Raw genomic sequence first — 56,042 nt, 5'->3', positions numbered from 1 at the left:
TCGCGGTGGCGAAGTTCGGGGGGCGGAACTGGACGATCATCAGCGCGCTGATGCTGCTGGTGCCGACCACCGCCGCGTGGATGGTGATGGAGCCGGGGACGTCGTACCTCACGTTCATCCTGGTGGCATCGCTCACGGGGGTCGGCGGGGGGAACTTCGCCTCGTCGATGACCAACATCAATTCCTTCTATCCGCTCAGGAAGAAGGGCTGGGCCCTCGGGCTGAACGCCGGCGGCGGGAACATCGGTGTGCCGGTGATTCAGCTCGTGGGGCTGCTGGTCATCGGGACGGCGGGCGCCGCCTCGCCGCACATCGTGCTGGGGATCTACATCCCGCTCGCGGTGGTCTCCGCGGTGCTGTGCGCGCTGTTCATGGACAATCTCGCGCCGGTGAAGAACGACACGGGTGCCGCCAAGGACGCGGCCCGCGACCCGCACACCTGGATCATGTCGGTGCTGTACATCGGGACGTTCGGGTCGTTCATCGGGTACAGCTTCGCCTTCGGGCTCGTCCTGCAGAACCAGTTCGCGCAGACGCCGCTGCAGGCGGCCTCGCTCACCTTCATCGGGCCGCTGCTCGGCTCGCTGATCCGGCCCGTGGGCGGCAAGCTCGCCGACCGCTTCGGCGGCGCGCGCATCAGCCTGTGGAACTACGCCGCGATGGGTGCCGCGACCCTCGTCGTGATCTACGCGTCGGCGCAGAAGTCGCTGCCGGTCTTTCTCGTCGGCTTCATCGCGCTGTTCGTGCTGAGCGGGCTGGGCAATGGGTCGACGTTCAAGATGATTCCGGGGATCTTCCAGGCGAAGGCGGTACGCAAGGGGCTGACCGGTGAGGCGGCCGCTTCGTACGGGCGGCGCCTCTCGGGGGCCTCGATGGGGCTGATCGGCGCAGTCGGCGCGCTCGGCGGCCTGGGCATCAACCTGGCGTTCCGGCAGGCGTTCATGACCGGGGGCTCCGGCACCCCCGCCTTCGTGTCCTTCCTCGTCTACTACGCCCTGTGCCTGGCCGTGACCTGGGCCGTATACCTCCGGCGCCCGGCACCGGAGCCGCACGCGCGCACCGAAGAAGCGCAGCGCCCGGCATACGCGGAGGTGTGATCCGCTGCACCCGAGGAGTGGCCCCGGCGGGAACGCCGGGGCCTCCCGGGCGTAACACTGGGGAAATAACGGTGAACCCGGGTCGTCACGGACCCTTGGCAGCATCACAAGCAAGTCCGGTCTGCCGGTCCGCCCCGGGACGGGCGGCCGGCCCGGTGAGGCCAGGCCGCCGTTGAGCCGGCGCACAACACTGCGAAGCGGGACGAGAGCCACTATGCACGACGGACAGCGAAACGAACTGCGGGACGACAGCGGGCCGCGTCAGCAGGGCGGCGAGCGGGGCGGCGGGCTGCCGCTGGCCGGGTTCACGGTCGGGGTGACCGCGGCCCGCCGCGCCGCCGAGCTCGGCACGCTGCTGGAGCGCCGCGGCGCCGAGGTCGTGCACGCGCCCGCGCTGCGCATCGTGCCGCTCACCGACGACGCCGAGCTGCTCGCCGCCACCAAGCAGCTCATCGACGACGCGCCGGACATCGTCGTGGCCACCACCGCCATCGGCTTCCGCGGCTGGGTGGAGGCCGCCGAGGGCTGGGGCCTGGGCACGCCGCTGCTGGAGCGGCTGGGCGGCGTCCAGCTCCTGGCCCGCGGCCCGAAGGTGCGCGGCGCGATCCGCGCCGCGGGTCTCACCGAGGAGTGGTCGCCCGCCTCGGAGTCCATGGCCGAGGTGCTGGACCGGCTGCTGGAGGAGGGCGTGGCCGGCAAGCGGATCGCGGTCCAGCTCCACGGCGAGCCGCTGCCCGGCTTCGTGGAGTCGCTGCGCGCCGCGGGCGCCGAGGTCGTCGGCGTCCCGGTCTACCGCTGGATGCCGCCGCAGGACATCGGCCCGGTCGACCGCCTCCTGGACGGCATCCTCGCGCGCACGGTGGACGCGGTGACCTTCACCAGCGCCCCGGCCGCCGCTTCGCTGCTGCGCCGCGCCGAGGAGCGGGGCGTCCGGGGCGAGGTGCTGGACGCGCTGCGGCACGACGTACTGCCCGCGTGCGTCGGCCCGGTGACCGCGCTGCCCCTGGAGAACGAGGAGGTCGCCACGGTCCAGCCGGAGCGCTTCCGGCTCGGCCCGCTCGTGCAGCTCCTCTGCCACGAACTGCCCGGCCGCGTCCGCCCGTTGCCGGTCGCCGGCCGCCGGGTGGAGATCCGCGGGCACGCGGTCCTCATCGACGGCGAGCTGCGGCCCGTGCCGCCCGCCGGCATGTCGCTGCTGCGCGCGCTGGCCAAGCGGCCCGGCTGGGTGGTCTCGCGCGGTGACCTGCTGCGGGCGCTGCCCGGCGCGGGCCGCGACGAGCACGCGGTGGAGACCGCGATGGCCCGGCTGCGGGTCGCGCTGGGCGCGCCGAAGCTGATCCAGACGGTGGTCAAGCGCGGCTACCGGCTGTCCCTGGACCCGCACGCGGAGACGAAGTACGCGGACGCGTAAGGGCGTTGACCGCACCGGCGGGCCGGGAACGGCGCGTACGAGAGCACGGTACCGAGGGTTCCGGCCGGGCCCCGGGCCGGGCACTCTGGAGGGAGACGTTGTCCCCGAAGGAGTGACAGGCACATGGCGGCCCCTTACGACCTGCGGTTCGACTGCGGGCGGATCTGCCTGGACCTGGTGGCCACGGCCGGCGAGCCGCCGGCCGAACGGCTCCTCGGCCCCGACCACTTGAGGGCCTGGCTCGTCGGCGCGGGTGTCGTCGCGCGCAGCACCGCGCTCGACGCCGTCGACGGAAGCTGGGTCGCGCGCTTCCGGGCGCTGCGCGAACTGCTGCGGCGCATCGTGCACGACGAGATCCGCGGCCGGGCGGCCGACCGCGACCTGGCGCTGCTCAACGCCACCGCCGAGGCCCCGCCCCCGCCCGAGCGTGCCGTACGCGGCGTGGACGGCGTACTGGAGCGCCGCCCGGCGCGCCCGCCGGACTGTGCCGGGCTGATGTCCGCGGTCGCCCGGGACGCCGTCGGGATGCTGACCGACGCGGTGGCCCGCGGCCAGTTGCGGCAGTGCGAGGGCGAGGCGTGCTCGCGGATCTATCTGGACACCTCGCGCGGGCGCCGGCGGCGCTGGTGCTCCAGCGAGGTGTGCGGCAACCGCGAGCGGGTGGCCCGCCACCGCCGCCGCGCCACCCTCGGCCCGGCCTCCCGCGTCACCGGCTGAACACCGGAGCGGTCACCGGCCGAACACCGATGGCGACACCGGCTGAACACCGGAGTCCCCGCGTCCGTACTCCCCTGGACCAGCCCGTCAGCGAAAGCTGTCCGTACTGTCGACCGGGGAGTGGCGTTGCGCAAGGATGCCGTCGTGGCCGACCGGACGACGCCCGACGAAGAGCTCATGCGGGCCCTGTACGAGGAGCACGCGGGACCGCTCCTCGCGTTCGTCCTGCGGCTGGTGGCCGGCGACCGGCACCGCGCCGAGGACGTGGTGCAGGAGACCCTGCTGCGCGCCTGGCGCAACGCCGACCAGCTCCAGCGCGCGACCGGCTCCGTACGTCCCTGGCTGGTCACCGTGGCCCGCCGGATCGTCATCGACGGGCACCGCAGCCGCCAGGCCCGCCCCCAGGAGGTGGACGCCGCGCCTCTGGAGACGCTGCCCGCCGCCGACGAGATCGACCGTGCGCTGCGCCTGATGACGATCTCCGAGGCGCTGGCCGACCTGAGCCCGGCGCACCGGGAGGCCCTGATCGAGACGTACTTCAAGGGACGTACGGTCAACGAGGCGGCGGAGGTGCTGCGGGTACCGCCCGGGACCGTACGGTCGCGGGTCTTCTACGCGCTGCGCTCCTTGAAGCTCTCGCTGGAAGAACGAGGAGTGACGGCGTGAACCGGCCCCACCCGCCCGCCGAGCCGGCGGACCACACCGACGTCGGCGCCTACGCGCTCGGCGTCCTGGACGCCGCGGACGCCGCCCGCTTCGAGGAGCACCTCGCGGGCTGCGACCGCTGCGCCGCCGAGCTGGACGGCCTGCTGGGCCTGCCCCCGATGCTGGCCGACCTCGCCGACGACGGTACGGGCGCCCCGCCGACCGTCGCCACGCTCGTTCCGACGCCCTCCCGGCGCGTCCTGGGCGGCCTGCTGAGCGAGGTCGCCGCGACCCGGCGGCGCAGGCGCGGACGGCGCCTCGCCCTCGTCGCGGCCGCCGCCGCACTGATCGTCGGCGGACCGCTCGCCACCCTGGCCGTCACCGGGGACGAGCCGCAGCCGCCGCGGCAGACCGCGAGCCCGGCCGAGCAGATGTACGACAGCGGCGGCCGCAAGCACACCGCGGTCGACCCGGTCACGAAGGTCACCGCGGGCGTCACGATGGCCGACCGGCCCTGGGGCACCTCCGTCGCCCTCCGCCTCGGCAACGTCAAGGGCCCGCTGAGCTGCTCCCTCATCGCGATCGGCAAGGACGGCGATCGGCAGACCGTCACGACGTGGGCGGTGCCGTACGGCGGGTACGGCATCAAGGGCGGCAGTACGAAGTGGAGCCGCCGGCCGCTCTACACCAATGGCGGCGCCGCCATGCACCGCGCCGACATCGACCGCTTCGAAATCCGCACCCTGGACGGCGAGCGGCTGGCCGCCGTCGACGTGTGACCGGCTCCTTCGCGCGCCTCACAGGTGCGCCCGCGACCTGCTTCGCGTACGGTTGACGGCTGCCCTACGCACAGCAGAAGGGGGCCTGGGTGGCCGCGCAGAACGCCACGCACGCGCCGGAGAACTCCACGCACGCGCCGGATTCCGTAGTACCCGAAAGCGACGGAGTACCCGAAAGCGACGGCGACTCCGTACGCGACCGCGAGATCGCGGGCGAGCAGTCGCACCTGGACCGGGTGTACCGGCGCCTCGAGGAGAAGATCGACGAGGCGCAGTTCCTGATGGCCGACGCCGCCAAGCGCGGCCAGGTCGGCACGCCCGGCGCGCTCGCCGAGCGGGACGCGCAGGTCTTCCAGGCCGGCGTCCATCTGCACCGCCTCAACTCCGAGTACGAGGACTTCCTCTTCGGCCGCATCGACCTGCTCCTGGGCAAGGACGGCAAGCGGGGCCCGGACGGCGCGTACACCTCCGTCGAGCCCGCCGACGGCGCGATCGGCGCCGACAACCGCGCGGAGATCGCCGAGACGCTGCACATCGGCCGCCTCGGCGTGCTGGACGCGGACTACACACCGCTGGTCATCGACTGGCGGGCACCGGCCGCCGCGCCGTTCTACCGGGCCACGCCCGTCTCCCCGGGCCGCGTCGTGCGCCGCCGCGTCATCCGCTCCAAGGGCCGCCGCGTCCTGGGCGTCGAGGACGACCTGATGCGCCCGGAGGTCACCGCGACCCTGGACGGCCAGGAGCTGCCGGCGATCGGCGACGGCGCGCTGATGGCGGCCCTCGGCCGGGCCCGCAGCCACTCCATGCGCGACATCGTCGCCTCCATCCAGGCCGAGCAGGACCTGGTGATCCGCGCGCCCGCCGCCTCCGTCACCGAGGTCGAGGGCGGCCCCGGTACGGGCAAGACCGCGGTCGCCCTGCACCGCGCCGCCTACCTGCTCTACCAGGACCGGCGCCGCTACGCGGGCGGCATCCTCATCGTCTCGCCCACCCCGCTGCTGGTCGCCTACACCGAGGGCGTGCTGCCCTCGCTCGGCGAGGAGGGCCAGGTCGCCATCCGCGCGCTGGGCGCCCTCGTGGAAGGCGCGGAGGCCACCGCGTACGACCCGCCCGAGGTGGCCCGCATCAAGGGCTCCTCACGAATGGTGAAGGTGCTGCGCAAGGCGGCCCGGGGCGCGCTGGAGCTGTCCGCCGACGCCGCTCCGGCCGGGCAGCCGGACGGCCAGCTCGCCTTTGGGGCCTTTGACGACGAGGCGGACACGGAGGACACCGCCCCCGCCGTACCCACCGACCGCCTCCGCGTGGTCGCCTTCGGGGCCCGCGTCGAGCTGGACGCCGCCGAGCTGCGCCGCATCCGGCAGGCCGTGCTCGGCGGCACCGCGCCGGTCAACCTGCTGCGCCCGCGCGCCCGCCGGCTGATCCTGGACGCGCTGTGGGCGAAGACCGGCGGGGACCGCCGCTACAGCGACCCGGAGCTGGCCGCCGAGGCGCGGTCCGGCTTCGACGAGGACATCACCACTGAGCAGGACTTCGCCGACTTCCTGGACGCGTGGTGGCCGGAGCTGACCCCGCGCCGGGTGCTGGCAGCGATGACCGACGAGAAGCTGCTGGGCCGCTGGTCGCGCCGGGTGCTGCAGAACCGCGAGGCGCGCCTGCTGGCCCGCTCGCTGGGCGGCCGCCTCGACGCACAGGGCCAGGGCCCGCTGTCCGTGCACGACGTCGCGCTCCTGGACGAGCTGCAGCTCATCCTCGGCGCCCCGGCACGCCCGGCCCGGCCGCGCGAGGCCGACCCGCTGGACCAGCTCACCGGCCTGGAGGAGCTGACCACCTTTGCGGACCGTAATTCCTCGGGGCGCAGCCGCCGCGAGCGGCTCGCGGAGGAGCGTACGGACTACGCGCACGTCATCGTCGACGAGGCGCAGGACCTCACGCCGATGCAGTGGCGGATGGTCGGCCGCCGCGGCCGGCACGCGACCTGGACCGTGGTGGGCGACCCGGCACAGTCCTCCTGGTCGGACCCGGACGAGGCCGGCGAGGCACGGGACGAGGCGCTGGGCACCCGCCCGCGCCGCCGCTTCACCCTCACCGTGAACTACCGCAACCCCGCCGAGGTCGCCGAGCTGGCGGCCCGGGTGCTGGCGCTGGCCATGCCGGGCATGGTCGCGCCGGAGGCGGTGCGCTCCACGGGCCTGCGGCCGCGGTTCGCCGTGGCGGGGGACCGGCTGGGGGATTCCGTACGGGAGGAGGCGCGCCGGCTGCTGGACGAGGTGGACGGCACGGTCGGCGTCGTCGTCGCGATGGACCGGCGCGAGGAGGCCCGCGGCTGGCTCGCGGACCTGGGCGACCGGGTGGTCGCGCTGGGCTCGCTGGAGGCCAAGGGGCTGGAGTACGACGCGACGCTGGTGGTCTCGCCCGCCGAGATCGCGGACGAGTCGCCGGCCGGGCTGCGTGTGCTGTACGTGGCGCTGACCCGGGCCACGCAGCGGCTGACGGTGGTCTCCGGCGCCCGCGACGAGCCGGACGCGGACGGGGTGCCGGACCTGCTGCGGGACTGAGCGTTCCGGGCGGCGGAAGACATCTCGCGCGACGGGAATCGCATATGGGGAAGGTTTGTTAGCCTGTATGTGGCACCGGCCCGATCCAAGCCCCCGGGCCCAACCATAGTCGCTTCGAGCGACCACTTGCCGCGAGGCGAGCATGGCGGGTCGGTGCCACCTCACTCTTCAGCGGAAGGCGCCACGGGATCTCCCGTGGCGCCTTCCGCTCGTTCAGGGGCCGTGTCTCAGCCGATGACGCGGACCTGTTCCGCCTGCGGTCCCTTGCGGCCCTGGGCGATCTCGAACTCCACCCGCTGGGTGTCCTCCAGATTGCGGAAGCCGTCGCCACTGATCGAGCTGTAGTGGACGAAGACGTCCGGTCCTCCGTCCTCCTGCGCGATGAATCCGTAACCCTTCTCGGAGTTGAACCACTTCACGGTGCCCTGAGCCATATCGCCCGTCCTTGCGTGTCTTGGGGTGCTGCGGGCCAGATACTAAGGGCGGTACGCCAGATTTCCTCCCTATTCAGGCCCTTTTTCAAGCGAAGGAGTGGGGGGTTCCGCCGAGCTGACTAACTCTCGTATTGTGGAAATGTCTTTCCGAAACTTGTGGCTGGTTACCGTGTACCGGCCGGTAGGTGGGACGATCGAACGATGCGCAGGACATCCGAGCTCCTGGGACAGCGCATAGGGACACAAGGGAAAGCAGAGGAAGTCGGCCATGGCAACGGCGCCTAGCGTCTCGTATTCGATGACGGTGCGACTGGAAGTTCCCGCGAGCGGCACCGCCGTCAGCCAGCTCACCACGGCCGTGGAGTCCTCCGGCGGGTCGGTCACCGGCCTCGACGTGACCGCTTCCGGCCACGAGAAACTCCGGATCGACGTCACCATCGCCGCGACGTCCACCGCGCACGCGGACGAAATCGTCCAGAAGCTGCGCGAGATCGAGGGCGTGTCGCTCGGCAAGGTCTCCGACCGTACGTTCCTGATGCACCTCGGCGGCAAGATCGAAATGTCGTCGAAGCATCCCATCCGCAACCGTGACGACCTCTCGATGGTCTACACGCCCGGCGTCGCCCGCGTCTGCCAGGCCATCGCCGACAACCCCGAGGACGCCCGCCGCCTGACCATCAAGCGCAACAGCGTCGCGGTGGTCACCGACGGCTCCGCCGTCCTCGGCCTCGGCAACATCGGCCCCAAGGCCGCGCTGCCCGTCATGGAGGGCAAGGCGGCCCTGTTCAAGCGCTTCGCCGGCATCGACGCCTGGCCGATCTGCCTGGACACCCAGGACTCCGACGCGATCGTGGAGATCGTCAAGGCCATCGCCCCCGGCTTCGCGGGCATCAACCTGGAGGACATCTCCGCGCCCCGCTGCTTCGAGATCGAGGCGCGGCTGCGCGAGGCCCTGGACATCCCGGTCTTCCACGACGACCAGCACGGCACCGCCATCGTGGTGCTCGCGGCCCTGACCAACGCGCTGCGCGTGGTCGGCAAGAACATCGGCGACGTGCGCGTCGTGATGTCCGGCGCGGGCGCCGCCGGTACGGCCATCCTCAAGCTGCTGCTCGCGGCCGGCGTCAAGCACGCCGTCGTCGCCGACATCCACGGTGTCGTGCACGCGGACCGCGAGGACCTGGTCGACGCCGACCCGGACTCGCCGCTGCGCTGGATCGCGGACAACACCAACCCCGAGGGCATCACCGGCACCCTCAAGCAGGCCGTGGTCGGCGCGGACGTCTTCGTCGGCGTCTCGGCGCCGAACGTCCTGGACGCCGACGACGTCTCCCGGATGGCCGACGGCGCGATCGTCTTCGCACTCGCCAACCCCGACCCGGAGGTCGACCCGGGTGAGGCCCGGCAGACCGCCGCCGTCGTGGCCACGGGCCGCTCGGACTTCCCGAACCAGATCAACAACGTGCTGGTCTTCCCGGGTGTCTTCCGCGGCCTGCTGGACGCGCAGTCGCGTACGGTCAACGAGGAGATGATGCTGGCCGCGGCCGGCGCGCTCGCGGACGTCGTCCTGGAGGACGAGCTGAACGCGAACTACATCATCCCCAGCGTTTTCAACGACAAGGTCGCCGGCGCCGTCGCCGGAGCCGTCCGGGACGCCGCGAACGCGGCCGGTACGGCTGTGACGGGCGGCACGACGGCCTGAGTACGGCGCGTCGCATGACACCGGGCCCTCAGGGCCCCCATAGGGTGGCGGTCAGCGCATTGCTGGCCGCCACTCGGTGAGTCGGGCCCGAGCATGGTGCGGAGCGTCACCGTAGCGTCACCTTTTCGGAGCGATGGCGCTCTTCGTGTGACCCTCCAGGGCGCCGGATTGGCTTTACCGCCGCAGGTGGGGGCAGGATGCGTTACCGGGCGCGAGGGTCTGAACCACAGACCCGGGTCCGGGGACTGTCCGAGGGCCCTGGCAGCATCGGCTTCGCTGTGCCTGATGCGGCTCCGCCGCGTGGCACGCCCATTGGCAAGAAGAACACGGGAGTAATACATGAACCGCAGTGAGCTGGTGGCCGCTCTGGCCGACCGTGCCGAGGTGACCCGCAAGGACGCCGACGCCGTTCTGGCCGCGCTCGCCGAGACCGTCGGTGAGATCGTTGCCAAGGGCGACGAGAAGGTCACCATCCCCGGCTTCCTCACCTTCGAGCGCACCCACCGTGCCGCTCGCACCGCGCGCAACCCGCAGACCGGCGACCCCATCCAGATCCCGGCCGGCTACAGCGTGAAGGTCTCCGCGGGCTCCAAGCTCAAGGAAGCCGCCAAGGGCAAGTGATCCGGCACCGTGCTCCCGGGACGACGGAGCACGGGCCGCATCCCAGGAGAGGCAGCCATCCCGGCCGGATGGCTGCCTTTCGCATGTGTACGGGCCGTCGCGAGGTGTGCCGAGCGCTGGTACGTACCGCGGCAGGGCCCGTGTACGGCCCTGAGAACGCCGAAGGGCGGGCACCCCGGCCAGGGTGCCCGCCCTTCGGCATCAGGCGCTTCAGCCGTTGCTGAGCCGCTCACCGGCCCCACACGGTCAGCCGTTCAGCGTCAGCTCTTGAGTGCGCCGTTCGGCAGTTCGACCTTTGCGCCGAGCTCCACGAGCTTGTCCATGAAGTTCTCGTAGCCGCGGTTGATCAGGTCGATGCCGTGGACGCGGGAGGTGCCCTGCGCCGCCAGCGCCGCGATCAGGTACGAGAAGCCGCCGCGCAGGTCGGGGATGACCAGGTCGGCGCCCTGCAGCCTGGTGGGGCCGCTGACGACCGCCGAGTGCAGGAAGTTGCGCTGGCCGAAACGGCAGGCCGAGCCGCCCAGGCACTCACGGTAGAGCTGGATGTGCGCGCCCATCTGGTTCAGCGCGGAGGTGAAGCCGAGGCGCGACTCGTAGACCGTCTCGTGGACGATCGACAGGCCGGACGCCTGGGTCAGCGCGACCACCAGGGGCTGCTGCCAGTCGGTCTGGAAACCGGGGTGCACGTCGGTCTCCAGGGCGATGGCGTTCAGCGGGCCGCCCGGGTGCCAGAAGCGGATGCCGTCGTCGTCGACCTCGAACGCGCCACCGACCCGGCGGTAGGTGTTCAGGAAGGTCATCATCTCGCGCTGCGAGGCGCCGCGTACGTACACGCTGCCCTCGGTGGCCAGCGCCGCGGACGCCCAGGAGGCCGCCTCCAGGCGGTCCGGGAGCGCGCGGTGGTTGTAGCCGCCGAGCTTGTCGACACCGGTGATCCGGATGGTCCGGTCGGTGTCCATGGAGATGATCGCGCCCATCTTCTGCAGCACGCAGATGAGGTCCTCGATCTCGGGCTCCACGGCGGCGTTCGACAGCTCGGTGACGCCCTCCGCCAGGACGGCGGTCAGCAGCACCTGCTCGGTCGAGCCGACGGACGGGTACGGCAGCCGGATCTTGGTGCCGCGCAGTCGCTGCGGGGCCTCCAGGTACTGGCCGTCGGCCCGCTTCTCGATGACCGCGCCGAACTGGCGCAGCACGTCGAAGTGGAAGTCGACCGGCCGGCCGCCGATGTCGCAGCCGCCCAGGCCCGGGATGAAGGCGTGACCGAGGCGGTGCAGCAGCGGGCCGCAGAAGAGGATCGGGATCCGCGAGGACCCCGCGTGCGCGTCGATGTCCGCGACGTTGGCGCTCTCCACGTGCGACGGGTCGAGGATCAGTTCCCCGGACTCATCGCCCGGGCGTACGGTCACGCCGTGCAGCTGCAGCAGCCCGCGCACGACGCGCACGTCGCGGATGTCGGGCACATTGCGCAGCCGGCTCGGCTCACTGCCGAGCAGCGCGGCGACCATGGCCTTGGGCACGAGGTTCTTCGCGCCGCGGACCTTGATCTCGCCCTCCAGCGGTGTGCCGCCGTGGACAAGCAAAACGTCGTCGGTCATGGATCTCGCGTTCCTGGAGACGGACAGGGACCAAGCTGAAATGGTAAGGGCGGTGCAGGGGTAGTCCGTAGGGTCGAGCGGCCCTGGTGCGTGTAATAGCTTTGTCACAACACGTACGGTTTATCGGGCGGAACGCACCGTGATGTGAGAGAGGGCCCGGATGCCGGGTGGGTCGTACTGCGTCCCGTCCGGCCGGAGTGCGTGCATACCGGTGCGGCCATTGGCGCCCCGCGCCGGCCCGAAGTGCGGGATCATGTCGCCATGACCGAGGTGTCCTCGCTCACCGGCCGGCTGCTCGTCGCCACGCCGGCGCTCGCCGACCCGAACTTCGACCGGGCCGTGGTGCTGCTCCTCGACCACGACGAGGAGGGCTCGCTCGGCGTCGTACTGAACCGTCCCACGCCCGTCGGCGTGGCGGACATCCTCCAGCCCTGGGCCGAGCTGGCCGGCGAGCCGGGCGTGGTCTTCCAGGGCGGCCCGGTCTCGCTGGACTCCGCGCTCGGCGTCGCGGTGGTCCCGGGCGAGGCGGGTGAGCACGCCGGAGCGCCGGTGGCGGACGGCGACGGGGCCGAGGGGGCCGACACGGACGGCGACGGCCCCCTGGGCTGGCGCCGCGTCCACGGCGCGATCGGCCTGGTCGACCTGGAGGCCCCGCCCGAGCTGCTCTCCGCCGAGCTCGGCTCGCTGCGCATCTTCGCCGGGTATGCGGGCTGGGGCCCGGGCCAGCTCGAGGAGGAGCTGGTCGAAGGCGCCTGGTACGTCGTCGAATCCGAGCCGGGCGACGTCTCCTCCCCGTCCCCCGAGCGTCTTTGGCGCGCGGTCCTGCGCCGCCAGCGCAACGAACTGGCGATGGTGGCGACGTATCCGGATGATCCCTCGCTGAACTGAGGCCGCGGGCTCCGGCGGGGGTCCGGGCGGGCCGCGGCGCCCGGTTCGGCGCGCGCGTGAGTACCCTTGGCAGTTATGAGCACTCTTGAGCCCGAGCGCGGGGCAGGTACAGGCACCCTCGTGGAGCCGACGCCGCAGGTGTCGAACGGCGACGGTGACCACGAGCGCTTCGCCCATTACGTCCAGAAGGACAAGATCATGGCGAGCGCGCTGGACGGCACGCCCGTCGTCGCGCTCTGCGGCAAGGTCTGGGTTCCCGGCCGAGACCCGAAGAAGTACCCGGTCTGCCCCATGTGCAAGGAGATCTACGAGTCCATGGGCGCCGGTGGCGACAAGGACAAGGGCGGCAAGGACGGCAAGGGCGGCGGCAAGAAGTAGGCCCCGGCTCCGGTCCTCCGCACGGCGACGCCCGGCTCGCTCCCCAGGGGGGAGGGCCGGGCGTCGTGCTTTTCGCATCAGCCGTACGTGCGCCGGGCCCCGCGCCAGTCGTACGCGCGTCGGGCTTCGCGTCAGCCGTTCGCGCGCCTGCTGAGGTCGAAGACGCCGCCGCTGTCGGCGCCGGCCTCGCACAGGTTCGAGTAGCCGCGCACGACGAACGAGGCGCTGCCCCGCCAGATGCTCTTCGCGACGACCGTCACCGGCCGGTAGATCATCGGGCAGGGACGGCGGACCGACTCGAGCGCCCGGAAGTCGCCGTTCGCCCGGGTCAGGGCCCGGCAGGCCGAGTAGGGCCGCGGGTGGCTGCCCCCGGTGGGGTAGCAGTGCAGATTCGCGGCGGCGATCACCTTGCCGCCGGTGCTCGTGCCCTGGTGGATGACGATGCTCGCCTCGCCGGCCGGTACTCGCTGGGGTGCGGCGGCGGCCGGCGCCGCGGCTGCCGAGAGGGGCAGCAGGCCGAGGGCGGCGACGGAGAGCAGGGCGGCGCGGACGCGTCTCTTGCGCATGGCGGATTCCTTACGATGGGCTGAAAGTCGGGTGAGACGGACATCTCGCCTTATGGATAGCCCTGCAGGGGTGCCGTGCGGCTGATTGTGGTCCGCCGGTGGCGTGTCGGGCGGCCGGTCCCGGCGGCCTGCCGCTGCTGCGGGTAACCGTGCCTGCGCAGCCAGGAGTTACCGGAGGTCGGCGCGCGGCGGCCCTTCGGAGGCCCGGCGGCGGCGCCTCGGACGCCCGATCGACGGATCGCCCCCAAACGTGTGAGCCCCCCGAAAGGCGGGCGCGGTGCGGCCAGGACCCTGGCACCGTGTACCCACGTCGTGGCGCGGGCATGCCGATCCGGTACGCCGGTCCGGAATGTCGAACACCCGCACAGGGCCTGCCTGCGGGCAGCCATAAGGCGTCAAGTGGCGTCAAGCGCACGGCGCGTGCGGTACGTGCGGTAACGCACAGTGCTTGAGAAAGGTGGCAATACGCTCTCTTCGGAGGTCCGGGACGTGCCAGGACCAACCAGCGCCAACCCGCAGGTCGGTGACGGAAGCTGCCTTCATGGACCCTCGCGTCGCGGGCCTGCGAAGATGTGCCAGAGTTGCCACGTCCGGGCTGTGAGCACGTACCGTACGGCGAGGCGGAACAGCACAGCCGGGACACCGGGGAAGGGGCAGCTGGGTTGACCACGCACGCACCGCAGGCGTCGCATTCCGTGACGTTGCCGGCCTCGCTCGACGAGGCCGTGGCGGCGCTGGCCGCCATGCCCGCCGCCGTGCCTGTGGCCGGTGGCACCGATCTGATGGCCGCCGTCAACGCCGGGCTACTGCGCCCGGCGGCGCTGGTCGGTCTGAACCGCATCAGCGAGATCCGCGGCTGGCAGTACCAGGACGGCCACGCGCTGCTCGGCGCCGGCCTCACCCTCGCCCGCATGGGCCGCCCCGACTTCGCGGCCCTGATCCCGGGCCTCGCCGCGGCCGCCCGCGCCGCCGGACCCCCGCAGATCCGCAACGCCGGGACGCTCGGCGGCAACATCGTCACGGCCGCGCCGACCGGCGACACCCTGCCGGTACTGGCGGCCCTCGAAGCCACCGTGATCATCGCGGGCCCGGGCGGCGCCCGCCGCGAGGTCCCGGTCAGCCACCTGCTCGCGGGCATGGAGATGCTGCGCCCCGGCGAGATCGTCGGATTCGTGCGGGTGCCGCTACTGCACGCGCCGCAGACGTTCCTCAAGGCCACCGGGCGGACGGGACCGGGGCGCGCGGCCGCATCCGTCGCGCTGGTGCTCGATCCCGCACGCCGGGGCGTGCGCTGCGCGGTCGGCGCGGTCGCGATGATGCCGCTGCGCCCGCTGGACGCCGAGCAGTGGGTGGCCTCGCTCATCGACTGGGACAACGACCGCGGCCTGGCCCCCGAAGCGCTGACCGCCTTCGGGGACTACGTGGCGGCCGCCTGCATCCCGGATCCCGCGCCTCCGGAGGACGGTACGGAGGCGGCCACCCTGCCCCCGGCCGCCCTGCACCTGCGCCGTACGGTGGCGGCACTGGCGCGCCGAGCACTTGGGAGGGCGCTCTCGTGAGTGAGCGCAGCGAGCGAATCGACAAGAGGCGCGCGCGTGCGGGATGCGCGCCCGCCGAGCGAGCCGAGCGAAGCGAGGCCGGCGCATGAGTGACGGGGACACCCCGCGTCAGCCCCAGCACGGACAGGGCTGGGAGCCGCTGCCGCAGGGCGAGTACGACCAGGAGGCCACGGCCTTCGTCCAACTGCCCGACGACCTGGAGTCGTACGGCCTGAACGGGGCGTACGGGTCGGGCGCTTACGGCGCGGGCGGCTATGCCTCCGGCGCGTACGGCGCGGCCATTTACGGGGCGCAGGGTGCGCACGGTGCGCCGGCTGCCGGTGGCGCCGGTGACGCGCACGGTGGTTACGACGGGTACGGCGCGGGCGCGGGCCCAGAGGGCGAGGCCGGTGCCGACCCGCTGGCGGCTCCTGGCCACGGGTACATCCCGCCGGACCACTTCCCGGGGGCGGGCCAGGGCGCGGTGCCGGGTGCCGGTGACGCGGCCGCGGGTGCCGACGCCGGTGCTGGTGCGGGGGCCTCGCCGTACGACGCCGCGCCGACGGCCGGCGCGGGCATGGACCCCGCGGCGACCGGCCAGTGGACCATGCCGTTCATGGACCCGGCGGCGGACGCGCCGGCGGCGATGCCGTACGGCGGCGCCGAGCACGGTGGCGCTGCGGGCCATGGCGGTGCCACGGGGCACGGCGGTGCCGCGGACAAGGACAGCGACGGGCCGGACACCGTGGAGTGGCCGGTCGCGGGTGCGGCCGGCGCGGGCCGGTGGACGATCCCCACCGCCGGTCACGAGGTGCTGGAGGAGTCCGGCGAGTACTTGGTCGGCGACGATCGCCAGGGTCCGCACGGCGGTTACCCGGTGTACGAAGCCGATCAGGCTCAGCAGCCTCATCAGCCCGACCAGGCCCAGCAGCCTTCGGCCGACGCGCCGGAGGCCACCGGCCACTGGAACTTCCACGCGGGGCTCGGCGCGATGGCCGGCGGCGCGGCGGAAACGGCGGACACGGCGGCCGGGCCGGACGGGACGTCCGGGAACGGTGACGAGGCAGGCGGCGCGGGAGAGACGCTGCCGCAGCACGTCGGTCCGTACCACGTGGGGCCGCATCCCGCCGCGCAGGGCATGGCGCCGTCGGGCGCGCCCGGAACGCTCGACGCGCCGGGTGCGCCCGGTGCCGCCGCGCAGTGGCCGCTGCCCGGCGACCTGCGCGCCTCGCACCCGGGTTTCACGGGCCACGCGCCCACGCCCCACGGCGTGCCCCCGGTTCAGGGCGAGCAGTGGCCGAGCCCCGGCCAGAACACCCAACCCCCGTCGTACCAGAGCCTGTTCAGTACGCCGGGTGGCGGCGGCATCGCCGATGGCATCGCACTGGCCGACGCCCTCGTCTCCGGCACGAGGCCCACCCCGAAGCCGCTCCCGGAGGCCGCCCAGGCGGAGGAGGAGCGCGCGGAGGCCACGCAGACCGCCGAGCCGGCGCCCGAGCCGATGGCCGAGTCCGTGCCCGAGGCTGCGACCGAGCCGGCGCCCGAGGCTGCGACCGAGCCGGCGCCCGAGGCTGTGACCGAGCCGGCGCCCGAGGCTGTGACCGAGCCGGCGCCGGAAGCGATGGCTGCCGAAGAGCCGCAGGTTGCCGAGGCGGGCGTCTCCGAGGCGGCCGACCGCGACGTACCGGAGGCCACCGAGGAGGCAACACCCGCCGCCGAGGCTGCGGTTGAGCCCGCGGTCGAGGCGCCGGCGGAGCCCGTCGAGGCCAACTCCCCGGCAGAGGAGGCCGATTCCGCCGCCGAGAGCGTGGACACCGACGCGGCCACCAGCGAAGACAGTGACGCCGAGGCCGACGCCGACGTGCCCGCGGCCCCCGAAGCGACGGTGCCGGAGGCGCCCGCCCCCGAGGCCCCCGCCCCCGAGGAGCCGGAAGAGGCGTCCGCCGAGCCCGCCACGCCCGCCGCCCCCGCCGTGCCCGAAGCTCCCGAGCAGCCCGGCGAGCCCAAGAAGTCCGAGGTGGCCGACGAGCCGGGGGAGGTGTCCGCAGAGGCGCCCGCCGCTGCCCCCGTGGACCCCGCCCCGCACGCCGACCTCGAACACCCCCGCGCTTCCTACGTCCTCACCGTGAACGGCGTCGACCGCCCCGTCACGGACGCCTGGATCGGCGAGTCCCTGCTCTACGTGCTGCGCGAGCGGCTCGGCCTCGCGGGGGCCAAGGACGGCTGCTCCCAGGGCGAGTGCGGGGCCTGCTCCGTACAGGTCGACGGCCGCCTCGTGGCGTCCTGCCTGGTGCCCGGCGCGACCACGGCCGGCAGTGAGGTCCGTACGGTCGAGGGCCTGGCCAAGGACGGCGCGCCCTCCGATGTGCAGCGCGCGCTCGCCGCCTCCGGCGCGGTGCAGTGCGGCTTCTGCGTACCGGGCATGGCCATGACCATGCACGACCTCCTGGAAGGCAACCACGCCCCCACCGAGCTGCAGGCCCGCCAGGCCCTGTGCGGCAACCTCTGCCGCTGCTCCGGGTACCGCGGCGTCCTGGACGCCGTGCAGGAGGTCGCCCGTTCCCGTGCCGAGGCCGCCCAGGCCGCCGCCGACGACCGCGATCAGGAACACGACCGGCATCACGGCCAGGCGCAGGGCCAGGACCGGGCCGAGGCTCCGGACCAGGTGCAGGACCAGCACGAGCCGGCCGCCCGCATCCCGCACCAGGCGGGCCCGGCCGACCCGGCCGCGTACGCCGGGGAGCCGCACGCCGCCGAGCCGTCCTACGGCCACACGGACCCGGCAAGCCCGTACGCCGACGGCGGCTACTCGGACGGCACGTACGCCGACGGCACGTACGCCGACGGTGGCGCCGCCCCCGACCAGTACGCCGGCCCCGACCAGTACGCCACTCCCGACCAGTACGCCGGTCCCGAAGCCGACCAGTACACCGCCGATCCGTACGGCACCGCGCCGGACCCCTACGGCACCGCAGCGGACCAGTACGGCACGGCCCCCGCCCCGTACGCCGATCCCGCCTACAACGGCGACCCGTACGCCGGCCACGACTCCTACGGGCGCGATGCCCTCGCCGAGCACGACTCCTACGGCCGTGACGCCCTCGCCGAGCACGGCTCCTACGGTCAGGACGCGCTCGCCGGGCACCACGACTCGTACGGCCGTGACGCCCTCGCCTCCGAGCACGACTCGTACGGCCAGAACGCGCTGATCGAAGACCTGGGGAACCCGGACCTCGGCGCGCAGCCCGAGCCGCAGCCCGACCCCCACTCGCCCCACCAGCCCGAACACCCCCACTACCCGAACAGCCAGGGTCCGGGGGCCGACCCGCAATCGGGAGGCCGCGCATGACCGGCACGCACGAGGGCGCTGGCTCCGTCACCGTCAGCCCCGCCCCCGGCAGCGCCCCGGCGGCCGAGGCCGAGCCGCTGCCGCACGGCCTGGGCGTCTCGCTGCCGTCCGCCGACGCCCCCGCCAAGACCCAGGGCACGTTCCCGTACGCGGCCGACCTGTGGGCCGAAGGCCTGCTGTGGGCCGCGATCCTGCGGTCCCCGCACCCCCGCGCCCGCATCCTGTCGATCGACACCAAGCAGGCCGCCGAGATGCCGGGCGTACGGGCCGTCGTCACGCACGAGGACGTCCCGGGGGACGCCGGGCACGGGCGCGGCACCCCCGACCGGCCGGTCTTCGCCAAGGACGAGGTGCGCCACCACGGCGAGCCGATCGCCGCGATCGCCGCCGACCACCCCGACACGGCCCGGCTCGCGGCCGCCGCCATCGCCGTCGAGTACGAGGTGCTGGAGCCGGTCACCGACCCCCAACTCGCCTTCGAGGCCGAGCCGTTGCACCCGGACGGCAATCTCGTACGGCACATCCCGCTGCGCTTCGGTGACCCGGAGGCGGCCGGCGACGTCGTCGTCGAGGGGCTGTACCGGATCGGCCGCCAGGACCCGGCGCCCATCGGCGCCGAGGCCGGACTGGCCGTGCCGCGCCCCGACGGCGGCGTGGAGATCTACACCGCTGCCACCGACCCGCACACCGACCGCGATCTCGCCGCCGCCTGCTTCGGGCTGCCGCAGGACAAGGTCAAGGTCGTGGTGACGGGCGTGCCCGGCGCGACCGCGGACCGCGAGGACCCGGGCATCCAACTCCCGCTGGGGCTACTGGCGTTGCGTACCGGCTGCCCGGTCAAGCTCGCCGCCACCCGCGAGGAGTCCTTCCTCTCGCACGCCCACCGGCACCCGACGATCCTCCGTTACCGGCACCACGCCGACTCCGAGGGCACGTTGGTGAAGGTCGAGGCGCAGATCCTGATGGACGCGGGCGCGTACGCCGACACCTCGGCCGACGCGCTGGCCGCCGCCGTCTCCTTCGCCTGCGGCCCGTACGTCGTGCCGCACGCCTTCGTGGAGGGCTGGGCGGTGCGGACGAACAACCCGCCGGCCGGGCATCTGCGCGGCGAGGGCGCGATGCAGGTGTGTGCCGCGTACGAGGGCCAGATGGACAAGCTGGCGGCGAAGCTGGGCATGGAGCCCGCCGAGATCCGGCTGCGCAACGCCATGGCCACCGGCGACATCCTCCCCACGTCCCAGACCGTCACCTGCCCGGCCCCGGTCGCCGAACTCCTGCGCGCCGTGCAGGAAGCGCCCCTGCCCGACCTGCCGAAGGACGCGCCGCAGGAGGAGTGGCTGCTGCCGGGTGGTCCGGAGGGCGCGGGCGATCCGTCCGCGGTGCGGCGTGGCGTCGGGTACGGCATCGGCATGGTCCACATGCTCGGCGCGGAGGGCGCGGACGAGGTCTCCACGGCCACGGTCAAGGTCAACGGCTCGGTCGCGACGGTCATCTGCGCGGCGGTGGAGACCAGTTCGGGCTTCTCCACGCTCGCCCGCCAGATCGTCCAGGAGACCCTGGGCGTCGAAGAGGTACACGTCGCGGCCGTCGACACCGACCAGCCGCCGGCCGGCGCCGCCTGCCACAGCCGCCACACGTGGGTGTCCGGAGGGGCCGTGGAGCGCGCGGCCAAGATGGTCCGCACCCAGCTCCTCCAGCCCCTCGCCCACAAGTTCGGCATGTCCACCGAGCTGCTCCAGATCACCGACGGCAAGATCACCTCGTACGACGGCGTACTGAGCACGACGGTCGCCGAGGCGCTGAACGGCAAGGAGCTGTGGGCCACGGCGCAGTGCCGGCCGCATCCGACCGAGCCGCTGGACGAGACCGGCCAGGGCGACGCGTTCGTCGGCCTCGCGTTCTGCGCGATCCGTTGCGTCGCCGACGTCGACATCGAACTCGGCACGATCCGCGTCGTCGAGATGTCCGTCGCCCAGGACGTCGGCCGGGTCCTCAATCCCGCCCAGCTCCGGGCGCGCATCGAGGCGGGCGTCACCCAGGGCCTGGGCGCGGCCCTCATGGAGAACCTCCGCACCACCCGCGGCCTGGTCCGCCACCCCGACCTGACGGGCTACCCGCTCCCGACCTCCCTTGACGCCCCCGACATCCGCATCGTCAAACTCGTCGAGGAACGCGACGTGGTCGCCCCCTTCGGTGCCAAGCCGGTCTCCGCGGCCCCCGTGGTCGCCGCCCCGGCCGCGGTGGCCTCCGCCGTCCGCGCCGCCACCGGCCGCCCCATAGGCCGCCTCCCCATCCGCCCCCAGGCAGCGGCGCTCACCCCCCTGACCTGAGCGGACCCGAGCGCGGACCAGACCGCGGGCCTGAGCGCGGACCTGAGCGTGGTCACCCCGAGGCGGAGCGCCTAACCGGCCTCCGCCTCGCCTTCGGCGGGCTTGGCGAGCTTGGTGGGCTCGTCGGGCTCGGCGGCCTCGTGGACCGCCGGATGACGGGGATCCTCCCCGATGGCCTCCTGGGCGACCTCCACCTCCCGCCGATCCTTCTCCGGCCTCTCCAGATCGTCCTCGTCAACACCCTCAACGGCATCACTGCTGGACCCACCGGGCCCATACGTCTCACCCATCGCGGACTCCTTCCCACCGGCAACAGAACATCCAACCGGTGGGTACCGCGTCCCGCCGCCGATCATGTCCGAACACCTCTGGTCATCCCAGATACGGTGCCGTCCGCTGCTCCAGATAGTGGCGCTCCCTGACCGGCCGCGCGGTGGCCCACGCGGCATCAAAGCTCTCGGCTACGTCCGGACGTCGATTCCTCACAGCTGTCCCGGGCTTCTCCTCAGCTCTCGCGCGTGGCTGGGGAGGAGAGGACGTTCGCCGCCTCTTCGGCGAACGCGGCGCGTAGCTGAAGCATCTGCAGTCGACGTTCCCGCGCCTCATCAAGGAGTGCCGAGTATTGCTCGGTGTCTCTTTCCCTTGCTTTGTGAGCGTTGGTGATGGTGGCGACTGCGTGTCGTCCTTGGTCAGGGACCTGATTGCGTGCTGCCTTGGCAGCTACTAGCGCGCCGATGGCGGTCCCAAAATTCAGGTAACTGAGACGGGCGTACGAAAGGGCGGCACCCGCAGTGGGTGCCGCCCTTTCGTTTTGCCTGTTCAGGCAGCAGAGGCCGTGGCGGGAATTGAACCCGCGTAACTCGCTTTGCAGGCGAGCCCCTGAGCCACTCGGGCACACGGCCAAGGTGGAGCGATGTCTTGACTCTAGGCCGGGGGGTGGGGGAGGGGGCAAGGAGTCCGGGCGGGGTGCCACGTGGTTGTCATGCGGGGCAACACGCAGCAATACGCAGCAACACGGCGTTCATGTGGTGGGGGGTTCGCCGGTGCGGAGGAAGCCGTCGATCAGGGTGCGGAAGCGGGGCGAGTCGTCGACCCAGGGGTAGTGGCCGACCAGGTGGAGGGGGCGAAGGTGGGCGTGGGGGAAGGAGGCGGCGACCAGTTCGCCGGCGCGCATGCCGGAGTGGGCGTCGCGGTCGCCGGTGATGACGAGGACGGGGCAGGTGACGTCGTGGAGGGCCGCCAGGAGGGTTTCGCGGGTGCTGTCGTCGACGGCCTGCCAGAAGCCGGCGCGGGGGACGGGGTTGAGCTGGGAGCCCTCGGTGGCGGCGTGGGCGCGCTGGGGCTCGTCCCAGTGGGCGTAGGCCAGCGGGGCGGCGCGGAGGAGGAGGCTGCGTACCTCGTCCATGTCGCCGGTCTCCGCGAGGCGCTGGACGGCGACGGAGGCGTCCGGCCACCAGTCCTCGTGCGCGCGGGACTCGAAGATCTGGCGGGCGTCGTCGGGGAGTTCGCCCTGGAGGCGGGAGCCGGGGCAGACGAGGACCAGACGGGTCAGGCGGTCGGGGTGGGCGGCCGCGTAAGCCTGCGCGGTGGCCGCCGCGGCGCTGTGGGCGAGCAGGGCGAAACGGTCCAGGCCGAGGTGGGCGCGGAGGGCCTCCAGGTCCTCGGCGAGGCGGGGGAAGGCGTACGCGGCGGGGTCCTCGGCGGGCGGGGAGTCGCCGGTGCCGCGGCTGTCCGGGACGATCAGCCGGCGGGCGGCGTCGAGGCCGCCCAGGTCGCCGAGGTATTCGGCGTCCCGCGCCGGGCCGCCGGCCAGGCAGACGAGCGGCGGAAGCGCGGACTCGGACTCCTCCGGGCCGAGCACGCGGTAGTGCAGTTCGGTGCCGTCGTACGAGCGGTAGTGAGGCATGGGGGAAGTGTGCCGGATCGGGTGGCCCGTACCGGCATGTCGTAGGTCCAGCGGCGGAGCCGGAATTCGGGCGAATGACAGGGGCGTAGAGAGTCGGAGAACCTTACGGTGGCGGGATGACCACCATCGAACCGTGTGACAGTGACGTCACCGCCGCCCCGGATGTGCCGTCGGACTCCTTGCCCGCCGGAGGCGGCGTGCTCGGGCGTCCCTACCGGGCCCTCACCCTCGGCATCATCTCCGTCGTCTCGCTGATCGCGTTCGAGGCGAGCGCGGTGAACACGGCGATGCCGGTGGCCGCGCGGGCGCTGGACGGGATCGAGCTGTACGCGTTCGCCTTCTCCGCGTACTTCACGGCGAGCCTGTTCTCGATGGCGCTGTCGGGTGCGTGGTGCGACCGGAACGGGCCGCTCGCGCCGCTGTTCAGCGGCATCTTCACCTTCGGTGGCGGGCTGGTGCTGGCGGGTGCCGCGCCGACGATGTGGACGTTCGTGGCGGGGCGCGCGGTGCAGGGGCTGGGCGGCGGGCTGGTGATCGTCGCGCTGTACGTGGTCGTGAGCCGGGCGTATCCGGAGCGGCTGCGGCCGGCCGTCCTCGCGTCGTTCTCGGCGGCCTGGGTACTGCCGGTGATCGTCGGGCCGGTGGTCTCGGGGACGGTCACCGAGCAGGTGGGATGGCGCTGGGTGTTCCTGTCCATACCGGTGCTGGTGCTGCTGCCGCTCGCCGTCATGCTTCCGGCGTTGCGCAAGCTGCCCCGCACGGCGGATGGCGCCGCGCCGCTGGACCGCCGCCGCATCCTCCTCGCCCTCGCCGTCGCCGCCGGTGCCGGGCTGCTCCAGTACGCCGGGCAGGACCTGCGCCCGCTCGCGCTGCTGCCCGCGGCCGCCGGGCTGGCCCTCCTCGTGCCGTCCGTCCTGCGGCTGCTCCCCAAGGGCACGTTCCGGGCCGCGCGCGGGCTGCCCTCCGTCGTCCTCATCCGCGGGCTCGCGGCCGGCGCGCTGCTCGCCGCGGAGAGCTTCGTGCCGCTGATGCTGGTGACCCAGCGGGGGCTGAGCCCGACGCTCGCGGGGCTCTCGCTCACCGGCGGCGGGCTGACCTGGGCGCTCGGCTCGTACGCGCAGAGCCGCCCGCGGCTGGAGCCGTACCGTGAGCGGCTGATGTGCCTCGGGATGCTGCTGATGGCCCTGGCCGTCGCCCTCGTACCGCTGGCGCTCATCGAGACCGTTCCGGCCGGCGTCGTGGCGCTCGCCTGGATCATCGCCGGGTTCGGGATGGGGCTGACGATCTCCAGCGGCAGCGTGCTGCTGCTCAAGCTGTCGCGCCCCGAGGACGCGGGGCGGAACTCCGCCTCGCTCCAGGTGTCCGACGCGCTGGGCAACATCACGTTCGTCGGCATCAGCGGCATCCTCTTCATCGCCTTCGGCGGCGGCGCGGTCGCCACCGCTCAACCCGGCGTGCACGCCGGTGCGTCCGCCGCCGCGCATCCGGTCGCCACGCATCCGGCCGCCTTCGCCGCCGTCTTCGCCGCGATGTCCCTGGTCGCGCTGGTCGGCGCATACGTGGCGACCCGGCTGCGGCCCGCGCCGGACACGCAGCCGGTACCGGAACCGGCACCGGAGCCGGCGGTGTGAGCTGAGTCGCACCCGCTCCGCCGCCCGGCCCGAATTCCCCGGCGGACGAGACGGCACGGGTACGCTGACGCGGTTGCCGATCGCCGAGCCAGCCGACGGAGACCGTGAGTACTACCACCAGCGCCATGAACAACCAGCACCTGTCCCCGGCCTTCCCGGGACGGGCCCCCTGGGGTACCGCGAACAAGCTGCGCGCCTGGCAGCAGGGTGCGATGGACAAGTACATCGAGACCCAGCCGCGGGACTTCCTCGCGGTCGCGACCCCCGGCGCGGGCAAGACCACCTTCGCGCTCACCCTCGCCTCCTGGCTGCTGCACCACCACGTCGTGCAGCAGGTCACCGTGGTCGCGCCCACCGAGCACCTGAAGAAGCAGTGGGCGGAGGCGGCCGCGCGGCTGGGCATCAAGCTGGACCCGGAGTACAGCGCCGGGCCGCTGAGCCGCGAGTACCACGGCGTGGCCGTGACGTACGCGGGCGTGGGCGTCCGGCCGATGCTGCACCGCAACCGCGTCGAGCAGCGCAAGACGCTCGTCATCCTCGACGAGATCCACCACGCCGGTGACTCCCGGTCCTGGGGCGAGGCGTGCCAGGAGGCGTTCGAGCCGGCGACCCGGCGGCTCGCGCTGACCGGTACGCCCTTCCGCTCGGACACCAACCCGATCCCCTTCGTGACGTACGAGGAGGGGAACGACGGCATCCGCCGCAGCTCGGCGGATTACACGTACGGCTACGGGAACGCGCTGGCCGACGGCGTCGTCCGCCCCGTCATCTTCATGTCCTACAGCGGCAACATGCGCTGGCGGACCAAGGCCGGCGACGAGATCGAGGCGCGGCTGGGCGAGCCGATGACCAAGGACGCCGTGTCGCAGGCGTGGCGCACCGCGCTGGACCCGCGCGGCGAGTGGATGCCGAACGTGCTCCGCGCCGCGGACCAGCGGCTGTCGGAGGTACGGAAGTCCATTCCGGACGCGGGCGCGCTCGTGATCGCTTCCGACCAGGAGCAGGCGCGCGCGTACGCGAAGCTGATCCGGGAGATAACGGGCCACAAGGCGACGCTCGTCCTCTCCGACGACACCGGCGCATCGAAGCGCATCGACGACTTCTCGCACTCCGACGACCGGTGGATGGTCGCGGTCCGGATGGTGTCGGAGGGCGTCGACGTGCCGCGGCTTGCGGTCGGCGTGTACGCCACGACGATCTCCACACCGCTGTTCTTCGCGCAGGCCGTGGGCCGTTTCGTGCGGTCGCGGCGGCGCGGCGAGACGGCCTCGGTCTTCCTGCCGACCGTGCCCATGCTGCTCGGCTTCGCCAACGAGATGGAGGTCGAGCGCGACCACGTGCTCGACAAGCCGAAGAAGGACGGCGAGGAAGACCCGTACGCCGAGTCCGAGCAGGAGATGGACGAGGCGAACAAGGAGCAGGACGAGGACACCGGCGAGCAGGAGCAGTTCTCCTTCGAGGCGCTGGAGTCCGACGCGGTCTTCGACCGGGTGCTCTACAACAGCGCCGAGTTCGGCATGCAGGCGCACGCGGGGAGCGAAGAGGAGCAGGACTACCTCGGCATCCCCGGGCTGCTGGAGCCGGACCAGGTGCAGATGCTGCTGCAGAAGCGGCAGGCCCGGCAGATCGCGCACAGCAAGAAGCGGCCCGCCGAGGAGGCGGACCTGCTGGAGCTGCCGGCCGAGCGGCGTCCCGTGGTCACCCACAAGGAGCTGCTGGAGCTGCGGAAGCAGCTCAACACGCTGGTCAGCGCGTATGTGCACCAGAGCGGTAAGCCGCACGGGGTGATCCACAACGAGCTGCGCCGGGTGTGCGGCGGACCGCCGAGCGCGGAGGCCACCGCCGGGCAGATCCGGGAGCGGATCAAGAAGGTCCAGGAGTGGGCCACGCGGATGCGGTGAGCGTCCGAGAAGTACAGGAGAGGGCGGCCCCGAGACGGGGATCGCCCTCTTCTCCGTGGCATTGGGTGTCGTCACGCCGGGACCAATGCGGATAGAGCGGTCAGCTAAGACCGGATTCTGGACGGACTCTTCCGCTGACCGGACTGGATCGCTACTGTCCCCGTCACGAACACGCCCCGTGGCAGCGCCGCCGCGGAGCGCAGCCGGTGCCGAACCGGCGGCCTCGTCAGCGCTGCCGTGGGACCGGCAGCGCGACCTCCCCCTAGAGCCGCCACTCACCCGAGGAGGGGGCGTCGTGACCGCGGAGACCTCCCAGACGCTCGACCGAGGACTGCGTGTCCTCAAGCTGCTCGCCGATACCGATCACGGCCTGACCGTTACCGAGCTCTCCAACAAGCTCGGCGTCAACAGGACCGTCGTCTACCGGCTGCTGGCCACCCTGGAACAGCACGCGCTGGTCCGCCGCGACATCGGCGGCCGGGCCAGGGTGGGGCTGGGCGTGCTGCGCCTGGGCCGCCAGGTGCACCCCCTGGTCCGCGAGGCCGCGCTGCCCGCGCTGCGCTCGCTGGCCGAGGACCTCGGTGCCACGGCCCACCTCACGCTCGTCGACGGTACGGAAGCGCTGGCCGTCGCCGTCGTCGAACCGACCTGGACGGACTACCACGTCGCCTACCGTGCCGGGTTCCGGCACCCGCTGGACCGCGGGGCCGCGGGCCGGGCCATCCTGGCCGCCCGGCAGGGCTGCACGGAAGGCGACGGGCTCGCGCTGACCCACGGCGAGCTGGAGGCCGGCGCGAGCGGCGCCGCGGCGCCGCTGCTCGGGGTCAGCGGCATCGAGGGCAGCGTCGGCGTGGTGCTCCTCGCCGACGTCGTACCGGAACGGGTCGGCGCCCGCGTCGTCGAGGCGGCCAAGGAGGTGGCGGAGGCACTGCGGTGACGGTGGTCATCTAGGGTGGCGGGGTGTCTTCTCGCGCCCGCGCCCTGGCGGTCTGCTCCGCCCTCGTCATCGCGCTCCTCGCCGTCGCCGCCTTCGTACCGCTGCCGTTCTCGGTCGCCTACCCGGGGCCGGCCGCGAACGTGCTCGGCAAGCACAAGGGCGAGCCGGTCATCACCGTGCACGGCGCCAAGGCCCGGAAGACCAGCGGCGAGCTGCGGATGACGGCCATCGTCGCCACCGGCCCCCAAGTCTCGGCGCACCTGCCGGACGTGCTCAAGGGCTGGTTCCGCCGCGACGAGGCCGTGATGCCGCGCGACGCGGTCTACCCGGTCGGCGACAGCACCGAAGAGGTCGCGAAGCACAACGCCGCGCAGATGAAGCAGTCGCAGGACGCGGCGGTCGAGGCAGCCCTGCGGTACCTGCACCGCTCTCCGAAGGACGTACGGGTCGACCTGAAGCTGGCGGACGTGGGCGGCCCGAGCGCCGGCCTGATGTTCACGCTGGGGATCATCGACACGATCGACGGGGACGGCGCGGGCCACGACCTGACCGGCGGCCGGTCCATCGCCGGTACCGGCACGATCACCGCCGACGGCAAGGTCGGCCCGGTCGGCGGCGTGGCGCTGAAGACGCAGGCCGCGCACCGCGAGGGCGCGAAGTACTTCCTCGTGCCGCGCGCCGAGTGCTCCGACGCCCGCGCCAACCTCGCGAAGGACATGCGGCTGATCCCCATCACCACGCTGACCAGCGCGGTTGACGCGCTCAAGGCCCTGAACTCCGGCGGCAAGGTGCCCGGCTGCTGAACAGCCGGGCACCTCGTACCGCCACAGCTCCTCAGCCCGTCCCCTCCGTGATGAAGCCCTCCTGCACCAGCCAGTCCTTGGCGACCTCGTGCGGGTCCTCGCCGTCCACGTCGACCTTGCCGTTGAGCCGCTGTGCCGTCTTGTTGTCCAGCGCCTTGGTGATCGGATCGAGCACGTCCGCGATGGCCGGGTACTTCTTCATCGTCGGCGCGTACATCTGCGGCGCCGCGTTGTAGTTCGGGAAGAAGTGCTTGTCGTCCGCGAGCGTCTTCAGGCCCATCGCCTGGATGCGCCCGTCGGTCGTGTAGACCTCGCCGAAGGTGCAGGTGCCGCCCTTCTTGACCTGGGTGTAGATGACGCCGGCCGACATCCGCTTGATGTTCCCGGACGGGATCTTCAGGCCGTACTTCTTGACCATGCCGGGCAGGCCGTCGTTACGGGTCGCGAACTCGTTCTCCACGCACAGCGTGACCGCGTCCGGGTTCCGTTTCAGCAGCCCGGCCAGGTCCGAGAGGGTCGAGACGCCGTACTTCTTCTGGTCGGAGGGGAGCAGTGCCAGCGCGTAGGTGTTGTTCAGCTCGGAGTACGGCAGCCAGACCAGGTCCTTCTTCCTGTCGGCGGCCTTCACCGCCTCCCACTGCTTGCGCTCGTCGGGGATGGGCTCGGTGTTGCCGAGGTAGGTGATCCAGCTAGTGCCCGTGTACTCGTAACTGCCGTCGGCCGTGCCGGAGGTGACCGCCTCACGGGCGCCGATCGAGCCCTGGATGTTGGTCTTGTCCACCACCGTGGCACCGGCCGCCTTCAGGGCCAGTCCCATGATCTGGCCGAGCACGATCTGCTCGGTGAACTCCTTGGACGTCACCGTCAGCTCCGCGCCCTTGAGCGGCTGACCCTGATAGCCCGCGTCCTTGCCGGGCTCGACCTCGTCCGTCATCGGGCTGCCGCTGACCAGGCCGCAGCCGCCGAGCGCGAGCGTCGCGAGGAGCGTCCCGGCCGCCGCGAGGGCGGTGCTCCGGTACGTACGCCGGTTCCCCATCAGGTCGTCCCCTCCAGGCCGCGCGGCCGCATCAGCATTTCGGCGAGCGATGCCAGCCAGTCGACCAGCAGGGCCAGCGCAATGGTCAGTACGGAACCGAGGACCAGCACCGGCATGCGCTGGGTGACGATGCCCGCCGAGATCAGGTCGCCCAGGCCCCCGCCGCCGCCGAACGTGGCGAGGGTGGCGGTGCCCACGTTCAGCACCAGCGCGTTGCGCACGCCGGCCAGGATCAGCGGTACCGCCAGCGGCAGTTCGACCTTGGTGAGCACGCCCAGCGGCGACATGCCGACGCCGCGCGCCGCTTCGGTGAGGGTGGGGTCGATGGCCTGCAGCCCGGCGATGGTGTTGGCCAGTACGGGCAGCACGGCGTAGATGATCATGCCGATGATCGCGGCCCGGGGGCCGACGCCCAGCCAGATGACCAGCAGCACCAGCAGACCCAGCGCCGGGATGGCCTGGCCGAGGTTGGCGACCGCCATCGCCGCCGGGGTCGCCTTGCGCAGCTTCGCCCGGGTCAGCGCGATGCCCAGCGGGATCGCGATGATCAGTACGAAGAAGGTGGAGACCGCGGTCAGCCAGATGTGCTGGCGCAGCGCCAGCCACACCTTGCCGTCGTCGACGGCCTGGTGGGCGATGGAGTCCAGGTGCGCGCCGCGGAACCACAGCCAGGTGGCGAGCAGCGCGGCGAGCAGGACGAACGGCAGGAAGGTGGCCTTCTGCCAGGTGATGCGGTTCGGCTGCCGCGGGGGCGGGGGAGGCGGCTCCTGCTCGCGCTCGCCGCCGCGCACCTCGTCCCGGAAGGCCAGCCCCATGACCTCGTGCTCGCCCGGCGGGCGGGTCTCCCGCGGGGTCCGCTCCTCGCGCGGGCTCATGCCGAGGCCCCGCGGGCGCTGTCGGTGCCCTCCTGCTCCCGGCGGGTCTGCTGGGCGCGCTGTTCCTCCAGCTCGTGCCGGTGCTCGATGGCGTCCAGCCGGTCCGCGTCCAGCAGCTCGTGGACGTTGTTCATCAGCGTCGCCATGTCGACGACGCCGGTGTACTCGCCGCGCCGCCCGGTGACCGCGACCCGGCCCGCGTTGTCGGTGAGTACCGCCTCCAGCGCGTCCCGCAGCGTGGCGTCCCGGGTGACCGTGTCGTGCACCAGCGTGCCGGCCCGGGCGAGCGAGCCCTTGGCCAGCGTGAGGTCGCCGCGGCGCAGCCACTTGTACGGCCGGTTGTGCCGGTCCAGCAGCAGCAGTTCGTTGCTGGCGCCGTCGCGCAGCTTGTCGAAGATGGACTGCAGCGGGTCCTCGATGGTGGCGGTGGGGAAGTCCACGATCTCCACGTCGCGGACGCGGGTGAGGTTCAGCCGCTTCAGGGCCGCGCCCGCGCCCACGAAGCCGGACACGAAGTCGTCGGTGGGGTTGGTGAGGATGGCCTCGGGGGTGTCGAACTGGGCGATGTGCGAGCGCTCGCGCAGGACGGCGATCCGGTCGCCGAGCTTGATGGCCTCGTCGAAGTCGTGGGTGACGAAGACGATCGTCTTGTGCAGCTCGTGCTGGAGCCGGATCAGCTCGTCCTGGAGGTGGTCGCGGGTGATCGGGTCGACCGCGCCGAACGGCTCGTCCATCAGGAGGACGGGCGGGTCGGCGGCGAGCGCGCGGGCCACGCCGACGCGCTGCTGCTGGCCGCCGGAGAGCTGGCGGGGGTAGCGGCCGTGGAACTCGCGGGGGTCCAGGCCGACCAGGTCCAGCATCTCCTCGACCCGGTTCTTGATCTTCGCCCGGGACCAGCCGACCATCTTCGGGACCAGCGCGATGTTCTGGGCGACCGTCATGTGCGGGAAGAGGCCGGAGGACTGGATCGCATAGCCGACCTTGCGGCGCAGCCGGACCGGGTCCATGTCGGTGACGTCCTCGTCGCCGATCCTGATGCGGCCCGAGGTGGGCTCGATCAGCCGGTTGATCATCTTCAGGGTGGTGGACTTGCCGCACCCGGACGGCCCGACGAGGATCACGATCTCGCCGGCCTTGATGTCCATGGTGACGTCGTCCACCGCCGGGACCGCGCTGCCCGGATAGCGCTTGGTGAGGTCTTCCAGCTGGATGGCGGCGCCCGTTGTGGTCTGCTCAGGCACGGATCCCCCTCGGGATGGTCAGGCGTCCGATGAGGACGTAGGCGGCGTCGAAGAGGAGCGCGAGGACCACGATGCCGAGGGTCCCCGCGAGGACCTGGTTCAGCGCGTTGGCGCTGCCCAGGGAGGCGATGCCGCGGAAGATCTCGTTGCCGAGGCCGGGGCCGGAGGCGAACGCGGCGATGGCGGCGATGCCCATCAGCATCTGGGTGGCGACCCGGATGCCGGTCAGGATGGGCGGCCAGGCGAGCGGCAGTTCGACCTTGAACAGCCGGGCGGCCCGGGACATGCCGATGCCCTTCGCCGCGTCGACCAGCGTGGGGTCCACCCCGCGCAGGCCGACGACGGCGTTACGGACGATCGGCAGCAGCCCGTACAGAGTGAGGGCGACGACCGTGGGCGCGACGCCCAGGCCGACGATGGGGATGAGCAGGCCGATCATGGCCAGCGAGGGGATGGTCAGGATCGTCGCGGTCGCCGTGGTGGCGAGGTTGCCCACCCACTCGCTGCGGTAGGTGAGGACGCCGATGAGCACCCCGATGAGGGTGGCGAGGACCATGCACTGGAACACCGCGCTGGCGTGCTGATACGTGTCGATCAGTAGCTGGGTGTGCCGGCCGGTGACGTACTCCCAGAAGCTCACTCGGCGTCTCCTCGGTCAGTCCCCCGACGCCTGTTGCACCAGGGGGATGATGCGCAGCCGAACCGGATTTTCCATGACAATCGCGGTCGAGGCCCGCATGATGCCATCAAAGCCGACAACCCGGTCGATGACACGTTGCAGATCGGCGTTGGAACGTGCAACCAATCTGCAGAGCATGTCCCCATGTCCAGTCGTTGTATGCAGCTCAAGGACCTCAGGGACGGTTGCCAAATGATTACGAACGTCCGCGCCTTGGCCCTGTTTGATCTCCAAGGTGGCGAAAGCGGTCACCGGATAGCCCAGCGCCGCCGGATCCACATCGGGGCCGAATCCCCGGATCACTCCATTGGACTGAAGGCGGTCCAGCCGCGCCTGCACCGTGCCGCGCGCGACACCGAGCCGGCGGGACGCCTCCAGTACGCCGATCCGCGGCTCCTCTGCGAGGAGCTGGATCAGCCGACCGTCCAAATGATCGATCGCCATAGGTCCCCTTCCGGTGGTCATGCTGTACAGATCGCCCGAGAGTACTGGCCAGTCGCTGATCAATATGCGCAGATGAAACGCAAACTGTTGCGCACCTTGTGGTTCGGAGGGAGCCTGCCGCCATGACTGAGACCATCGATCATTCACCCGGTACGGCAGCGCAGGCGGACCCCTTCCCGGTGAAGGGGATGGACGCCGTCGTCTTCGCCGTCGGCAACGCCAAGCAGGCCGCGCACTACTACTCCACGGCCTTCGGCATGAAGCGCGTCGCGTACTCAGGGCCGGAGAACGGCAGCCGCGAGACCGCCTCCTACGTCCTGGAGTCCGGCGGCGCCCGCTTCGTCTTCACCTCCGTCATCAAGCCCTCGACCGAGTGGGGCCGCTTCCTCGCCGACCACGTCGCCGCGCACGGTGACGGCGTGATCGACCTGGCCATCGAGGTCCCCGACGCCCGCGCCGCGTATGCCTACGCGGTCGAGCACGGCGCGCGCGGCATCGAGGAGCCGTACGAGGCCAAGGACGAGCACGGCACGGTCGTGCGCGCGGTCATCGCGACGTACGGCAAGACCCGGCACACCCTGGTCGAGCGGTCCGGTTACGACGGCCCGTACCTGCCGGGCTTCGTCGCGGCCGACCCGATCGTCGAGCCCCCGGCGAAACGGTTCTTCCAGGCCATCGACCACTGCGTCGGCAACGTCGAGCTCGGGAAGATGAACGAGTGGGTGGCCTTCTACAACAAGGTCATGGGCTTCACGAACATGAAGGAGTTCGTCGGCGACGACATCGCCACCGAGTACTCCGCGCTGATGTCCAAGGTCGTCGCGGACGGCACCCGCAAGGTCAAGTTCCCGATCAACGAGCCCGCGATCGCGAAGAAGAAGTCGCAGATCGACGAGTACCTGGAGTTCTACGGCGGCGCCGGCGTCCAGCACATCGCGCTCGCCACCAACGACATCGTCGCCACGGTGCGCTCGATGCGCGCGGCCGGCGTGGAGTTCCTGGACACCCCCGACTCGTACTACGACACCCTCGGCGACTGGGCAGGCGAGACCCGCGTCCCCGTGGAGACGCTGCGCGAGCTGAAGATCCTCGTCGACCGCGACGAGGACGGATACCTCCTGCAGATCTTCACCAAGCCGGTCCAGGACCGCCCGACCGTCTTCTTCGAAATGATCGAACGGCACGGCTCGATGGGCTTCGGCAAGGGCAACTTCAAGGCCCTCTTCGAGGCGATCGAGCGCGAGCAGGAGAAGCGCGGGAATTTGTGACCGATCGGAGGAGGCCCCGCCCGATCGCTGCCGGACGGGGCCTCCGTCGTACCCGACGAGTACCGCAACCATCAATTGAGGGCCCCACGGCGAGTGTGGGGTCCGCGAGAGCGGCGGCGGTTTAGCCGCAAGAGCGGAAGTTACTTCCGCGATCTTCCGTGTATGCAACATAGATGCAAGGCTGGCGCCATGGACCTCATCGCACAGCTGCGTGCCGGACTCCCCGAAGAGGCGGTCCTCACCGACCCGGACGTCACCGGTTCCTACGCCAACGACATGGCCAGCTTCTGCGAAGCCGGCATTCCCGCCGTCGTCGTCCTGCCGCGCACCGTCGAGCAGGTCCAGCACGTCATGCGCACCGCCACCGAGCTGCGCGTGCCCGTCGTCCCGCAGGGCTCCCGCACCGGCCTGTCCGGCGCCGCCAACGCCTCCGACGGCTGCATCGTGCTCTCGCTGACCAAGATGGACCGGATCCTGGAGATCAACCCCGTCGACCGGATCGCGGTCGTCGAGCCCGGCGTCATCAACGCCACCCTCTCCCGCGCCGTGAACGAACACGGCCTGTACTACCCGCCGGACCCCTCCAGTTGGGAAATGTGCTCCATCGGCGGCAACATCGGCACCGCGTCCGGCGGCCTGTGCTGCGTGAAGTACGGCGTCACCGCCGAGTACGTGCTCGGCCTGGACGTCGTGCTCGCCGACGGGCGCCTCCTGCAGACCGGCCGGCGCACCGCCAAGGGCGTCGCCGGCTACGACCTCACCCGGCTCATCGTCGGCTCCGAGGGCAGCCTCGGCATCGTCGTACGCGCCGTCCTCGGACTGCGGCCCGAGCCGCCGCAGCAGCTCGCGCTGGCGGCGGAGTTCCCCTCCACGGACGCCGCGTGCGCGGCCGTCTGCGAGATCATGGCCCGCGGCCACGCCCCCTCGCTGCTGGAGCTGATGGACCGTACGAGCATCCGCGCGGTCAACGCGATGGCCAACATGGGCCTGCCGGACTCCACCGAGGCGCTGCTGCTCGCGGCCTTCGACAGCCCGGACCCGTCCGCCGACCTGGCCGCCGTCGGCGCGCTGTGCGAGGCCGCCGGCGCCACCGAGGTCGTCCCCGCCGAGACCGCCGCCGAGTCCGACCTGCTGCTCCAGGCCCGCCGGCTCACCCTCACCGCCCTCGAGGCGGTGAAGACGGCCACCATGATCGACGACGTCTGCGTACCCCGCTCCCGCCTCGCCGACCTGCTCAACGGCTGCGCCGCCATCGCCGAGAAGTACGACCTGACCATCGGCGTCTGCGCGCACGCGGGCGACGGCAACACCCACCCCACCGTCTGCTTCGACGCGGCCGACCCCGACGAGTCCCGGCGGGCCCGCGAGTCCTTCGACGAGATCATGGGGCTCGGCCTGGAGCTGGGCGGCACGATCACCGGCGAACACGGCGTCGGCATACTGAAGAAGGACTGGCTGGCCCGCGAACTGGGCCCGGTCTCGCTGGAATTGCACCGCGGCATCAAGCAGGCCTTCGACCCGCACGGGCTGCTGAACCCCGGAAAGGTCTTCTGAACAGGGGACTTGGGGCCGTTGTCAGTGGCAGCCCGTACAGTCCTGCCATGGACAACGCATTGATGTCGGCGACGCTGGTCATCCTCGTGCTTCTGCTGCTCAACAGCTTCTCCGACAGCCGTGCCAAGCGTCTGGAGCGGCGCCTGCGCGAGACGGAGCGTCGCCTGGATCTCCTCCTTGCCCACCACGGCATCGCCGACGACCGCCCCGAGCTGGCCGAGGTCGACGACCTGCTCCGCCGGGACCGCAAGATCGAGGCGATCAAGCGGTACCGGCAGTTGACGGGCGCCGGGCTGGCCGAGGCCAAGGAAGCGGTCGAGGCGCGAATACGCTGACCGGCCGGTCGCCCTGTGGCCCTGGCGGGCCCGCGGGCGGAGGATGGGCCCGACGACCGTCCATCGCCGGAACAGCCCGACGCAGGGAGCGAGAGCGCCGATGGCACAGACCGCAGAACCCGCAGCGAAGAGCAGGGAGTACGACGTCGTGGTGCTGGGCGCGGGCCCGGTCGGTGAGAACGTCGCCGACCGCGCGCACGCCCTCGGCCTGAGCGCCGTCATCGTGGAGAACGAGCTGGTCGGCGGCGAATGCTCGTACTGGGCGTGCATGCCGTCCAAGGCGCTGCTGCGGCCGGTCACCGCGCGCGCCGACGCCCGCCGGGTGCCCGGCCTGCAGGACGCGGTGGCCGGGCCGCTCGACGCCCGCGCCGTGTTCGCCCACCGCGACGCCTTCACCTCGCACTGGAAGGACGACGGCCAGGTCGAGTGGCTGGACTCGGCCGGCATCGACCTGGTGCGCGGCCGGGGCCGGCTGGCCGGGCCCAAACGGGTGACCGTCGACGGCGGCCCGGAGCTCACCGCCCGGCACGCCGTCGTGGTCTGCACGGGCAGCCGCGCCGCGCTCCCCGGCCTGCCGGGCCTGGACACGGCCAAGCCCTGGACCAGCCGCGAGGCGACCAGCGCGCAGTCGGTGCCGGAGCGGCTCGCGGTGGTCGGCGGCGGCGTGGTCGCCGTGGAGATGGCGACCGCCTTCCAGGCGCTGGGCTCCCGGGTCACGATGCTCGTACGGGGCTTCGGCCTGCTGGAGCGGATGGAAGCGTTCGCCGGTGAGCTGGTGGCCGAGGCCCTGAAGGAAGGCGGCGCCGACATCCGTATGGGCACCTCCGTCGAGGAGGTGCACCGCCCCGACCCGGACGGCCCGGTCACCCTCACCGTCAGCGGCGGCGACCGGGTCGAGGCCGACGAGGTGCTCTTCGCCACCGGACGCGCGCCGCGCACCGACGATCTCGGCCTGGAGAGCGTGGGCCTGGAGCCGGGGAGCTGGCTGGAGGTGGACGAGAGCTGCCGGGTGACGGCGGTCGAAGGGGGCTGGCTGTACGCGGTCGGCGACGTCAATCACCGCGCCCTCCTCACGCATCAGGGCAAGTACCAGGCCCGCATCGCGGGCGCGGCCATCGCGGCGCGCGCCCAGGGTGTACCCCTCCTGGAGACCGACCCCTGGGGCGCGCACGCCGCGACCGCCGACAGCGCCGCCGTCCCGCAGGTGGTCTTCACCGACCCCGAGGCGGCCTCGGTCGGGCTGACCGCGGAGGAGGCCGAGCGCGCGGGCCACCGCGTCCGCAGCGTCGACGTCGACCTGGGCGGCGTGGCGGGCGCGAGCCTGTACGCGGACGGGTACCGCGGCCGCGCCCGCATGGTCGTCGACCTGGACCGCGAGGTGCTGCTCGGCGTCACGTTCGTCGGCCCGGGCATCGGCGAGCTGCTGCACTCCGCGACGGTCGCGGTGGCCGGCGAGGTCCCCATCTCCCGGCTCTGGCACGCCGTCCCGGCCTATCCGACGATCAGCGAGGTGTGGCTGCGGCTGCTGGAGACGTACCGGGGCTGAGCGCCCCGTAGGGGCGCGGGGAACTGCGCGAGCAACCACGATGGCGCCGCGCCCGGGGGACCATCGGCACTCCGACGGCGGGGCCGTCACCCGTCGGTCAGACGATGTCCGGGTCGCCCGTCATCGCCGCGGCGATCCGCAGGTAAGGAGCGGCCTCGGCGTCGCGGCCCTGCCGCTGGAGAGTACGCCCGAGCATGAGCTGGGCGTAGCTCTCGACGGGGTCCCGCTCCAGGACCGCGCGCAGTTCGGCCTCGGCGCGCAGGAGTCGCGCGGAGTGGTAGTAGGCACGGGCGAGGAGGAGCCGCGGCGCGACCAGCTCGGGCATCTCGTCGACGAGGCCCTCGAGGATGTGCGCCGCGGTCGTGTAGTCCTTGGCGTCGAAGAAGAGTCCCGCACGGTCCCAGCGCTCGGCGGGGGTGCCGTGCGTGTAGTACGTCTCGGTCATGGTGGCGGCAACGCGCCGGAGTGGTTGAACATTCCACTGCACCACCGGGGCGGAACCGCACGTACTACGCGCCGCTCTCCGGCGACTCGTCCGACGGCCACGGGTCGCTCAGCCACAGCTCGTCGCGCGCGGCCGGCGCCAGCAGCTCGCTCAGCCCTTTGTCGATCCCGAGGTGCTCCTCCTCGGTGCCCGGCGGCACCAGCCGCAGCGTGCGCTCCAGCCACGCCGAGACCGCGGTGGCCGGCGCCTCCAGCAGCGCGTCGCCGTCCGGCGAGCTCAGCGCCATGCAGACCAGGCTGCGCCCGTCGAGCTTGGTCGGCCACACCCGCACGTCCCCGTGGCCGCACGGCCGGAAGACGCCCTCCACGAGCAACTCGCGGGCGAACGTCCAGTTGACGGGGGAGTCGGAGCCGATGTGGAAGGCGACGTGGACGGCATAGGGGTCGTCGGTACGGTAGGTCAGCCGGGCCGGCACCGCGACGCTGCGCTCCGGCGACAGCACCAGACCCAGTTCCAGCTCTCGTTCCACCACGGTGTGCATGAGTCACGCCTCTCTACGTTCCGGTGCGGGCACCCCGTGAACACCGCCCGCACAGGGATAGAGGCAGTAGCTCCCGGACCATTACGCGACTTCGTACAACTTTTTTCACAACCCCCTTCCGAGGGGTCCGGCGCCCGGACATACCCGGCGATCACCCCCCGTCTGATAGATGTGGTCGCTGTGTTGCGGCAGACTGCAGTAGCTCCACCACGTCAGCCCCCTCCGGCCTGAACACAGATACGGGATTTTGGACATGAGCGCGCCTTCGTCAGGATCCGCCGGCGGCAGCCCCACGCCTGGGTACTACCCGGATCCGTCCATCCCCGGCTACATCCGGTACTGGAACGGCGCCTCCTGGGTGCCCGGCACCAGCCGCCCGGCGCCGGCCGACGGCGAGGAGATGCCGGCTCCGCCGGCGGGTGCCGCGGCCGAGCCGGGTCCGGCGGCGCCGTCCGCCGCCGGGCAGCCGCCCACCGCCGAGGAGACCGGCCCGGTCTTCTTCGACGAGGAGGAGGACTCCGGACAGGTCGACGGGGAGGACCCCGAGGGCGCGGCGCTCGCGATGCGCGACCGCGGCGAGGTGGACGTGCCGTCCGCCGCCACCGCGTGGGACGACCCGCAGCGGCTGCACGGCACGGGCCCCGATGCGGGCGCCTCCTGGCAGGCCGACGCCTCCCACCAGGCCGGCTTCGGCGGCGAGCAGGACCAGCTGGTGTCCTGGGGCTCGGTCCCGCCGCAGCGCGAGGGCGCGGCCCCGGGCGCGCCGGCCGAGGCCCAGGCGTGGGGCGACGCGCCGCGCGAGGACGCCGCCGCGGCCGCGCGGGAAGGTTCCGGTCAGGAGGCTTCCGGTCAGGCACGCCCGAGCCAGGAAGGCGCCGCCGGTGCCCGCAGCGACGGCACCATGGCCATCCGCGCGATGGGCCCCGGCACGCCCGTCGCCGACGGCACGATGGCGATCCGGATCGACCGCGGCGGCGCGCAGCCGGGCCCCGACCGGTCGGCGCCGGCGGCCGGCCCCGCGGCCGCGCAGCCGCCGGCCGCCCCGAAGCAGCCCGCCCCCGGCTACGGCTATCCGCAGCAGAACGGCCCCTCCGTCCCCGGCCAGGCCGGCTACGGCTACCCGCAGCCGGCCGACCGGCAGGGTGGTTACGGCTACCCGCAGTCCGGCCCCGCGGCTCCCCAGCAGAGCGGGTACGGCTACCCGCAGCAGGCCCCCGCGGCCCCGCAGCAAGGCGGCCCCGGAGGGTACGGCTACCCCCAGCAGTCCGGCCCGTCCGCTTCGTCCGGCCCCGCGGCCCCGCAGCAGGGCAGCGCGCCCGAGGGCGTCATCCCCTGGAAGCCGCCGGTCGACAACCCCTTCGCGGCCGCGCAGACCCAGGCGCGGCCCGCGCCGCTCGGCCGCCGGGTCGCTGCCCGGCTGATCGACACGCTCGTGCTGTGCGCGCTGCTCGCGGGGGTCGTCGTCCCGCTGTGGAGCGCGGCGGCCGACCACATCGACGCCAAGGTCGAGGCCGCCAAGCAGTCCGGTGTGCAGACCACGGTCTACCTCCTGGACGGCACGACCAGCGGGTACCTGGCCATCGTGATCGCGGTCCTGCTGGTCGTCGGGCTGCTCATCGAGGCGCTGCCCACCGCCAAGTGGGGACACACGCTGGGCAAGAAGGTCTGCGGCGTGCAGGTGCTGGACATCGAGGGGCACGACACCCCGGGGTTCGGCGCGGCGGCCAAGCGCTGGCTGGTGTACGGCGTGCTCGGCGCGCTGGCCATCGGCGTGGTGAACGCCCTGTGGTGCCTGATCGACCGGCCCTGGCGGCAGTGCTGGCACGACAAGGCGGCCCGCACGTTCGTGGCCGAGGGCTGAGCGCCGAGAGCTGAGCGCCGGGCCGCGCGCCGGGCCGAGCGCCGGGCCGAGCGCCGGGCCGCGTCGCCCGGGGCCTGACACCGGCTCCGGACCGGCGCGCGGGCGTGCGCCCCGGACTGCGCGAGCGCGCCCGCGCACGGCGCGCGCCACGCTCCGGGGCGCCGCACTTCCTCCGAACGGCGCACGCCGGATGCGGCGCCCGGTGGTACGCGGTCGACTCGGGCCATGAGTACCGACGAGCCGAGGCCCGGATCCGGTGAGCCGCCGGAGAACGACCCGTTCCTCAAGAAGCCGCAGCACCCGCAGGAGCCGCCGCCCAACAGCGGCGACCCGTACGGCGGCGCGCCCCAGGGCCCGTACGGCGGCGGACCGCAAGGTCCCCACGGCGGTGGGCCCCAAGGCCCCTATGGCGGCGGACCCCAGGGCCCGTACGGCGCCCCCGATCCGCTCGCCGGGATGCCGCCGCTCGCCGGCCGCGGCCGGCGGCTGCTCGCGCGGATCATCGACGGCATCCTCATCGGCGTGCCGGTCGGCCTGATCATGTGGTTCATCGTCGGCGGCGTGGACTACCCCGGTACCACCGACGACAGCGGCAAGCAGACCGTGGTCTCCGGCGTCACGATGCTGGCCTATCTGATCTACGAAGCCCTGATGCTCACCACCCGGGGCCAGACCGTCGGCAAGATGGCCATGAAGATCAGGGTGGCGATGCTGGAGAACGGGGCGATCCCCACGGTCCAGGCGGGCTGGGTGCGCGCCGCCGTCTACACCCTGCCGGAGGTCATCCCCTGCTGCGGCCCCATCTTCTGGCTGGTCAACGTCCTGTGGTGCACCTGGGACAAGCCGTACCAGCAGTGCCTGCACGACAAGGCGGCCCGCACGGTGGTGGTCTCCACCGACTGACCGCCTCGCGTCTTACCGGACGCGTCTTACCGGGAGTGTTCGCCGACCCGGGCCTCGGCAGGCCGGGTCGGCGACGTACGCCGTCCCACGAAGCCCTCGGGCCGTACCTGTGGGGCGGCGACGCGCGTGCGGCGGGCGCGCGCGAAGCGCGGCAGCGGCGCCGTGACCGCGACGAGGAGGCCGAGCCCGAGTCCGGCGATGGCGATGACCGCGACCCCGATGCCCGCCCTGGTCTGCGAGAGCAGCAGCATGGCGAGGGTGGAGAGCACAACGGTGGCCGAACCGTAGGCGAGCTGTGCGGCAGTCGGTCGAGGCATGGCGGGTCCGTCCTCGGAAGCATCAGGGGTGTCAGTCGACTTGGCGCGCCGCCAAAAGACTCTACGGTCCTTACTGCCCGAGCGGAACGTCCGGTAAGCGTGAGTTGACCCACTGGCCCGGTGCACGGGGGGGCGCACCGATTCATGCGTCCGGCGAACCGCCGCCCACGGAGCGCCCGTTGGGTCCACCGTGCGGTCCGGACATCATCCGATACGCGTCCGATACGCGTACATGGCGAGCCGAGTAACGTACTTCGCTGATGTGTTCAAAACAAGGTCTGTCTTTTCCCCCGGCGTTCCGGTGCAATGCCACCAACGACCGTTTGTTTAGGGGAGGACAGCGCACGTGAGATCCCAGAGATTGCTGTTCAGATCGGCCGCCCTGGCCACGGCAACCGCCGCGATCGGGGCGGCCGTTTTCGCGTCGGGGGCCGCACAGGCCGACGGCCGTAACCCGGCCGCGAGCCCGTCCAACGACCCGGCGCCCGCCGAGCGGCCGGTGGACCACGACCTCAAGGGCCCCTTCAGCGACCGCCAGGAAGCGCAGCGCGAGGAAGCGCTCCGGCAGGTCATCTCCGGCGACGCCGAGACGACGAAGCGCGGCGGTTCGCAGGTCGTGAAGCTGGACAAGGGCAAGTACGTCGAGCTGGGCCGGGAGAAGACCGACAAGATCTTCACGATCCTGGTCGACTTCGGCACCAAGGTCGACGACACCACGATGTACGACCCGGACGGCGACGGCCCCAAACCGCCGGTGAAGAAGTACGGCGGCGACCCGGGCCCCGCGCACAACGAGATAGCCGAGCCGGACCGTGCGACGGACAACAGCACGGACTGGCAGCCCGACTTCAACCAGCAGCACTACCAGGACCTCTACTTCTCGCACGACAAGAAGAAGGAGTCCCTGGCGAAGTACTACGAGAAGCAGTCCTCGGGCCGCTACTCGGTCGAGGGCGAGGTCTCCGACTGGGTCAAGGTCGACTGGAACGAGGCCCGTTACGGCTCCAACTACTGCGGCCAGACCAACTGCTCCAACGCCTGGGACCTGATCCGCGACGGCGTGAACCAGTGGGCGAAGGGCCAGAAGGCCCAGGGCCGCACGGACGCGCAGATCAAGACGGACCTGGCCAAGTACGACCAGTGGGACCGTTACGACTACGACGCCGACGGCAACTTCAACGAGCCGGACGGCTACATCGACCACTTCCAGATCGTGCACGCCGGCGAGGACGAGTCCGCGGGCGGCGGTGTCCAGGGCACCAACGCCATCTGGGCGCACCGCTGGTACGCGTACGGCACGGACGCCGGCCGGACCGGCCCGGGGGAGAACAAGGCCGGCGGCGCGCAGATCGGCGACACCGGCATCTGGGTCGGCGACTACACGATGCAGCCGGAGAACGGCGGCCTCGGCGTCTTCGCCCATGAGTACGGCCACGACCTGGGCCTGCCGGACGAGTACGACACCAGCGGCACCGGTGAGTCCTCCGTCGACTTCTGGTCGCTGATGTCCTCCGGCTCCTGGCTCGGCGAGGGCAAGGACTCCATCGGCGACCTGCCCGGCGACATGAACGCCTGGGACAAGCTGCAGCTCGGCTGGCTCAACTACGGCACCGCGAAGGCGGCGACGGCGTCCACGCACAAGCTGGGCGTCGCGGAGTACAACACCAAGCACAGGCAGGCGCTCGTCGTCGAGCTGCCGAAGAAGGCCGTCACCACCTCGGTCGTGAAGCCTGCCGAGGGCGCCAAGCAGTGGTGGAGCGGCATGGGTGACGACCTGAAGAACACCCTCACCCGGTCCGTCGACCTCACCGGAGCGGCCAAGGCGTCCCTGAACCTCAAGGGCTGGTGGGACATCGAGGCGGAGTACGACTACCTGTACGCCGAGGTCTCCACGGACGGCGGCGCCAACTGGACCCCGGTGGACGGCACCGCGAATGGCCGGGCCATCCCGCGCGACGCCGGCGACAAGCCCGCGCTGACCGGCACGGTCGACGCGTACCAGGACCTCGTCTACCCGCTGGACGCCTACGCGGGCAAGAAGATCGACCTGCGGTTCCGCTACCAGACCGACGGCGGCGTGGCCCAGAAGGGCTTCGCGGCCGACGCGCTGAGCATCGTGGCCGACGGCAAGCCGCTCTTCACCGACGGTGCCGAGGGCGACGACGCGGGATGGACCGCCAAGGGCTTCTCGCGCATCGGCGAGTCCTTCACCAAGGACTACCCGCAGTACTACCTCGCCGAGAACCGCCAGTACGTCTCGTACGACAGGACCCTGAAGACCGGCCCGTACAACTTCGGCTTCGCCTCCACCCGGCCGAACTGGGTCGAGCACTTCCCCTTCCAGAACGGCGTGCTGATCTGGCTGTGGGACACCTCGCAGGCGGACAACAACGTCGGTGAGCACCCGGGCGCCGGCCAGATCCTCCCGGTCGACGCGCACCCGAAGGCCACGAAGTGGGCGGACGGCAAGCTCATGCGCAACCGCTTCCAGACCTACGACTCGACCTTCACCCGTGCCCGTACCGACGCGCTCACCCTGCACAAGGACGGCAAGGCCGCGAAGATCGCCTCGCAGAAGGGCGTGACCGTCTTCGACGACCGCAACGGGGTCTACTACGACAAGGCCAACCCGACCGGTGGCGTGATCGTTCCTGACACCAACACCCGGATCAAGATCGCCAAGGAGGCCCACGACGGCTCCACGGTGGTCCTCCAGGTCGGACCCGCGACTAAGAAGTAAATAAAGCCGCAGGTCACAGGCGTATCGGTCGTCGCCCTCTAGCGGGCGGCGGCCGATCGCGTTTAGATGCCTCCTGCGGCCTTCTTGCTGACACGTAGTCTCACGAGGGGTTCCCGACGCATGCCCCGACCCGGCGTGCGCCGGCCGCACGACCATGCACCGACCGCTGCACCGACCATGCACGGGGGAAACATGACCCTGACCGGCTCCGGCTTCATCAGGCTTCCGGGCGGAAGCGTGGTGGTGGCCCTCTCGCTGCCCAGACCGGGCGGCAGCGGCCATCGCGTACGCGTCCTCGTCCACGCCGCGAACCGCCCGCGCGCCCTGACCAGGCTGCGCAACCTCGGCCTGCGCGCCGTCTACCTGCGCGGCAACACCGAACCGCCCACGCCGGACGAGGTCACGGCCGTGCTCCACCACCCCGACGGGCTCGTCTGGCGCGGCGCCCCGGAGGACGACACGGAGTCCTGGCACCCGATACGGGCCCTGCTGCGCCCGTCCGTACCGGAGCAGCTCAGCCCGCGCTGACGTACCCGGCCGCCGGTGGCTCAGCCCGCGCTGACCACCGGCTTGCCCGTCAGCTCGGCCCCCGCCTCGCGCAGCTCCGCCACCGCCGCCTCGGTCGTGTGCGCCGCCACGCCGGCCGTCAGGTCCAGCAGGACGCGGGTGCGGAACCCCTCGCGCACCGCGTCCAGCGCCGTGGCCCGCACGCAGTGGTCCGTGGCGATGCCGACGATGTCGACCTCGGTCACGTCGTGCGCGCGCAGCCACTCCGCCGTCGAGGCGCCGTGCTCGTCCACGCCCTCGAAGCCGCTGTACGCCGCGGCGTGCTCGCCCTTGGAGAAGACCGCGTCGATCGCGCCGGAGACGATCGCGGGGGCGAAATTGGGGTGGAAGCCGCTGCCCTCGGTGCCGGCGACGCAGTGCGCGGGCCAGCTGTGCTCGTAGTCCGGCCGGACGGAGAAGTGGTCGCCGGGGTCGATGTGGTGATCGCGCGTGGCGACCACGTACTGGTATCCGCTGCCCGCCGCCTCACCCACCAGATCGGTGATGGCGGCGGCGATGTCCGAGCCGCCCGCCACGGCGAGGCTGCCGCCCTCACAGAAGTCGTTCTGGACGTCCACGACGATCAATGCCCGGTGCATGGTGCGTGCCTTCCGGCTGGGAAATGGGGGGAGGATGTGGCGGCTGTGGGGGGTACGGCAAACGCCGATGTGACCGAGGGTAGCCACTCGTCCGACGCTGCGGGAGTGGGCGCTGTACGGCGGTTCGGGACACACCGCGGCAGGCCAGGGGGCACGGGACGGCGCACGGACAAGTCCCGCGCGTACCGCGTCACCCGTCCGGCCGCACGAGGACACCCACGTACCGAGGTACCGGGGTGCCGTCCCCCGCTGCGGCCCCTCAGACGTACTCCGTCGGCAGCACGGCCTCGCCGCGCGAGAGCTGCATCGCGGACATCGGGAGCCCGGCGCGGGCCGCGATGTGCCGCTCGCGTGCCGCATCCAGCGGCTCGCGGGCGACCACCTCGCCGCCGCGCACCAGCGGCACCATGAGCTGCCGGTCCGCGAGCTCGGCCGGCACCGGCCCCGTGCCGATGACCTCGGCCTCCGCCACGCCGTCCGCGTCCGGGCGCCGCGCGGCCCACTTGCGGCCCCCGTGGGACGCCTTGCCGCCCATGGACTTCTTCGCGACCGGCCGCAGCGGCGCGCCGTCGCCGTTGCTGTCGGCGCGCGCGACCAGCTTGTAGACCATCGAGCAGGTGGGGTGGCCGCTGCCGGTGACGAGCTGGGTACCGACGCCGTACGCGTCCACGGGCGCGGCGGCCAGCGAGGCGATGGCGTACTCGTCCAGGTCGCTGGTGACCACGATCCTGGTGTCCGTCGCGCCCAGCTCGTCGAGCTGCTGGCGCACCCGGTGGGCGAGCAGCAGCAGGTCGCCGGAGTCGATGCGGACGGCGCCGAGGCCGGGCCCGGCCACCTCCACGGCGGTACGGACCGCCTCCGTGACGTCGTAGGTGTCCACCAGCAGAGTCGTTCCTGCACCGAGGCTGTCGACCTGCGCGGTGAACGCGTCCCGCTCGTTGTCGTGCAGCAGGGTGAAGGAGTGCGCGCTCGTGCCGGCCGTCGGGATGTTGTACCGGAAGCCGGCCGCGAGGTCGGAGGTGGTGTGGAAGCCGCCCACGTACGCGGCGCGGGAGGCGGCCACCGCGGCCAGCTCGTGGGTGCGCCGGGCGCCCATCTCGATCAGCGGGCGCTCGCCGGCCGCGACCGACATCCGGGAGGCCGCGGCGGCCACCGCCGAGTCATGGTTGAGGATCGAGAGGATCACCGTCTCCAGCAGCACGGCCTCGGCGAAGGTGCCCTCGACGCGCAGGATGGGGGAGCCGGGGAAGTAGACCTCGCCCTCCGGGTAGCCCCAGATGTCGCCGCGGAAGCGGTAGTCGGCGAGCCACGCGCGGGTGGTCTCGTCGAGGATGCCGCGCTCGGTGAGGAAGTCCAGGATGGTGGCGTCGAAGCGGAAGTTCTCCACCGCGTCCAGCAGCCGTCCGGTGCCCGCGACCACGCCGTAGCGGCGGCCCTCGGGCAGCCGCCGGGTGAAGACCTCGAAGACCGAGCGCCGGTCGGCGGTGCCGGACCGCAGCGCGGCCTGCACCATGGTGAGTTCGTACTGGTCGGTGAAGAGCGCAGTCGACGGCACGGCCACCGGCAGCCCGAGATCGGCAACGTTCACTTCCGCTTACCTCGCAATTCGACGTCCCGAGACCGCACCGGACCGGCTGGGGGTCCGGGGGTCATCCCCCGGAGGATGCAGTCATACGAGGATGCTACCTCGCGTACTCGTCACATTGACGATTTCCCCGGGTCATTTGTGCGCGCGCCCCTCCTGGGTGGCAGCATGGGACCCGTGAGTGTCGCACCGACGGAGATCGAACGTCCTGAAACGACCGAGGCGCCCTTCGAGGTGCCCGAACCCGACGTCCCCTGGGTCACCGTCGTTCACAATGACCCCGTCAATCTCATGAGTTACGTGACCTACGTGTTCCAGGCGTACTTCGGGTACTCCAAGGAGAAGGCACGCAAGCTCATGCTCGATGTCCATCGGAAGGGCCGCGCGATCGTGTCCAGCGGCACCCGCGAAGAAATGGAGCGCGACGTGCAGGCGATGCACGGCTACGGCCTGTGGGCGACCCTCACGCAGGACCGCTGATGGCCGGCCACTTCGAAGCCCTGCCCGGCGGCGGCGCGGCAGCCGCCTTCGACGAGGTCGAGATCTCCATCCTGCGCAGCCTGGCCGTCCAGCTCATGGAGCTGGTGGGCCCCGTCGACGAGCCCGCCGAGGGCGAGGACCCGCTGGACGCGCTCTTCGCCGAGGGGCCCAGCGAGCCGCCGTCCGACCCTGCGCTGGCCCGGCTCTTCCCCGACGCCTACGGCGGCCCGGACCATGTGCCGGACGACGACGCGCGCGCCGCCTCGGCGGAGTTCCGCCGCTTCACGGAGAACGATCTGCGGACCCGCAAGCGCGAGGACGCCCTCGCGGTGGTCCGCTCCCTGGACGCACTGTCCGCCGAGGGCGGCAAGGGCTCCGAGGGCGCGGTGCTGCGGCTCAAGCCGGACGAGTCCCAGCAGTGGCTGGGCGCGCTGAACGACCTGCGGCTGGCGATCGGCACCCGGCTGGAGGTCAGCGACGAGGACGACGGCAGCGAGCTGCTCGGCCTGCCGGACGAGGACCCGCGCAAGCCGATGGCGATGGCGTACCTCTGGCTCGGCGGGCTCCAGGAAACCCTGATCGAGACGCTGATGCCCGAGTGAGAGCGGCGTCGGCTTCCGGGCCGCTTTCCGGTCCGGCGGCCGCCCCGCGATCATGGCCCGGACCGGCGCCTTCGTGACCCGGACGGTACGCCCGACTACGTACGGAGATGCGTTCGCTCAACGGACGATCAAATCCGGATAACGATCGCATTACTGCTGCGCCCGCCCTTCCTGCGCCTTTTGAATTTTGTCGGTTTTTCCCTGTCGTGCCCTACGGTGTCCCGGTAGTACATCCCAAGTGGTCGTGGTAAAAACTCTCGACCTGCCGTCGGCGACGCCACCCCTGTCGCCGCGGGAGCGCTGCGCCGGCCGACCGTTGGCGATGCAGGACTCCATCCGGGGGGATCGGGACCCGATCCGGAACAGACCGGGTCGGAATGGAGAAAGGCGCACCACACATGACCTCAGCGCAGGTCGACAGTCAGCACGGCGTCACCGACGCCGCGGGATCTGCCCCCGAAGAGGGCTATCAGCGCGGTCTGGGAAACCGGCAGATCCAGATGATCGCCATTGGTGGCGCCATCGGAACGGGCCTGTTCCTCGGGGCGGGCAAGGCGATCTCCAAGGCCGGGCCGAGCATCATCCTGGCCTACGCCATCGTCGGGCTCGTCATCTTCTTCATCATGCGTGCCCTGGGCGAGCTGCTCATGTACCGCCCGGTGTCCGGCTCCTTCTCGGAGTACGCCCGCGAGTTCCTCGGCCCCTTCATGGGCTTCGTGACCGGCTGGACGTACTGGCTCTTCTGGGTCGTCACCGGCATCACGGAAGTCACGGCGGCCGCGACATACGTCCAGTACTGGAATCACGACATCCCGCAATGGGTGTCCGCACTGGTCTTCACCGTCGCCCTCTTCGGGATCAACCTGATCTCCGTGAAGATCTTCGGTGAGCTGGAATTCTGGTTCTCCATGGTCAAGGTCACCGCCATCATCGGCATGATCCTGATCGGCCTCGGCGTGATCATGCTGGGCTTCTCCGACGCCGGTGACACCGCGTCCTTCAGCCTCCTGTGGTCGCACGGCGGCTTCTTCCCCAAGGGCATCGGCGGCACGCTGATGACCCTGCAGATCGTAATGTTCGCCTTCCTCGCCGTCGAGCTGGTCGGCGTCACCGCGGGTGAGGCCACCGACCCGAAGAAGGTCCTGCCCAAGGCGATCAACACCGTGCCGTGGCGGATCGGCCTCTTCTACATCGGCTCGCTGATCATCATCCTGTCCGTCGTGAGCTGGACCGTCTTCGAGCCGGGCGTCAGCCCCTTCGTCGCGGCCTTCGCCAAGATCGGCCTGCCGGCCGGCGCCGGCATCGTGAACTTCGTCGTGCTCACCGCGGCGCTGTCCTCGGCCAACTCGGGCATGTACTCCACCGGCCGCATGCTGCGTGACCTGTCCCGCAACGGCCAGGGCCCGAAGATCTTCGACAGGCTCAGCAAGAACGGCCTGCCGACCACCGGCACCGGCGTCTCGGTCGCGATGATGCTGGTCGGCGTCTGGATCAACTACCAGTGGCCGGGCGAAGCCTTCAACTACGTCGTCTCCTTCGCCACGATCTCCGGCATGTGGGCCTGGATCGTCATCCTCCTCTCGCAGCTCCGCTACCGGGCCAAGGCCAACCGCGGCGAGCTGCCGCAGTCGGAGTTCAAGGCGATCGGCGCGCCGTACACCTCGATCTTCGCGCTGGCCTTCATCGCCATGGTCATCGTGATGATGGGCATCGACCCCGACACCCGGATCTCGCTGTACGCGGCGCCCATCTGGGCCGCGATCATGGGCATCGGTTACCTCATCATCAAGCGTCGGGACCCCAACGTCTTCGCGCGGGGCTCCGTCGACGCCGCGAAGAAGGACTGACCCGCGGCGACGGCTTCCGCTCGCTGTCCAGCATCCGGGCCCGTACGTATCACTTGGTGGTACGTACGGGCCCGATGCTTATTCTGGTCGGCATGCTGACCATCACCCGGGCCCTCTACGACCAGATCGTCGAGCACGCCCGCAAGGACCACCCCGACGAGGCGTGCGGGGTCCTGGCGGGCCCGACGCCGGCGCCCGCCGAGGGCCGCCCCGAGCGGTTCATCCCGATGCTGAACGCGGCACGCTCGCCCACGTTCTACGAATTCGACTCCACCGACCTGCTCAAGCTCTACCGCGAGCTGGACGACCGGGACGAGGAGCCCGTCGTCATCTACCACTCGCACACCGCGACCGAGGCGTACCCGTCCCGTACGGACGTCTCGTACGCGAACGAGCCGAACGCGCACTATGTCCTGGTCTCCACCGCGGACACCGATGACGCGGGCCCGTTCCAGTTCCGCTCCTACCGGATCGTGGACGGTGTGATCACCGAAGAAGAGGTCGAGGTCGTCGACGCGTACGCGTGACGCCCGTCACCCCTTGCCCGTGCTCGGCCCCGGCGGCGCACGGCCCGCCGGGGCGTCCCGATTGGCCGCATCCCACATGGTGTGCACCGTCCGTCCGCATCCCGAGACCGGGTTCCAGTACCCGGACCGGGAATCGATACGATGACCGCATGGTTGACCACGACGTGAGCGAGAAGACGCCGGGCATGCTGCTCGTTGCGCGGCTGCACGTCGACCTGTGCCGCCTCGCCAGCGCGATGTGTCCGCGCCGCGCAGCCGGCTGACCGGTTCCGCCTGCCCGCACGACAGGCGCCCGGCCGAGACGGCCGGCGGGCTGAACGCCTACCCCGCCCGCGTCCCAGGACGCCTCGCCCGACGCGCCCCGCAGCGGCGCACTCCAGACTCGCTCTCCGGCCCCTTTCCGGGAAGCGTCCCAGCCAGCCGAAACAGGAGCATCCTCATGGCCATCGAGGTCCGAATCCCGACCATCCTGCGCACCCACACCGACGGCCAGAAGGCCGTGGAAGGCAGCGGCGACACCCTCGGCGAGCTCTTCGACGACCTGGAGACCCGGCACGCCGGCATCAAGGAGCGCCTGGTCGAGGGCGAGCAGCTCCGCCGCTTCGTCAACGTCTACCTGAACGACGAGGACGTCCGCTTCCTCGACGGCATCACCACGAAGGTCGCCGACGGCGACAGCGTGACGATCCTTCCGGCGGTCGCCGGCGGCTCCCGCTGATGCGGTACGACAGCCCGCTCGCCGCGGTAGGCAACACCCCCCTGGTGCGCCTGCCGCGGCTGTCGCCCGCCGACGACGTGCGGATCTGGGCCAAGCTGGAGGACCGCAACCCCACCGGCTCCGTCAAGGACCGCCCCGCGCTGCACATGATCGAGCAGGCGGAGAAGGACGGCCGGCTCACCCCCGGCTGCACCATCCTGGAGCCCACCAGCGGCAACACCGGCATCTCGCTCGCCATGGCGGCCAAGCTCAAGGGCTACCGCATCGTGTGCGTCATGCCGGAGAACACCTCCCAGGAGCGCCGCGAGCTGCTCGCCATGTGGGGCGCGGAGATCATCTCCAGCCCGGCGGCAGGCGGCTCCAACACCGCCGTACGCGTCGCCAAGGAGCTCTCCGCCGAGCACCCCGACTGGGTGATGCTCTACCAGTACGGCAACCCGGACAACGCGGGCGCGCACTACGCCACCACCGGCCCGGAGATCCTCGCCGACCTGCCCTCCGTCACCCACTTCGTGGCGGGCCTGGGCACCACCGGCACCCTCATGGGCGTCGGCCGCTACCTGCGCGAGCAGGTCCCGGGCGTGCAGATCGTGGCCGCCGAGCCGCGCTACGACGACGTCGTCTACGGCCTGCGCAACCTCGACGAGGGCTTCATCCCGGAGCTCTACGACGAGTCCGTGCTGACCACCCGTTACTCGGTCGGCTCGGCGGACGCGGTGCGCCGCACCCGCGAACTCCTCGCCGAGGAAGGCATCTTCGCGGGCGTCTCCACCGGCGCCGCGCTGCACGCCGCGATCGGCGTCGCGAAGAAGGCCCTCAAGGCCGGCGAGAGCGCCGACGTGGTGTTCGTCGTCGCCGACGGCGGCTGGAAGTACCTCTCCACCGGCGTCTACACCGCGGAGAGCACCGAAGCGGCCATCGAGACGCTGCACGGCCAGCTCTGGGCGTGAGCCCGTCCGCACGCTGACTCGCTTCCTGAAGGCGCCCGGCCCGTACGGCCGGGCGCCTTTCCGCTGTCCGGAGCTCTGCCGGGGCGCCTAGCGGGCCAGATGCCGGACCTGGTCCCACAGCAGCGGATCCACCGTGCCCGCGCGGCGCCGGAAGTCGGCCACCGCGACCTCCCGCAGCTCGTCCGTCTCCAGGAAGCTCGGCCGGCCCTGCGCGTCGCCCACCGTTCCGGGCCGCAGCGGGATCACCCCGGGCCGCTCGTCGTGGTACCGGCTGGTGATCTTCGCGACCAGCGCGGACCCGCCCCGTACGGCCAGGACCAGGCACGGCCGGTCCTTCGCGGCCGCCATGTCCTCGAACGGCACCATCGCCCACCAGATCTCGCCCGGCTCCGGAGCGCCGCCCTTGCCGGGCCGCGTACGTACCGGCAGATCACCGGGGCGCCGCGAGGCAGGCCCGGTACCGCGTCCGGCGGGCCGGCGCGGCCCGCGACCGGGCCGCCGGCCGCCGCGCCGCGGACCACGGTCCGAACGGGCCCGTCCGTCGACGACCGCCGCCACCAGCGCCAGTACGACCACGGCCAGCACCGCCGGCCACCATGAGGTGTCCACGCCTGCCTCCTCGCTCGCCGCCCGGAAGATCTTCCCGCCAGGTGACCGTATATACCGGCCCCCGCCCCTCCCGGCACAAAGGCCCACCCGGACTGGTGATTCCGCCCACAGCTCGCCCCGCTGGAGGAGCCACCGGCCCTTTCGCGCCTTACCCTCGTGGGCACTGCAACGACTGGTACGGACCGGCCGAGCACGGCCCAAGCCCCGCATGGACCCGCCGCACCGCCCCCGCCCACGGAGGTTCACGCCCCTATGAAGCTCACTGTCGTCGGATGCTCGGGGTCGTTCCCTTCGACGGAATCGGCCTGTTCGAGCTACCTCTTGGAGGCCGACGGCTTCAGGCTGCTCATCGACATGGGCAACGGTGCCCTCGGCGAGCTGCAGCGCCACTGCGGTCTCTACGACCTCGACGCGGTACTCCTCTCCCACCTGCACGCCGACCACTGCATCGACCTCTGCGGATACTTCGTCGTGCGCTACTACCGCCCCGACGGCGGCCGCTGCGCACCGATGCCGGTCTACGGCCCGGCCGGTACGGAGCGCCGCCTCACGGCCGCCCACGCCGACCTGCCGACCGACGACGCCATGAGCGAGGTCTTCGACTTCCGCACGCTGGCCCCCGGCACCTTCACCGTGGGCCCCTTCACGATCCGTACGGAACAGGTCAGCCACCCCGTGGAGGCGTACGGCTTCCGCATCGAGCACGGCGGCCGGTCGCTGACGTACTCGGGCGACACCGGCGTCTGCGAGGCGCTGGACACCCTCGCCGAGGGCACCGACTTCTTCCTCTGCGAGGCGTCCTTCACGCACGGCAAGGAAGACATCCCCGACCTGCACCTCAACGGCCGCGAGGCGGGCGAGCACGCGGCCCGCGCCCGCGCCGGCCGCCTGGTCCTCACCCACATCCCCCCGTGGACCGACCCCGGCATCAACCTCCGCGACGCGCAGGAGGTCTTCAACGGCCCGGTGGAGGTCGCCAAGGCGGGCGCGGTGTACGAGATCTGACGCCACGTACGGACGAGGCCCCCGGAACCACGCGGTTCCGGGGGCCTCGTCGCTCACGGGCGGGATCTCACGCCTTCGTGAGGTCCTCGACCTCCTCCTCGGGCTCGCGGCCCGGGGTGGTGAGGTTGAACTTCGTGATCGCGAAGCGGAAGAGCACGTAGTAGATCACCGCGAAGACCAGACCGATCGGGATGATCAGCCACGGCTTGGTGGCGAGGTTCCAGTTCAGTACGTAGTCGATGAAGCCCGCGGAGAACGTGAAGCCGTCGTGCACGCCGAGCGCCCAGGTGAGCGCCATCGACACGGCGGTCAGCACGGCGTGGATCCCGTACAGCACCGGCGCGATGAACATGAACGTGAACTCGATCGGCTCGGTGATACCGCAGACGAACGAGGTCAGGCCGAGCGAGATCATCATGCCCAGGACGGCCTTGCGGCGCTCCGGGCGCGCGGTGTGCGCGATCGCCAGCGCGGCGGCCGGCAGGCCGAACATCATGATCGGGAAGAAGCCGGACATGAACTGGCCGGCGCTCGGGTCGCCCGCGAAGAAGCGGCCGATGTCGCCGTGCACGACCTTGCCGGCCGCGTCGGTGAAGTCACCGAGCTGGAACCACGAGACGGTGTTCACGAACTGGTGCATGCCGATCGGGATCAGCGCACGGTTGATCAGGCCGAAGAGGCCCGCGCCGACTGCGCCGAGACCGGTCATCCACTCGCCGAAGCCGGAGATCGCCTCGCCGATCGGCTCCCAGACCAGGGTGAAGAGCACGCCGACCGCGGTGCCGACGAAGGCCATGATGATCGGGACCAGCCGGCGGCCGTTGAAGAAGCCGAGCCAGTCCACCAGCTTGGTGCGGTGGAAGCGCTGCCACAGGACCGCGGCCAGCAGGCCCATGATGATGCCGCCGAGCACGCCGGGGTTGTTGACGACCGGCTCGACCCACTTGCCCTTGTCGATGTGGCCTTCCTCGACGGGGAATGCCTTGAGGACGTTGCTGTAGACCAGGAAGCCGACCAGGGCGGCCAGCGCGGTGGAGCCGTCGGCCTTCTTCGCGAAGCCGATGGCCACGCCTATGCAGAACAGCAGCGGCAGGTTGTCGAAGACCGCACCGCCCGCAGCGGCGAAGACCTTCGACACATCGATCCAGCCCAGGCCGTCCTTGCCGAAGACATCGGGCTGGCCGAGACGGTTGAGGATGCCCGCGGCGGGCAGGACGGCGATCGGCAGCTGGAGGCTGCGACCGATCTTCTGCAGGCCCTGGAACAGGCCGGATCCCCGCTTCTTAGCGGGTGCCGCCTTGCCGGCGGTGGCCGTACTCATCGGATTCCTCCTGGTGAGGCGGGCTCGGGGAAGGGGCAGCCCGCTAGTCTGGTCTACACCACTGAGTGGTTTAGACCATACTTAGCATGTCGTCACCGCATAAAGGAATCCGTTCCTCCTGATCGTTATGGCGGCACACGGAACGGCTCCGGAACCAAGTATTCCGGAGCCGTTTTCCGACCACGCAGGGGAGTGCCTACTTCACGTTCCGCTGCCCTCTCGCTCTGCCTCACTTCACGTTCTGCTGCTCCATCTCGTCGCCCACGTCCTCCGGCTCGCGCCCCGGAGTCGCCAGATCGAACTTGGTGATCACGAAGCGGAAGACCGCGTAATACACCACCGCGAAACACAGCCCGATCGGAATGATCAGCCACGGCTTGCTCGCCAGGCCCCAGTTGATGACGTAGTCGATCAGGCCCGCCGAGAAACTGAACCCGTCGTGCACCCCCAGCGCCCAGGTCACCGCCATCGACACACCCGTCAGCACCGCGTGCAGCACATACAGCAACGGCGCCACGAAGAGGAACGAGTACTCGATCGGCTCGGTGATCCCCGTGACGAACGACGTCAGGCCGACCGACAGCATCATGCCCGCGATCTCCTTGCGGCGGTGCCGCTTCGCGCAGTGCGTGATCGCCAGCGCCGCCGCCGGCAGCGCGAACATCATGATCGGGAAGAACCCGGACGTGAACTGACCCGCACTCGGATCGCCCGCCAGGAACCGGTTGATGTCACCGTGCACCTGCGTCCCGTCCGGCTTCGTGAAGTCGCCGAACTGGAACCACATGAACGTATTCAGGAACTGGTGCATACCGATCACCAGCAGCGCACGGTTCGCCACACCGAAGATCCCGGAACCCGTCGCCCCCAGATCCACCATCCACTTGCTGAAACTCGTCAGCGCGTCACCGATCGGCGGCCACACGAACAGACAGATCACCGCGAAGAGCAGCGCCACGAACGACATGATGATCGGCACCAGTCGGCGGCCGTTGAAGAAGCCCAGCCAGTCCACCAGCTTCGTACGGTGATACCGCTGCCAGAACCACGCCGACAGCAGCCCGATCACGATGCCGCCGAACACCCCCGGATTCTGATACCCGGCCGGCGTCCCCGTCCCGTCCTTCGCCACGCACGCGCCCCCGAGCGGCCCGCCGCTCACGAACGTCGCGCCGCTCGCGCAGTCCACCGGGAACTGGTGCAGCACGTAGTAGTACATGAGGAAACCCGTGACGGCCGCCAGCGCCGTCGACCCGTCCGCCTTCTTCGCCATCCCGATCGCGACGCCCACGCAGAACAGCAGCGGCAGCCCCAGCGAGGAGTCCAGCAGCGCCTGGCCGGCACCCGCGAACACCTTCGCCACGTCGTCCCAGCCCAGCCCGTCCGCGCCGAACACGTCGGGCTGCCCGAGACGGTTCAGGATCCCCGCCGCCGGCAGCACCGCGATCGGGAGCTGCAGGCTGCGCCCCATCTTCTGCAGGCCCTGGAACAGCCCGCCGCCCCACTTCTTCCTCGGCGCCGCCGCCGCGTCCGAACTCATCCGCATCCTCCCGGCCGCCGGCCCCACGACGGCCGACTCGTGCTTGCCGCATACTGGTGGTGTAGACCATTCGTAGTGGCGCTACGGGGCCTCCCGGAGGCAACTCCAGGTGGTCGCCATCATTCGCCAGACAACGGACATA

At 71.6% G+C, this 56,042-nt stretch carries 51 protein-coding genes and 1 tRNA gene (1 of these 52 cut by a window edge); 33 read left to right on the top strand and 19 right to left on the bottom strand.

Annotated features, from left to right (window positions below; translation table 11 throughout):
• The 6 genes from IG84_RS0129080 to IG84_RS0129055 all read left to right on the top strand — a co-directional run.
• A protein-coding gene (locus tag IG84_RS0129080; protein ID WP_031063349.1) for a nitrate/nitrite transporter crosses the window boundary here: on the top strand, positions 1-1,097 show its 3' portion. 280 nt of this gene lie to the left of the window's left edge; only the last 1,097 of its 1,377 coding nucleotides appear in the window; the start codon falls outside the window, past its left edge; it ends in the stop codon at positions 1,095-1,097.
• A 214-nt stretch (positions 1,098-1,311) separates the two neighbouring features.
• On the top strand, positions 1,312-2,508 hold the full coding sequence (locus IG84_RS0129075; protein WP_031063346.1) for a uroporphyrinogen-III synthase: 1,197 nt from the start codon (positions 1,312-1,314) through the stop codon (positions 2,506-2,508).
• A 123-nt stretch (positions 2,509-2,631) separates the two neighbouring features.
• Positions 2,632-3,225 (top strand): CGNR zinc finger domain-containing protein, encoded by a 594-nt coding sequence (locus IG84_RS0129070; RefSeq protein WP_031063343.1) that lies wholly within the window; start codon positions 2,632-2,634, stop codon positions 3,223-3,225.
• Between the two features lie 177 nt (positions 3,226-3,402).
• A complete protein-coding gene (locus tag IG84_RS0129065) occupies positions 3,403-3,891 on the top strand; it encodes a sigma-70 family RNA polymerase sigma factor (protein WP_051862555.1) in 489 nt (162 codons plus the stop codon).
• The gene (locus tag IG84_RS0129060; protein WP_031063338.1) at positions 3,888-4,649 is read left to right on the top strand and encodes an anti-sigma factor family protein; all 762 of its coding nucleotides are present in this window, start codon (positions 3,888-3,890) and stop codon (positions 4,647-4,649) included. The genes IG84_RS0129065 and IG84_RS0129060 overlap by 4 nt, the downstream gene beginning before the upstream one ends.
• An 89-nt stretch (positions 4,650-4,738) precedes the next feature.
• Positions 4,739-7,204 (top strand): HelD family protein, encoded by a 2,466-nt coding sequence (locus IG84_RS0129055; protein ID WP_031063337.1) that lies wholly within the window; start codon positions 4,739-4,741, stop codon positions 7,202-7,204.
• 227 nt (positions 7,205-7,431) lie between these two features.
• On the opposite strand, the gene IG84_RS0129050 is transcribed toward IG84_RS0129055, so the two are convergent.
• Positions 7,432-7,638, bottom strand: a complete 207-nt coding sequence (locus IG84_RS0129050; protein ID WP_030250355.1) for a cold-shock protein — start codon at positions 7,636-7,638, stop codon at positions 7,432-7,434.
• Positions 7,639-7,906: 268 nt separating this feature from the next.
• Here IG84_RS0129050 and IG84_RS0129045 point away from each other — a divergent pair, with 268 nt between their 5' ends.
• Positions 7,907-9,340, top strand: a complete 1,434-nt coding sequence (locus tag IG84_RS0129045; protein WP_031063326.1) for an NAD-dependent malic enzyme — start codon at positions 7,907-7,909, stop codon at positions 9,338-9,340.
• Positions 9,341-9,679: 339 nt separating this feature from the next.
• A complete protein-coding gene (locus IG84_RS0129040) occupies positions 9,680-9,961 on the top strand; it encodes an HU family DNA-binding protein (protein ID WP_003954777.1) in 282 nt (93 codons plus the stop codon).
• 260 nt (positions 9,962-10,221) lie between these two features.
• Here IG84_RS0129040 and murA read toward each other — a convergent pair whose 3' ends face one another.
• Complete coding sequence (gene murA, locus IG84_RS0129035) at positions 10,222-11,559, bottom strand: UDP-N-acetylglucosamine 1-carboxyvinyltransferase (RefSeq protein WP_031063319.1); 1,338 nt, start codon at positions 11,557-11,559, stop codon at positions 10,222-10,224.
• 261 nt (positions 11,560-11,820) lie between these two features.
• Here murA and IG84_RS0129030 point away from each other — a divergent pair, with 261 nt between their 5' ends.
• Together IG84_RS0129030 and IG84_RS0129025 are read left to right on the top strand one after the other, a co-directional pair.
• Positions 11,821-12,447 (top strand): YqgE/AlgH family protein, encoded by a 627-nt coding sequence (locus IG84_RS0129030; RefSeq protein ID WP_031063316.1) that lies wholly within the window; start codon positions 11,821-11,823, stop codon positions 12,445-12,447.
• 75 nt (positions 12,448-12,522) lie between these two features.
• A complete protein-coding gene (locus IG84_RS0129025) occupies positions 12,523-12,825 on the top strand; it encodes a DUF3039 domain-containing protein (protein ID WP_030250340.1) in 303 nt (100 codons plus the stop codon).
• Between the two features lie 131 nt (positions 12,826-12,956).
• On the opposite strand, the gene IG84_RS0129020 is transcribed toward IG84_RS0129025, so the two are convergent.
• On the bottom strand, positions 12,957-13,391 hold the full coding sequence (locus tag IG84_RS0129020; protein WP_051862540.1) for an SSI family serine proteinase inhibitor: 435 nt from the start codon (positions 13,389-13,391) through the stop codon (positions 12,957-12,959).
• Positions 13,392-14,053: 662 nt separating this feature from the next.
• On the opposite strand from IG84_RS0129020, the gene IG84_RS0129015 reads away from it, so the two are divergent.
• The 3 genes from IG84_RS0129015 (at position 14,054) to IG84_RS0129005 (ending at position 20,608) form a co-directional block, all read left to right on the top strand.
• Entirely contained in the window at positions 14,054-14,950 is an 897-nt protein-coding gene (locus IG84_RS0129015) for an FAD binding domain-containing protein (protein ID WP_031063306.1), read from the top strand.
• Between the two features lie 85 nt (positions 14,951-15,035).
• The gene (locus IG84_RS43005) at positions 15,036-18,278 is read left to right on the top strand and encodes a (2Fe-2S)-binding protein (RefSeq protein WP_051862538.1); all 3,243 of its coding nucleotides are present in this window, start codon (positions 15,036-15,038) and stop codon (positions 18,276-18,278) included.
• On the top strand, positions 18,275-20,608 hold the full coding sequence (locus tag IG84_RS0129005) for a xanthine dehydrogenase family protein molybdopterin-binding subunit (protein WP_031063298.1): 2,334 nt from the start codon (positions 18,275-18,277) through the stop codon (positions 20,606-20,608). Before IG84_RS43005 ends, IG84_RS0129005 begins: the two co-directional genes overlap by 4 nt.
• Before the next feature lie 71 nt (positions 20,609-20,679).
• Here the strand turns inward: IG84_RS0129005 and IG84_RS0129000 are convergent, their stop codons facing one another.
• The 3 genes from IG84_RS0129000 to IG84_RS0128990 form a co-directional block, all read right to left on the bottom strand.
• Positions 20,680-20,898: a hypothetical protein gene (locus IG84_RS0129000; protein WP_031063295.1), complete on the bottom strand. Its 219-nt coding sequence runs from the start codon at positions 20,896-20,898 to the stop codon at positions 20,680-20,682.
• Between the two features lie 540 nt (positions 20,899-21,438).
• Positions 21,439-21,510, bottom strand: a tRNA-Cys gene (locus tag IG84_RS0128995).
• A gap of 119 nt (positions 21,511-21,629) precedes the next feature.
• A complete protein-coding gene (locus tag IG84_RS0128990; protein ID WP_031063291.1) occupies positions 21,630-22,514 on the bottom strand; it encodes an alpha/beta fold hydrolase in 885 nt (294 codons plus the stop codon).
• A gap of 116 nt (positions 22,515-22,630) precedes the next feature.
• Between IG84_RS0128990 and IG84_RS0128985 the strand changes: the two genes are divergently transcribed.
• The 4 genes from IG84_RS0128985 to IG84_RS0128970 all read left to right on the top strand — a co-directional run bounded on the left by IG84_RS0128985 (position 22,631) and on the right by IG84_RS0128970 (position 27,786).
• Positions 22,631-24,145 (top strand): MFS transporter, encoded by a 1,515-nt coding sequence (locus tag IG84_RS0128985; protein ID WP_051862537.1) that lies wholly within the window; start codon positions 22,631-22,633, stop codon positions 24,143-24,145.
• Between the two features lie 125 nt (positions 24,146-24,270).
• Positions 24,271-26,046, top strand: coding sequence for a DEAD/DEAH box helicase (locus IG84_RS0128980; protein ID WP_031063280.1), 1,776 nt, complete (start codon positions 24,271-24,273; stop codon positions 26,044-26,046).
• Between the two features lie 295 nt (positions 26,047-26,341).
• Positions 26,342-26,983, top strand: coding sequence for an IclR family transcriptional regulator (locus IG84_RS0128975; RefSeq protein ID WP_031063278.1), 642 nt, complete (start codon positions 26,342-26,344; stop codon positions 26,981-26,983).
• Positions 26,984-27,006: 23 nt separating this feature from the next.
• Positions 27,007-27,786 carry a YlbL family protein gene (locus tag IG84_RS0128970; RefSeq protein WP_031063274.1) on the top strand — a complete coding sequence of 260 codons (780 nt, stop codon included), beginning with the start codon at positions 27,007-27,009 and terminating at the stop codon, positions 27,784-27,786.
• Between the two features lie 31 nt (positions 27,787-27,817).
• Here IG84_RS0128970 and IG84_RS0128965 read toward each other — a convergent pair whose 3' ends face one another.
• Genes IG84_RS0128965 through IG84_RS0128945 form a run of 5 tightly spaced genes read right to left on the bottom strand, consistent with a single transcriptional unit; the run spans position 27,818 to position 32,061 of the window.
• On the bottom strand, positions 27,818-28,822 hold the full coding sequence (locus IG84_RS0128965; protein ID WP_031063273.1) for a glycine betaine ABC transporter substrate-binding protein: 1,005 nt from the start codon (positions 28,820-28,822) through the stop codon (positions 27,818-27,820).
• Positions 28,822-29,697: an ABC transporter permease gene (locus tag IG84_RS0128960; protein ID WP_031063272.1), complete on the bottom strand. Its 876-nt coding sequence runs from the start codon at positions 29,695-29,697 to the stop codon at positions 28,822-28,824. The genes IG84_RS0128965 and IG84_RS0128960 overlap by 1 nt, the downstream gene beginning before the upstream one ends.
• Positions 29,694-30,938 carry an ABC transporter ATP-binding protein gene (locus IG84_RS0128955; protein WP_031063271.1) on the bottom strand — a complete coding sequence of 415 codons (1,245 nt, stop codon included), beginning with the start codon at positions 30,936-30,938 and terminating at the stop codon, positions 29,694-29,696. Before IG84_RS0128955 ends, IG84_RS0128960 begins: the two co-directional genes overlap by 4 nt.
• Positions 30,931-31,578, bottom strand: a complete 648-nt coding sequence (locus IG84_RS0128950) for an ABC transporter permease (protein WP_031063270.1) — start codon at positions 31,576-31,578, stop codon at positions 30,931-30,933. The genes IG84_RS0128955 and IG84_RS0128950 overlap by 8 nt, the downstream gene beginning before the upstream one ends.
• Before the next feature lie 15 nt (positions 31,579-31,593).
• Complete coding sequence (locus IG84_RS0128945) at positions 31,594-32,061, bottom strand: Lrp/AsnC family transcriptional regulator (protein WP_031063268.1); 468 nt, start codon at positions 32,059-32,061, stop codon at positions 31,594-31,596.
• A gap of 122 nt (positions 32,062-32,183) precedes the next feature.
• Between IG84_RS0128945 and hppD the strand changes: the two genes are divergently transcribed.
• From hppD to IG84_RS0128925, 4 genes are all read left to right on the top strand, one after another.
• Positions 32,184-33,329 (top strand): 4-hydroxyphenylpyruvate dioxygenase, encoded by a 1,146-nt coding sequence (gene hppD / locus IG84_RS0128940; RefSeq protein WP_031063267.1) that lies wholly within the window; start codon positions 32,184-32,186, stop codon positions 33,327-33,329.
• A gap of 189 nt (positions 33,330-33,518) precedes the next feature.
• The gene (locus tag IG84_RS0128935) at positions 33,519-34,883 is read left to right on the top strand and encodes an FAD-binding oxidoreductase (protein ID WP_031063265.1); all 1,365 of its coding nucleotides are present in this window, start codon (positions 33,519-33,521) and stop codon (positions 34,881-34,883) included.
• Between the two features lie 47 nt (positions 34,884-34,930).
• Complete coding sequence (locus tag IG84_RS0128930; protein WP_031063260.1) at positions 34,931-35,218, top strand: ribosomal protein L7/L12; 288 nt, start codon at positions 34,931-34,933, stop codon at positions 35,216-35,218.
• A 100-nt stretch (positions 35,219-35,318) separates the two neighbouring features.
• Entirely contained in the window at positions 35,319-36,764 is a 1,446-nt protein-coding gene (locus tag IG84_RS0128925) for a dihydrolipoyl dehydrogenase family protein (protein ID WP_031063258.1), read from the top strand.
• A gap of 97 nt (positions 36,765-36,861) precedes the next feature.
• On the opposite strand, the gene IG84_RS0128920 is transcribed toward IG84_RS0128925, so the two are convergent.
• Together IG84_RS0128920 and IG84_RS0128915 are read right to left on the bottom strand one after the other, a co-directional pair.
• A complete protein-coding gene (locus IG84_RS0128920; RefSeq protein WP_031063256.1) occupies positions 36,862-37,209 on the bottom strand; it encodes a tetratricopeptide repeat protein in 348 nt (115 codons plus the stop codon).
• Positions 37,210-37,273: 64 nt separating this feature from the next.
• A complete protein-coding gene (locus IG84_RS0128915) occupies positions 37,274-37,750 on the bottom strand; it encodes an SsgA family sporulation/cell division regulator (RefSeq protein ID WP_031063254.1) in 477 nt (158 codons plus the stop codon).
• Between the two features lie 253 nt (positions 37,751-38,003).
• Here IG84_RS0128915 and IG84_RS0128910 point away from each other — a divergent pair, with 253 nt between their 5' ends.
• Positions 38,004-39,611, top strand: coding sequence for an RDD family protein (locus tag IG84_RS0128910; protein ID WP_031063252.1), 1,608 nt, complete (start codon positions 38,004-38,006; stop codon positions 39,609-39,611).
• A 225-nt stretch (positions 39,612-39,836) separates the two neighbouring features.
• Positions 39,837-40,514 carry an RDD family protein gene (locus tag IG84_RS0128905; RefSeq protein ID WP_031063248.1) on the top strand — a complete coding sequence of 226 codons (678 nt, stop codon included), beginning with the start codon at positions 39,837-39,839 and terminating at the stop codon, positions 40,512-40,514.
• Positions 40,515-40,540: 26 nt separating this feature from the next.
• Here the strand turns inward: IG84_RS0128905 and IG84_RS38265 are convergent, their stop codons facing one another.
• Positions 40,541-40,831, bottom strand: a complete 291-nt coding sequence (locus tag IG84_RS38265) for a hypothetical protein (RefSeq protein WP_037800964.1) — start codon at positions 40,829-40,831, stop codon at positions 40,541-40,543.
• Positions 40,832-41,177: 346 nt separating this feature from the next.
• Here IG84_RS38265 and IG84_RS0128895 point away from each other — a divergent pair, with 346 nt between their 5' ends.
• Both IG84_RS0128895 and IG84_RS0128890 read left to right on the top strand, forming a co-directional pair.
• On the top strand, positions 41,178-43,571 hold the full coding sequence (locus IG84_RS0128895; protein WP_031063245.1) for an immune inhibitor A domain-containing protein: 2,394 nt from the start codon (positions 41,178-41,180) through the stop codon (positions 43,569-43,571).
• A gap of 192 nt (positions 43,572-43,763) precedes the next feature.
• A complete protein-coding gene (locus IG84_RS0128890) occupies positions 43,764-44,099 on the top strand; it encodes a hypothetical protein (RefSeq protein WP_037800963.1) in 336 nt (111 codons plus the stop codon).
• A gap of 20 nt (positions 44,100-44,119) precedes the next feature.
• On the opposite strand, the gene IG84_RS0128885 is transcribed toward IG84_RS0128890, so the two are convergent.
• Together IG84_RS0128885 and IG84_RS0128880 are read right to left on the bottom strand one after the other, a co-directional pair.
• Positions 44,120-44,716 carry an isochorismatase family protein gene (locus tag IG84_RS0128885; protein ID WP_031063239.1) on the bottom strand — a complete coding sequence of 199 codons (597 nt, stop codon included), beginning with the start codon at positions 44,714-44,716 and terminating at the stop codon, positions 44,120-44,122.
• 259 nt (positions 44,717-44,975) lie between these two features.
• Complete coding sequence (locus IG84_RS0128880) at positions 44,976-46,304, bottom strand: nicotinate phosphoribosyltransferase (protein ID WP_031063237.1); 1,329 nt, start codon at positions 46,302-46,304, stop codon at positions 44,976-44,978.
• A gap of 165 nt (positions 46,305-46,469) precedes the next feature.
• On the opposite strand from IG84_RS0128880, the gene clpS reads away from it, so the two are divergent.
• The 7 genes from clpS to IG84_RS0128845 all read left to right on the top strand — a co-directional run bounded on the left by clpS (position 46,470) and on the right by IG84_RS0128845 (position 51,425).
• Positions 46,470-46,781: an ATP-dependent Clp protease adapter ClpS gene (gene clpS / locus IG84_RS0128875; RefSeq protein WP_031063234.1), complete on the top strand. Its 312-nt coding sequence runs from the start codon at positions 46,470-46,472 to the stop codon at positions 46,779-46,781.
• Positions 46,781-47,383 (top strand): DUF2017 domain-containing protein, encoded by a 603-nt coding sequence (locus IG84_RS0128870; RefSeq protein WP_031063231.1) that lies wholly within the window; start codon positions 46,781-46,783, stop codon positions 47,381-47,383. The genes clpS and IG84_RS0128870 overlap by 1 nt, the downstream gene beginning before the upstream one ends.
• A gap of 398 nt (positions 47,384-47,781) precedes the next feature.
• Positions 47,782-49,230: an amino acid permease gene (locus IG84_RS0128865; RefSeq protein ID WP_031063229.1), complete on the top strand. Its 1,449-nt coding sequence runs from the start codon at positions 47,782-47,784 to the stop codon at positions 49,228-49,230.
• A 92-nt stretch (positions 49,231-49,322) separates the two neighbouring features.
• Positions 49,323-49,757: a M67 family metallopeptidase gene (locus IG84_RS0128860; RefSeq protein ID WP_031063225.1), complete on the top strand. Its 435-nt coding sequence runs from the start codon at positions 49,323-49,325 to the stop codon at positions 49,755-49,757.
• Positions 49,758-49,906: 149 nt separating this feature from the next.
• On the top strand, positions 49,907-50,020 hold the full coding sequence (locus tag IG84_RS42830; RefSeq protein ID WP_342668472.1) for a putative leader peptide: 114 nt from the start codon (positions 49,907-49,909) through the stop codon (positions 50,018-50,020).
• A gap of 176 nt (positions 50,021-50,196) precedes the next feature.
• Positions 50,197-50,475 carry a MoaD/ThiS family protein gene (locus IG84_RS0128850; RefSeq protein WP_031063220.1) on the top strand — a complete coding sequence of 93 codons (279 nt, stop codon included), beginning with the start codon at positions 50,197-50,199 and terminating at the stop codon, positions 50,473-50,475.
• Positions 50,475-51,425 carry a PLP-dependent cysteine synthase family protein gene (locus IG84_RS0128845; RefSeq protein ID WP_030250243.1) on the top strand — a complete coding sequence of 317 codons (951 nt, stop codon included), beginning with the start codon at positions 50,475-50,477 and terminating at the stop codon, positions 51,423-51,425. Before IG84_RS0128850 ends, IG84_RS0128845 begins: the two co-directional genes overlap by 1 nt.
• Positions 51,426-51,512: 87 nt before the next feature.
• Here the strand turns inward: IG84_RS0128845 and IG84_RS0128840 are convergent, their stop codons facing one another.
• On the bottom strand, positions 51,513-52,034 hold the full coding sequence (locus IG84_RS0128840; RefSeq protein ID WP_031063204.1) for a type II toxin-antitoxin system PemK/MazF family toxin: 522 nt from the start codon (positions 52,032-52,034) through the stop codon (positions 51,513-51,515).
• 252 nt (positions 52,035-52,286) lie between these two features.
• On the opposite strand from IG84_RS0128840, the gene IG84_RS0128835 reads away from it, so the two are divergent.
• On the top strand, positions 52,287-53,039 hold the full coding sequence (locus IG84_RS0128835) for an MBL fold metallo-hydrolase (protein WP_031063201.1): 753 nt from the start codon (positions 52,287-52,289) through the stop codon (positions 53,037-53,039).
• Positions 53,040-53,106: 67 nt separating this feature from the next.
• Here the strand turns inward: IG84_RS0128835 and IG84_RS0128830 are convergent, their stop codons facing one another.
• Positions 53,107-54,360 (bottom strand): PTS transporter subunit EIIC, encoded by a 1,254-nt coding sequence (locus tag IG84_RS0128830; RefSeq protein WP_031063199.1) that lies wholly within the window; start codon positions 54,358-54,360, stop codon positions 53,107-53,109.
• A 229-nt stretch (positions 54,361-54,589) separates the two neighbouring features.
• The gene (locus IG84_RS0128825) at positions 54,590-55,900 is read right to left on the bottom strand and encodes a PTS transporter subunit EIIC (RefSeq protein WP_031063197.1); all 1,311 of its coding nucleotides are present in this window, start codon (positions 55,898-55,900) and stop codon (positions 54,590-54,592) included.
• Positions 55,901-56,042: the final 142 nt, after the last annotated feature.

Source organism: Streptomyces ochraceiscleroticus (assembly GCF_000720485.1).
Classification (GTDB): Bacteria; Actinomycetota; Actinomycetes; order Streptomycetales; family Streptomycetaceae; genus Streptomyces; species Streptomyces ochraceiscleroticus.
This window is presented reverse-complemented; position numbering and strand designations above follow the sequence as displayed.

Excerpts from the sequence above, each read along its gene's own strand:
- IG84_RS0128945 (WP_031063268.1), bottom strand. The coding sequence starts at position 32,061 with ATGGCGATCGATCATTTGGACGGTCGGCTGATCCAGCTCCTCGCAGAG.
- IG84_RS0128860 (WP_031063225.1), top strand. The coding sequence starts at position 49,323 with ATGCTGACCATCACCCGGGCCCTCTACGACCAGATCGTCGAGCACGCC.
- IG84_RS0129000 (WP_031063295.1), bottom strand. The coding sequence starts at position 20,898 with ATGGGTGAGACGTATGGGCCCGGTGGGTCCAGCAGTGATGCCGTTGAG.
- IG84_RS0128985 (WP_051862537.1), top strand. The coding sequence starts at position 22,631 with ATGACCACCATCGAACCGTGTGACAGTGACGTCACCGCCGCCCCGGAT.
- IG84_RS0129030 (WP_031063316.1), top strand. The coding sequence starts at position 11,821 with ATGACCGAGGTGTCCTCGCTCACCGGCCGGCTGCTCGTCGCCACGCCG.
- murA (WP_031063319.1), bottom strand. The coding sequence starts at position 11,559 with ATGACCGACGACGTTTTGCTTGTCCACGGCGGCACACCGCTGGAGGGC.
- IG84_RS0129050 (WP_030250355.1), bottom strand. The coding sequence starts at position 7,638 with ATGGCTCAGGGCACCGTGAAGTGGTTCAACTCCGAGAAGGGTTACGGA.
- IG84_RS0129070 (WP_031063343.1), top strand. The coding sequence starts at position 2,632 with ATGGCGGCCCCTTACGACCTGCGGTTCGACTGCGGGCGGATCTGCCTG.
- IG84_RS0129075 (WP_031063346.1), top strand. The coding sequence starts at position 1,312 with ATGCACGACGGACAGCGAAACGAACTGCGGGACGACAGCGGGCCGCGT.
- IG84_RS0128910 (WP_031063252.1), top strand. The coding sequence starts at position 38,004 with ATGAGCGCGCCTTCGTCAGGATCCGCCGGCGGCAGCCCCACGCCTGGG.
- clpS (WP_031063234.1), top strand. The coding sequence starts at position 46,470 with ATGGGACCCGTGAGTGTCGCACCGACGGAGATCGAACGTCCTGAAACG.
- IG84_RS0128885 (WP_031063239.1), bottom strand. The coding sequence starts at position 44,716 with ATGCACCGGGCATTGATCGTCGTGGACGTCCAGAACGACTTCTGTGAG.
- IG84_RS0128990 (WP_031063291.1), bottom strand. The coding sequence starts at position 22,514 with ATGCCTCACTACCGCTCGTACGACGGCACCGAACTGCACTACCGCGTG.
- IG84_RS0128935 (WP_031063265.1), top strand. The coding sequence starts at position 33,519 with ATGGACCTCATCGCACAGCTGCGTGCCGGACTCCCCGAAGAGGCGGTC.
- IG84_RS0128925 (WP_031063258.1), top strand. The coding sequence starts at position 35,319 with ATGGCACAGACCGCAGAACCCGCAGCGAAGAGCAGGGAGTACGACGTC.
- IG84_RS0129065 (WP_051862555.1), top strand. The coding sequence starts at position 3,403 with ATGCGGGCCCTGTACGAGGAGCACGCGGGACCGCTCCTCGCGTTCGTC.
- IG84_RS0128825 (WP_031063197.1), bottom strand. The coding sequence starts at position 55,900 with ATGAGTTCGGACGCGGCGGCGGCGCCGAGGAAGAAGTGGGGCGGCGGG.
- IG84_RS0128865 (WP_031063229.1), top strand. The coding sequence starts at position 47,782 with ATGACCTCAGCGCAGGTCGACAGTCAGCACGGCGTCACCGACGCCGCG.
- IG84_RS0129025 (WP_030250340.1), top strand. The coding sequence starts at position 12,523 with ATGAGCACTCTTGAGCCCGAGCGCGGGGCAGGTACAGGCACCCTCGTG.
- IG84_RS0128960 (WP_031063272.1), bottom strand. The coding sequence starts at position 29,697 with ATGAGCCCGCGCGAGGAGCGGACCCCGCGGGAGACCCGCCCGCCGGGC.
- IG84_RS0129020 (WP_051862540.1), bottom strand. The coding sequence starts at position 13,391 with ATGCGCAAGAGACGCGTCCGCGCCGCCCTGCTCTCCGTCGCCGCCCTC.
- IG84_RS0128830 (WP_031063199.1), bottom strand. The coding sequence starts at position 54,360 with ATGAGTACGGCCACCGCCGGCAAGGCGGCACCCGCTAAGAAGCGGGGA.
- IG84_RS0128845 (WP_030250243.1), top strand. The coding sequence starts at position 50,475 with ATGCGGTACGACAGCCCGCTCGCCGCGGTAGGCAACACCCCCCTGGTG.
- IG84_RS38265 (WP_037800964.1), bottom strand. The coding sequence starts at position 40,831 with ATGCCTCGACCGACTGCCGCACAGCTCGCCTACGGTTCGGCCACCGTT.
- IG84_RS0128980 (WP_031063280.1), top strand. The coding sequence starts at position 24,271 with ATGAACAACCAGCACCTGTCCCCGGCCTTCCCGGGACGGGCCCCCTGG.
- IG84_RS0129045 (WP_031063326.1), top strand. The coding sequence starts at position 7,907 with ATGGCAACGGCGCCTAGCGTCTCGTATTCGATGACGGTGCGACTGGAA.
- IG84_RS0128890 (WP_037800963.1), top strand. The coding sequence starts at position 43,764 with ATGACCCTGACCGGCTCCGGCTTCATCAGGCTTCCGGGCGGAAGCGTG.
- IG84_RS0128930 (WP_031063260.1), top strand. The coding sequence starts at position 34,931 with ATGGACAACGCATTGATGTCGGCGACGCTGGTCATCCTCGTGCTTCTG.
- IG84_RS0128870 (WP_031063231.1), top strand. The coding sequence starts at position 46,781 with ATGGCCGGCCACTTCGAAGCCCTGCCCGGCGGCGGCGCGGCAGCCGCC.
- IG84_RS0129005 (WP_031063298.1), top strand. The coding sequence starts at position 18,275 with ATGACCGGCACGCACGAGGGCGCTGGCTCCGTCACCGTCAGCCCCGCC.
- IG84_RS0128835 (WP_031063201.1), top strand. The coding sequence starts at position 52,287 with ATGAAGCTCACTGTCGTCGGATGCTCGGGGTCGTTCCCTTCGACGGAA.
- IG84_RS0128915 (WP_031063254.1), bottom strand. The coding sequence starts at position 37,750 with ATGCACACCGTGGTGGAACGAGAGCTGGAACTGGGTCTGGTGCTGTCG.
- IG84_RS0128850 (WP_031063220.1), top strand. The coding sequence starts at position 50,197 with ATGGCCATCGAGGTCCGAATCCCGACCATCCTGCGCACCCACACCGAC.
- IG84_RS0128905 (WP_031063248.1), top strand. The coding sequence starts at position 39,837 with ATGAGTACCGACGAGCCGAGGCCCGGATCCGGTGAGCCGCCGGAGAAC.
- IG84_RS0128920 (WP_031063256.1), bottom strand. The coding sequence starts at position 37,209 with ATGACCGAGACGTACTACACGCACGGCACCCCCGCCGAGCGCTGGGAC.
- hppD (WP_031063267.1), top strand. The coding sequence starts at position 32,184 with ATGACTGAGACCATCGATCATTCACCCGGTACGGCAGCGCAGGCGGAC.
- IG84_RS0129040 (WP_003954777.1), top strand. The coding sequence starts at position 9,680 with ATGAACCGCAGTGAGCTGGTGGCCGCTCTGGCCGACCGTGCCGAGGTG.
- IG84_RS42830 (WP_342668472.1), top strand. The coding sequence starts at position 49,907 with ATGGTTGACCACGACGTGAGCGAGAAGACGCCGGGCATGCTGCTCGTT.
- IG84_RS43005 (WP_051862538.1), top strand. The coding sequence starts at position 15,036 with ATGAGTGACGGGGACACCCCGCGTCAGCCCCAGCACGGACAGGGCTGG.
- IG84_RS0128965 (WP_031063273.1), bottom strand. The coding sequence starts at position 28,822 with ATGGGGAACCGGCGTACGTACCGGAGCACCGCCCTCGCGGCGGCCGGG.